We start from the raw sequence: 53,148 nt of genomic DNA, 5'->3' as shown, positions 1-53,148 counted from the left end.
ACGTCGCCGCCGGACAGCGCCTGCCCGTAGCGGACGAGCGCGGACTCGACGGCGGTGAACTCGTCGCCGCTCGCCAGCAGGATCGCCGCGTGCTCCAGGTGCAGCTCCGCGGGCCAGGACTCCACCTTGACCCGCAGCGCGGCCGCCTGGTTGAAGTGCTGCCGCGCCTGGCGCGGGTCGCCCGCGGTGAGCAGGATCGCGCACTGGCGCAGCTCGGCCGTGGCCTGCACCTGCTCGTCGTCGAGCGCCTTGGCGGCCCGGGCCAGCGCTGCCGCCGCGCGCAGCCGGTCCTCGTGCCGCTGTTCGAGCCGGAACCACGTCTCCAGCCCGTCGGCGATCCGCCCGAGCGCGTGACCGGTCTTGGGCACGGGACGCGGCCGGGCCAGCACCTGCAGCAGCACCCTGTCCTCGATCGCGAACCAGGTGCGGGCGTCCTCGTCGGGCAACCGCGCGCCGAACGAATCCGCCTGATCCGCGAAGTGCTCGACCAGCCGCCGCCAGGCCGCGGCCCGCTGCGGCGTCTCCCGCGCTCCCGTCGAGCGGAACGTGCTGGTCACCCTGACGCGCGTCATCCGCACGTTCTCCACGAGACCCAGGTCGGCCAGCTCCTTGATCGCGTCTTCCGCGGTGGGCAGGCCGAGCAGGGCGGCGGCCGCCCGGTGGTCGACCTCGGCGATCGGCAGTCCGGCCAGCAGGCTGAGCAGTTGCTTGGCGGTCGGCCTGAGCTGCTGGACGCTCTGGTTGAGCACGAAGTCGAGTTTCTGGTCGATCGGCAGCCGCTGCAGGTCGTCGACCAGGGACTGCAGGGAGATGTTCGGGTTGCGGGCCAGCCAGTGGCCGACCCTGACGATCTCCAAGGGGCTGCCCAGGCAGGCGTCGACCAGCCGTTTGAGCGCTTTCGGGTCGCGGCCGGCGCGCTCGTCGCCGAGCTGGCGGGCCAGCAGGTCCCGCCCGGCGTCGGGGCCGAGCGCGCCGAGCTGGATCGGCTCCATGTGCGGCGGCAGGTCGTCGGTGAACGTCCCCGCGACGATGATGTGCGCGCCGGGCACCCTGGGCGGCAACCAGGCGACCTGGCTCCACGTGCTGACGTTGTCGAGCAGCAGCACCCGGCCCGTGCCGGTGAGCGCGTCGATCACCTGCGGGGTCGCGTCGTCCGGCTCCTGGATGGCGCCCGGCGGCCGGTCGAGCGTGCGCAACACGCGCTGGGCCACGCTCAGCGGCGTCTCCGGATGGTCCCGGTCGGGACCGCGGAGGTCGGCGTAGCGCTGCTTGCGGGCGTCTCCGGCCAGGTCCCAGGTAGCCTTGATCGCGACCGCGGACGTGCCCATGCCCATCGCGCCCTGGACCACGATGACGCCGCGTTCCCTCGCCCGGTCCTTGACCTGCTGGAGCTCGGCGTCCCTGCCGACGAGCCCGTGGATCATGTCGGGGAAGGGCAGGCGGCCGAAGAGCAGCTGGGGAGGGGTGGCGCGGCGGCGGCGGACGAAATGGGTGAGCCAGACGACCGCGACCGGCACGGGGAGGGCCAGGACGGCGAGCAGCCAGACCGGCAGGTTGCCGGCCAGCTGCTTGATCAGCTCCTCCTGCAGCAGCAGGACCGTCCCCCCGGCCGTCACCAGCCCGCCGAGCCCCAACTCCGGCAGGTGGGCTCCGGCGCGGCGATACACCCGCGACAGCCGGAAGCGCAGCCGGTCCTTTCGCGAGATGTCCGTCATCGTCGCACCCCTCGCGTCAGCCCCCGATACAACCAGCGCCCGGTGACGGCGACCACGAGCAGGGGCACCGCGGTCGCGATCACCGACTCGGCGGCCAGCGGGGCGGCGGCGCTCATGAAGTGGCGGGCCTGCTCCAGCAGGATCAGCGGCAGGTGATCGCCCGACGGCCAGTCGAGCAGCAGGCCGACGACCGTGTCGTTCCACACGAGCACGAACGCCAGCACGCCGGCCAGCACCACGGCCGGCCGCGCCTCGCGTACGACGTGGAACAGCTCCCAGCGGTGCCGCGCCAGCATGGGTGTGGACACGCGGACGAACGCGTTGTGCAGCACCAGCACCGCCAGCGGGATCACCAGCGCCGCGTGCACGATGGCCAGCGCGGGCCCGGTGCCCACGAACGGGCTGACCCAGCGTTGCAGCGGCACGGCGAACGCCTGCGGCGGCAGCGCGGCCAGCGCCACCGCGACCAGCAGCGCGGGCCGCCAGGCGCGGCGCGGCAGGAGGTGCTCGTGGGCCAGCACGTACGCGGCGGGCACGGCGGCCAGCAGCACCAGCCCGACGACCACGACGGCCCGCACGAACGTGTTGCCCAGCGCGCCCAGGAACGCGCTGTCGGCGAGCGCGTCGGCGTACGAGTCGAATGTCCATGGCCCGCCGCTCCACCACCCGGACAGCGCCGCGGCGGTCGGGTCGCGCAGCGAGGTGAGCACGAGCACCACGAACGGCAACACCCAGAGCACCGACACCGCCCCGCACACCACCCACAACCGCCGGCTCGGCTCGGGACGGGACGGGGTGACCGGCCCGGACCAGGCCACCCGCCCGCGCAACCCGAACAGGGCGGGCAGCGCCATCACGGCCACGATGACGGACAGCCCCACGGAGAGCCCGGCGGCCCGCGCGTTGCCCAGGTCGCCGTGGTGCCGCCACCAGAACAACCCGCCGCCCTCGACCTCGGCCTGCATCGACCCGGGCGCGCCCATCAGCACGAGGTCGAACACGCGCGCCGCCGCCACCAGCGCGAGCAGGTACGCCAGCGCGGCAGGCCCGGCGAGCGCGGGCACCACGACGGACCAGACCCTGCGCCGCCGGTCCACGCCGAACGCCCTGGCCATCCGCAGCAGGTTGTTCGGCATCCTGGCCAGGGCCTCGTGGAAGACCAGGAACGCGACGCCGGCCCACTGCCAGACGAACGCCAGCCCGAGCACCAGCCAGAGCCATACGGGGCCGAGGAAGGCCACGTTGGCGCCGAGCGGGCCCAGCAGGGCGTTGACCAGGCCGCGTTGCGGGTTGGTGTCGAACAGCCACCGGAAGATCGCGCCCGTGGTGAGCGGGGAGACCGCGGCGGGCAGCACCAGGACCACGCGCAGGACCCGGCCGAGCACCGGGCCCGCGTTCCTGGCCAGCCAGGCCAGACCGAGCCCGACCGCGCACACGAGCACGGCCAGCGCCAGCCACACGAACGAGTTGCCCAGGGACTGGAGCACCTGGACGTTCCGCAGCACGTCGTAGCCGCTGAGCCCGTCGGAGAAGCTGATGATCATCGTCACGAAGAGCGGGACCAGGATGATGCCCGCCGACAGCAGCACCGCGAGCAGCAGGTAGACGGACGCGCGCCAGCGGCCGAGCCCGTGCCTGACCACCGGCACCCTGGCGTCGTGATGTGGCGCCACCTCGAACAGGAAGGCGTTCCGCTCGCTCATAAGGCGCCCTCCGCACTACCGGTGACGAGCTTCTCCTGGGCCTTGGCCGCCGCCGTGCCGGGATCGACGGCGGCGACGGTGACGTCGGAGAACAGCTCGGTGAGTATGCGCCACAACCCGCGCCCGTCGCCGCCCTCCAGGCTGCCGAGGAGCCGGTCGGACAGGTCGTAGTGACCGTTCACGGCGGCGCGGAGCTCGTCCGCGGTGCCGCGCAGCAGCCCGGGGACCGGCAGCGGGAACGGCGTCAGGAAGCCGCCTTGCCCGACCCACTCCCTCAGCGCGCCGGACCTGCCCGCGTCGCCCGGCCCGGTCAGCCACTTGACGAAGTCGAGTGCCCCCTCGTTCATGGCCACCGCGACGTCGCCGCCGACCACCAGCGGGGGCGGGTTGCCCGCGTAGGAGGGGAATGGGAAGTGCTGGGCAGCGCCTTTGCCGGCGTACCGCTCGATGACGGGCAGGGCGAAGTCGGGCGCGGCCACCAGACGGGCGGTGCGGTAGACGAAGACGTCGAGGATGGAGTCGTGGAACTGCATGGTGAGCGCGCGCCTGGCCTGCTCGCGGGGGAAGGCGCCCTGCCAGATCGTGCCGAGCCGCTCGAGCGCCTCCCTGAGCCTCGACACGCCCCACCAGGCGGGGTTGCCCGTCTTCTCTGGCGGGAAGAGCCCGCGGTAGACCTCGGGGGCGTAGGCGAGCAGGACGTTCTCGAACCAGTCGCTGAGCACCCACCCGTCGGCCGCCCCGATCGACAGGCTGCCCGGGCCGGGTTGCCAGTGGTCCAGGTCTTGGGGCAACTCACCTGCACGATGCCAGACGAGCGACTTGTGCGCGATCTTGAACCAGGCGCCCAGCTGCCCCTGGCCGCCCTCGGGCGTCACGAGCCGCCGCCAGAACTCCGGCTGCTCGTGAGCCCATGGCCTGAGGCGGGGCTGGATCACCGGGTCGAAGAGCAGGCCCAGCCGGGGGATCACGGCGGCGTCGGGGATGACGTCCTCGGCGGGTCCACGCAGCAGGGCGCCGATGTTGTCGCCCGCCGAATAGACGCTGACCGGCCTGCCGGCGTAGTCCTTGACCACGTCGAGGAAGTGGCGCAACTCGTCGCCGCTCCAGACCACCGCCACCCGCAGCGGCCGCTCCGTGGCGCAACCCGCCAGCGCCACCGCGGGGATCGCGGCCAGCAACCCTCTACGGCTCAGCGACATCGGTGGTCTCCCAGAAGCGCGAGGGGGAGGCGAGGCTGGCCACCCTGGTCCGGTCGTCGGTCACGACGAGCACGGCCAGGCTGGGATCGGTGCCCAGCGCCGCGCTCACGGCCGCGTGGCAGGGCCCGCTGCCGGTGCGGTCCTCGATCACCATCACCTTGACCGGCACCAGCCTGCACAGGGCCCTGGCCAGCGCGACGCTCAGCCGCTCGTCGTGGGCCAGCTCGTGCGGCCTGGAGCGCAGGAAGCCCTGGATGTCCATCCGCCTGGCCATGAACGCGACCCTGCCATGGGCGAACGACGGGGCCAGGTCGTCGCGCGCGGCCAGCGCGAGGTTCTGCTCGACCGTCAGGTGCGGCAGCAGCCCCGCCCCCGCGGGCACCAGCCCGATCTCGCGCTCCGCGGGCAGCCGCATGGTGATCTCCTGATCGCCGACCCGGATCCTGCCGTCCACCGGCATCTCCAGGCCGAGCAGCAGGTCGGCGAACGCGTCGGCCTCGCCCGCGTCGGCGGCCACCACCACGGCGGTCCGCCCCGGATCGACGGTCAGCGGATCGCGGTCAAGTCCACGTCGGGTCCCATGTATCTCCCAGGTGAGGCCAGCGAGCTCGAGAAGTGGCACGTGCGCAACCGCCGTCAGGTCCGGATGTCGTCCGCAGTTGACGTTCGCACAAACCGTGAGTCACGGCAATGTGATTGACCGTTCCTGGGGGCCGGCGAAGTGGGTCGTGAACCAGTCTCTGGCATGACCGGCCACGGCCTCCAGCGCGCCCGGCTCCTCGAACAGGTGGGTGGCGCCGGGCACGACGGTCATCCGGCTCTCCGCCAGCAGGCGCCGCTGGGCCTCCTCGTTCAGCTCCACCACCACCGGGTCCCGGCCGCCCACGATGAGCAGGGTCGGCGCGCGTACCGCCGACAGCCGCTCCCCGGCCAGGTCGGGCCGCCCGCCGCGGGAGACGACCGCCGCGACCGCGTTGCCCGGCTCGGCAGCCGCCCAGAGCGCCGCCGCCGCGCCGGTGCTGGCGCCGAAGTAGCCGATCGGCAGCCCCGCCTCTTCACGCACCCAGTCGGTACGCTGCAGCAGCCGCTCGGCCAGCAACCCGATGTCGAAGACGTTCGCCCGGTCGGCCTCCTCCTCCGGCGTGAGCAGGTCGAACAGCAGCGTGCCCAGCCCGGCCTTGTTGAGCACCTCGGCCACGTACCGGTTGCGCGGGCTGTACCGGCCGCTGCCACTGCCGTGCGCGAACACCACCACTCCCGGAGCAGCCTCGGGAACGATCAGATCGCCCTCCACCTGCCACACCCCCTTCTCGACCAGGCACGAATCTCCCAGCTCCGGCCGCTGGGAAGCTCCCATCAAGCCGCCTTCCCCACAGGACACCGCTTGCACCATCCTGGGCCTGTGTTCGAAGCTCCCGAGCCCTACTGCCGGCCCGGCCGCGCCAGTCACCGCGTCTGCCCGACGGGCGCCCGGTCGGGGGCATGCCCGAAGACCGGTCAGCGGCTCTGCCCGAGGGCCAGCCGCACCGGCGGGACGTCACCCGGCCCCCATTCCTGGGGTGACGCCCCGCCGCCGGCCAGAAAGGGCCGGTCAGCCCAGCACCAGCGCGGTGACGAACTGCAGCAGGTGCCACGCCACATAAGCGCTGACCGAGCAGAACGCCCACTCCTTGCCCCTGCTGATCCTGGACACCCAGCGCAGCTCCTCCGCCGGCTCCTTGCGTGCCCTGATGGTCCTCGTGACGAGGTACGCCGACGCCAGCCAGGCCATCCCCGACCCCGCGACCAGCCCGAACGAGATCCCCATCAGGACCCCGGACCCGGTGGGCAGATCCCCGGGCGAGAGCTGGCGGACCCAGGCGGCCAGCACCCCGGCGAGCAGGGCGACGGTGATCCGCCTGTCCCTGCGCGCCTGTCGCTTAAGCCACTGAAGGTCTCGACGCAGATGGTTCTTGAGCATCCGGATCACCTCCGCTTGGAGTAGCTGGTGACACCAGCTAACGAAAAGATCCGGAGAAGATCTGCGACCTCAAGCCCGAGATTTCACGACTTTTGGCGGCATTTTCAGCCGAGCGCGCGAAGTTCTTCGGCAGCCCGTTGCGCCTCGAACGCATCCCCCACTTCTTCGAGCGTGCGCACAGCATCACCCAAATACCCGGCGGCCGCTCGCAGATCCCCCAGCCGCGCCGAGATCAACCCGAGCGCCCGCAACGCGCACCCGAGATCCCGCCTGGTCCCGCACTCCAGATGCACCTCCCTGGCCTGCCGCGCGTAGACCTGCGCCTCGTCGGCGAGGTCCAGGTCGAGCAGCACCATGGCCAGCGTCGTGAGCGCCGCCGCCCACCGGTCCCTGGTGCCGGTCTCGTTCTGCAGCTCGACGGTCTCCCTGGCCGGCTCCAGCGCGGCGGCGGGCCGGCCCGCCGTGTGCAGCGCCTGCGCGATCGACAGCAGCGCGCTGGCCCGGTAGTCCCGCAGGTCCTCCCTGATCGCCAGCGACGCCTTGGCGGCATCCAGCGCCGGCTCGTGCTGCCCCAGCGACAGGTACGTGTACGCCAGCGTCTCCTGGACGTCCGCCTCCGCCCGCCGGTTCCCCATCCCCTGCACGATGTCCAGGGCTTCGAGCGCGTACACGAAGGCCACCTGCGGCAACCCCTGCCGCCGCCGCACCCGGGCGAGCCGGTTGAGCATGCGGGCCTCCACCGGCTCGTCGAGGATCACCCGGCCGATCGCCAGCGCCTGGTTCAGGTAGTCGTCGGCCCGCAGGTAGTCCGACAGCCGCCAGTGCACCAGCCCGATGTCCCCGAGCGTCTCCGCCTTGCCCTGCTCGTGGTGCAGCTCGACCTGCACGGCGAGGGCCTGCTCGTAGTACGCCAGCGCCTCGTCGTACCGTGAGCCGTTGCGCGCGATCCGGCCGAGCGCGCACAGCGCCCGCCCGCAGCCGTGCTGGTCACCGGTCGCCGTGTACCCGGCCAGGGCCCGTTCGGCGTCCCGGCGCGCGTCGTGGTGCAGCCGCAGCAGGTCGTAGATCTCGGCCAGGCAGAGCAGCGTCTCGGCCTCGGCGTGCTCGTCGCCCAGCTCGTGGCAGATCGACAGCGCCTCCAGGCCCTCGGACAGCGCCGCGTTCGGCTCGCCCAGGTTCCGCTGCACCCTGGCCAGGATGATCAGGCTCTGCGCGGTGCCCCTGCGGTCGCCGAGCTCCTCGCGTACGTCCAGGGCCTGCCCCGCGTGCTGCAACGCCAGCTCGTACCGCTCCTGAGACAGGTGCAGCCGCGAGAGCGTGTGCAGGCAGCTCGCCACCCCGGCCAGGTCGCCGATCGCCTTGTAGAGGTCGAGCGCCTCGCCGGCGCAGTTCAGCGCGTCCTCGCTGTTGCCCGCGATGCCGTGCACCTCGGCCAGGTCGTTGAGCGCCCGCGCCCGCCCCACGCTGTCGCCGAGGGAGTCGAAGTCGGCCAGCGCCTCGCCGATGAACCTGGCCGCCAGGGTCGAAGGCCCGATGTCCCGGTGGATCGAGCCCAGGTGGCTGCGCATGAGCGCGATCGCCCGCCGGTTGCCCACCTGCATCGCCGAGGTCAGCCCGGCCTGCTGGATCTCCAGGTTGTTCTCGTAGTAACGCAGCCTCCTGAACGGCTCGAACACGGCCTCCGCCAGCCGCCACGCCATCCCGTGCGCGCCGCTCTCCTCCGCCAGCCGTACCGCCGAGACCAGCGAACGCCGCTCCGCCTCGAACCACTCGCGCGCCGTGCCCGGATCGGTCGCGACCGTCAGGTAGTGGTCGAGCAGCCGCGCCCTGGCCTCCCGCACGCCCGCCTCGGCATGCCGGCCCAGCTCCCTGGCCAGCCGCTTGACCAGGTCGTGCACCCGGTAACGCGGCCCGGGCAGCGGCTCCACCAGGTACGCCCGGTGCAGCCCCTCCACCGCGACCACGGCCTCGCTCACCGACACGCCCAGGGCGGCGGCCAGCACCTGCGGCGTGAAGTCCCGCCCCGGCAGCAGCCCGACGTGCCGGAACGCCCGCCGCTGCCCCGGACTCAACGACTCGTACGCGAGGTCGAGCGCCGACCGGAACGCCTCCTCGGGATCGCCCACCAGCAGCCGTTCGGGCCTGCGCAGCTCCCGCACCCGCGCCTGCACGCTCAGCCCGGGGTTCTCGGCCAGCTTGGCCGCCGAGATCCGCAACGCGAACGGATGGTACGAGCACACCCGCGCGAGCTCGGCCAGCGCGTCCCGGTCGGCGGCCCGCGGCGAGCCCTCCCCGAGCACCGCCACCAGCAGCGCCACCGCGTTGCCCGGGTCGAGCACCGGCAGGTCCATGAGATCGGCGTGCCCGGTGGCCCGCAGCGGCGCCATCCGGGTCCGGCTGGTCACCAGCACCACGCAGTCCTTGCTGCCCGGCAGCAGCGCCCGCACCTGCGGGGGGTCGGCGGCGTTGTCGAGGATGAGCAGCAGCCTGCGCCCGGCGATCCTGCTGCGGTAGAGCAACATCAGCTCGGCCTCGTCGGCGGCGGGCATGTGCTCGCCGACCCCGAGCGAGCGCAGGATCTGCCCAAGCGCCTCCGCGGGGTTCATCGCCGGCTGGCTCGGCGACTGACCCCGCAGGTCGATCACGATCTGCCCGTCGGGGAACCGGTCGGCGTGCAGATGCCCCCAGTGCGTCACCAGCGCGGTCTTGCCCACTCCCGGCAGCCCCTGCACGACCATCGTGTTCGTCCGCCGCGGCCGTTCCAGCCAGGCGGTGAGCAGGTCCAGGCTCTGCTGCCGCCCCCTGAAGTCGGACACGGCGGCGGGGAGCTGACGCGGCTTCGGCACCTCGCCGACCGGCAGCGGCTCGGCCATGGAGCCCGGCCGGGTCAGGAACGGCGTCACCCGGCCCGCCCACGGCACCGACAGGTGCTCCCAGCTGCCCGCGGCGTGGCGCAGCGCGGGCGGGTCCGCGATCCGTAACCGCCGGTACCCGGGCCGTACCAGCCAGCCGCGCTGGACCCACTGCGTGAGCTGCCGCTGCACCACGTCGGGTGAGCTGCCCACCAGGTCGGCCAGCGTCTCCATGGACAGCGGCGGCGCGGACTCCGCGGCCAGCCCGTAACGCTCGTCCAGGTGCAGCAGCCACACGGCCAGCCGGGCGGCGACGGGGGCGCGGGCGAGGGCTTCGTGCCTGCGGGCGGCCACGTTCCTGGCGAACAGCTCCTGCACCAGCGCGGTCGCCACGGCCTGGCTGGCGGCGGCGTGCTCGCGCAGCCGCCGCATGTCGATCGGCCAGGCCCGTACCTCGGTCAGCGCGTCGACCTTGACCCGCTCGCCCGCGTTCCAGAAGGCCAGCTCGCCGATGAGATCGCCGTCGCCGCGCAGGTCGTGAATGGCCTCGCGCTCGCCGGGTGGCGTGTATTCGCGGGCGTAGCCGTAGTCGATCACGTAAACGCGGTTGGCCGCGCGCAACGGCGAGCAAATCGTCTCGTTACGCCGGAAAACCCGGGGCCTGGCGCCCTCGTCCACCAGCGACCTGAACACTTCCACCCCGATACCACCAATCCCGGGACGGCGGTGTCCTCGACGTGACAGGCAACGAACGGCCCCAACGACGGCCTGTCACATCAGTGGACTCCAGGGGAAGGCTCCCCGTCAATCGGAGCTCAGACGTTGGCGGGCTCGGCGCGGTCGGGGACGAAGCGGTAGCCGACGTTGCGGACCGTTCCGATCAGGGACTCGTATTCGGTGCCCAGCTTCGCGCGCAGCCGCCGCACATGCACGTCGACCGTCCTGGTGCCGCCGAAGTAGTCGTAGCCCCAGACCTCCTGCAGCAGCTGGGCCCGGGTGAACACCCGGCCGGGGTGCTGCGCGAGGTATTTGAGCAGCTCGAACTCCTTGAAGGTCAGGTCGAGCACCCGGCCGCGCAGCCGCGCGGTGTAGGTGGCCTCGTCGATCGACAGGTCGCCGCTGCGGATCTCGTCGGGCACGTCCTCCTCGGCGGCCTGCGAGATGCGCCCCGTGGCCATGCGCAGGCGCGCCTCGACCTCGGCCGGTCCGGCGCTGTCGAGCAGCACGTCGTCGACGCCCCACTCGGCGGTCATCGCCGCGAGCCCGCCCTCGGTCACGATGACCAGGAGCGGGCAGTCGATACCGGTCGTGCGGATCAACCGGCACAGGCTCTTGGCCTGCACGAGCTCCTTGCGCGCGTCTACGAGGACGGCGTCGGCGGGAGGGGTGTCGATGAGTGCGGACGCCTCCGCGGGGTTGACCCGGACCGAGTGGAGCAGCAACCCCAGCGCCGGAAGCACCTCGGCGGATGGCTCGAGGGCGTTGGTCAGCAGGAGCAGGTTGCTCATTACGGCCTCCTCAAACACGCAAGGACCCGGGGGCTACGTCGCCCAGGTCCTGTAGGTGAGGATAGCCCACGAGGAAGGCGAGTCCATTGCGGGTCCACCAGGTGAACAGCGCGTCTCCTGAAACAAGCTTGTTAAGGACGCCGCACAATAGAGAGCAAACCCTCTGTGAGGTAGGCATGGCCACAGGAAAAATACGCTATTGGGCCGCGGCGAAGGAAGCGGCGGGGGTGGCGGAGGAATCGTTCGACGCGGTAACTCTTGGGGAACTCATGACCAAAATCACACAAAATCGTGCAGATCTGGCACGGGTGGTGGGGCGTTGCTCGTTCCTCGTGGACGGTTCTCCGGTGGGCAGGCGGCCTCATGACGAGGTGGTTCTCGGCGACGGCGCGACCGTGGAGGTGCTGCCGCCGTTCGCCGGTGGGTGATGGGTGGCTTTACGAGGGAATGAGAGATGCCAGTCGGTAGGCTCTTGACCCCCGCCCCGAGACAGGGAGCCCCATGCGGAAGCTGATCATTTTCCTGATCGTGCTGATCATTCTCCTTGTCGCCCTCGACCGGGTCGCCGTGGCCGGGGTGCAGCGCGATCTCGCGAACAGGATCGCGGCGGCCTCCGACCTCAGCGGCACGCCAACCGTGACAATTGAGGGCATCCCATTTCTCACTCAGGCCTTCTCCGGGCGCTATCCGGAGGTACGGTTCAATCTCGGCACGTTCACCTACGGGGGCGTGCCGGTCAAGAACCTGCGGGGCGCCGCCTACGACGTGACGGCCCCGCTGGCCGATGTCCTGCAGAACAGGGCCAACGTCCGGGCCGAGCGCGTGACCGTCAGCGGCACGCTGACCAGGGCGACGATCGACAAGTACGCGCCGCGCGGCATCAAGATCAGTGGCAACGGGCAGCGGCTGGTGGCGTCGGGTGAGGTGATGGTGGGGGTGAGCAAGGTGAAGTTCAGCGCGGAGATGCGGGTCGAAGTGGCCGACGGGGGCATCAAGCTCCAGGCCGAGAAGATCAAGGGCGTGCCCGACCAGGTCGCGCAGTTCGTCTCCTACACGATCCCGTTCAAGGGGGAGTTGCCCTTCGACGTGAAGGTGACCGGGGTGAAGAGTGTGGCCGAAGGATTGGAGTTCTCGGCCGAAGCGTCTGACGTGCCGCTTCGTGGATGACTTTGAACCGCTGCGGCCCGTCGTACGTGAAGAGGGTGTGAACGCAGCAGGCACCGCCGACGAGGAACTCGTGAGGACCCTCTTCGACGAGCATGCCGGGCCGCTGTACGGCTACGTTCTGCGACTGACCGGTGACTCGGGGCGGGCGGAGGACGTCGTACAGGAGACGCTGCTGCGGGCCTGGCGGCATCCCGACGCGCTGTCGGACCGGCCCATCCGTGCCTGGCTGTTCACAGTGGCCCGCAACCTCGTCGTCGACCAGCACCGCGCCAGGAAGGCGCGGCCGCCGGAGACCGGCGACGAGGCGCTGGCGGTGCTGCCGGCCGACGACGAGCTGGAGCGCGCGGTCGAGTCGTGGGCGGTGGCCGAGGCGCTGGCCGCGCTCCGGCCGGAGCACCGCGACGTGCTGTTGGAGGTCTACTACCGAGGGCGATCGGTGAAGGAGGCGTCGGCGACGCTGGGCATTCCGCCGGGCACGGTCAAGTCGCGCACCTACTACGCGCTGCGGGCGCTCAAGCTCGCCCTCGAAGAACGGGGGCTGGCACCATGATGACCTGCGAGGAGGTTCGGCTGTCCCTGGGCGCGCACGCCCTGGGCGCACTCGACCCCGAAGAGGCACTGGAGATCGACAACCATCTGGCGACCTGCGAGACCTGCGGGCCGGAGCTGGTCGAGCTCGAAGGCGTGGCCTCGTTCCTGGGCAAGGTGTCGGAACGCGACGTCGAGCTCGTGGCGAGCCCCCCGCGCCAGGTGCTCGACCGGCTGCTGAACGACCGCGCCAAGCGAAACAGGCGGGGGCGCCTGCTGCTGGCCGCCGCCGCGTCCGTCGCGGTGCTGGCCGTGGGCGGCACGGTGTGGACGGTCGTCCAGAGCGGCCAGGCGCAGCAGACCTCGGCCGCGGCCCCCGCGTCCGCCCGGTCGCAGGAGGCCGCGCCCAACGCGGCCCAGGACAGTAAGAAGACCACCGCGGAGCTGTACGGCGAGACCGGGCAGCCCCCGAAGACCCCCCTGCCGTCGCCGCGCCAGACGGCACGAACCCAGCAGGCCGACGTGGGCCGCGACTTCCCCGGCGAGAACAGGGCCGCCGGATACTACGCCACCGTGTCGGCGTGGCCCGGTGACGACGGCACCGAGCTGGGCGTACGCGTCAGCGGTGTGCCGGTCGGCACCACCTGCAGCCTCGTGGTCGTCGCCGCGGACGGGCGGCGGGACCCGACGGAGAGCTGGGTCATCACCCGCGAGGGCTACCAGGACAAGGCCGTGTTCAAGCGCACGACGTCGCTGCTCATGAGCGACATCGCCAGGTTTGAGATCGTCGACCAGGTGGGGAAGGTGCTCGTCAAGGTGCCGGTGCGGAAGTAAACACGACCGCGCGTGGTTGCACCAGACGTGACCGGACTGTGGGTGGCGCTGGCGACGCTGGCGCTCGGTGCGCTGATCGGGGTGGTACGCCTGCGCCGCGACGGAAGGGTACGTGACGAGGACGGCGACCGGCTGTCCGAAGCCGACCTCGGCGAGGGGTTGGGGGAGCGGGCGACGCTGGTGCAGTTCTCGACCGCGTTCTGCCAGCCATGCCGGGCGACCAGGCGGATCCTCGCCGACGTGAGCACGCTCGTGCCGGGGGTGAGCCACGTCGAGATCGACGCCGAGTCCCGGCTGGACCTCGTGCGGCGGCTCGACATCATGCGGACGCCGACGGTCCTCGTGCTGGATTCCGCAGGAAACATCGTGAAGAAGGCCTCCGGCCAGCCACGCAAGGACGACGTCTTAGCCGCTCTCGCCGCCGCCGTACCGGGTCCGTGACAGAGTGCTGTCTCACGAGTCGTCTCACCAACCGGACGAGATGTGACAGAGGACGAGACGCCGAGTAGTGTCATGGTCGTGAACCCATCGACAGAGCTGCTCACGAAGCGGCGCGCGGTTGATTTCTGCCGCGTGGCCACCGCGCTCTGTCGCGCTGCCTGAGGACGATCCCGCGGAGATTGACTCCGCTCCAATCGACCCCTTCAGGAGCATCCCACGATGCGTGCCGACCCTAGAGCGCTGCGTTTCGGCGCCGCCATCACCACCCTGGTCCTGACCCTCGTCCTGGTGACGGGCAGTTCTTGGCTGCTCGCCGCCCAGGCGGTGGTCTTCACGCTCGGAGTCGCCTGGCGCTCTCCGTACACGATGCTCTTCAAGGCGTTCGTCAAGAGCGCCCCGAAGGAGACCGAGGACGCCCGCCCGCCGCGCTTCGCGCAGGGGGTGGGGCTGGTCTTCGCGGTCGCGGGACTGGCCGGATATGTCTTCGGGATCGTGCCGCTGGCCCTCGTGGCCACGGCCGCGGCTCTCCTCGCCGCCTTCCTCAACGCAGCCTTCGGATTCTGCCTTGGCTGCGAGATGTACCTGCTCATTCGCCGTCTACTGCCCGCCGCCAACATGGAGGTTTCCAAATGAGCCGCTCCGCCGCCCTGGTGGACGCCGACTGGGTCGAGGCCAACCTCGACACCGCTGGAGTCGTACTCGTCGAGGTCGACGAGGACGTCAGCGCCTACGACAAGGGCCACATCCGTGGCGCCGTGAAGGTCGACTGGAAGCAGGACCTGCAGGACCCGGTCCGCCGCGACTTCGTGGACAAGACCGGATTCGAGGCCCTGCTTTCGGACCGCGGCATTTCCAACGACGACACCGTCGTGCTGTACGGCGGCAACAACAACTGGTTCGCCGCCTACGCCTACTGGTACTTCAAGCTCTACGGCCACCAGAACGTCAAGCTGCTCGACGGCGGGCGCAAGAAGTGGGAGCTCGACTCGCGCGAACTGGTGCGTGACGTGCCCGAGCGGCCCAAGACGCAATACTCCGCCCAGGAGCAGGACTCCGCGATCCGTGCGTTCCGCGACGACGTGGTCGCCGCGGTCGGCAAGCTCAACCTGGTCGACGTGCGCTCGCCCGACGAGTTCACCGGCAAGCTGCTCGCTCCCGCGCACCTCCCGCAGGAGCAGGCGCAGCGCGCCGGCCACGTGCCCACCGCCCGCAACATCCCGTGGTCCAAGGCCGCCAACGACGACGGCACGTTCAAGTCCGACGACGACCTGCGCACGCTCTACGGCGAGGCCGGGGTCGACTTCGGCAAGGACACCATCGCCTACTGCCGCATCGGCGAGCGTTCGGCGCACACGTGGTTCGTGCTGCACGAGCTGCTCGAGCAGGCCAACGTGAAGAACTACGACGGTTCGTGGACCGAATACGGCTCGCTCGTGGGCGTGCCGATCGAGCTGGGGGAGGCCCGCTGATGACTGCACAGGGTTGCGGAGCGCCGGAGCAGACGATCACGCTGCCGGCCGGGATCGACCTGTCCACCCAGGCCGTGATCCAGGGCGTCGTGACGGGCGCGGGCACGGCATACGCGCGGCTGCTCGACCAGTCCGGCGAGTTCACCGGCGAGGTCGTGGTGTCCGACGACGGCGTCTTCCGCTTCTTCGCCGCTCCCGGTGACTGGACCGTCCGTATCATCGCGGGCGGCGGCGTCACCAGGGACATCCAGGTGGAGGCCAGGCTGGGCGAGGTCTCCTCGCTCGCGGTCGCCGTCTGACCTCGTTTCCTCAGAGGCCCGCGTCCCTTCGTGGGACGCGGGCCTTTTGCTGCAACGGAATCGGGCGCGGCGGTGTTGTAGCTGGTGTGAGGGAAATCGACTGTCTCGACCCGGTGCGGAAGGCGCTGCTCGACGACCTCGACGAGGGGTTCGCCGAGCTCTACGGCGCCTACCGTGCTCTGGTCTTCTCGACCGCGCTGCGGCTGAGCGGGCGCTGGGCCGACGCCGAGGATCTCACCGCCGAGGCGTTCCTGCGGGCGTACCGGGCGCTGGCCGGATACGACCGTGACCGCATCGCCGCGCTCCAGCCGCGGGCCTGGCTGATGACGATCCTGATGAACATCTGGCGCAACTGCGCCCGCGCCAAATCCCGCAAGCCGCCGCCGGAGCTGCAGGATCAGCCGGTGGACGGCGCCGATCCCGGCGCGGACGTCGAGGCGGCGGCGGTGCGCCGCGAGACCGGCGACGAACTGGCCGAGCTGCTCGGCCTGCTGCCCGCCGAGCAGCGGGCCGCGGTGGTGCTCAGGCACGTCGTGGACCTGCCGGTCAGCGAGATCGCCGCCGTGCTGAAGATCCCGCAGGGCACGGTCAAGTCGCACGTGTCGCGGGGGCTGAAGCGGCTGCGCGCAATGGGAGGTGCCTGATGACCCAGGACCCACTGCTCACCGGACTCGCGGCGCTGGCCGCCGACGCGCCCGACGGGCTGCTCGACCGGATCGCGGCCCGCTGGGTGCGCGTGCCGGGGCCGATCGGGGAGTTGCGGGTCGCGTTCACCGACCAGGGCGTCGCCTACGTGCACACCGGGGACGGGTTCGCCGCGGCGTTCAGGAAGCGGTTCGGCCGCCCGCTGCTGCCCGCCGCGCGGCCGCCCGCCGGGCTGCTGCCCGCGCTGCGCACGGGCAGGTCCTCGGGGGTGCGGCTGGATCTGCGCGGGCTGAGCGAGTTCCAGCGCGACGTGCTGAACGCGGCCCGTACGATCCCGCGCGGCGAGGTACGCCCCTACGCGTGGATCGCGGCCCGGATCGGCAGACCCAAGGCCGTGCGCGCGGTGGGCACGGCACTCGCCCGCAACCCGGTGCCGCTGCTGATCCCGTGCCACCGGGTCACCAGGTCGGACGGCGTCGTGGGCGACTACGTGTTCGGCTCGGCGGCCAAGGAACGGTTGCTGCTGGCCGAGGGCGCCGACCTGGGGCGGGTGCGGGAGCTGGCGGGGGAGCGGGTGTTCTACCTGGCCAGCGACACCACGGGCGTCGTGTGCTTCCCGACGTGCCACAACGCCAGGCGGATAACGCCCGGGCACCGGCACGGGTTCCGTAGCATCGCCCAGGCCAGGGCCGCGGGCTACCGCCCGTGCCGTACGTGCCGGCCCGCTCAGGGTTTGGTCGGGTAACGCATGAGGAGCGTGGCGCGTACGGCGTCGGGGCCGTGCGCGCGGTAGCCGTGCGGCACGTCGGACCGCCACGAGATGTGGGCGCCGGGGCCGGCCGTAACGGGCTCGTCGATGGGGCCCGCGCTGAGCGTGCCCGTGAAGACCGTGATGTGCTCGCTCACGCCCTCGTGATGCGCGGGGGAGGTCTGGGTGAGGCCGGGCGGGATGTGCAGGCGGTAGAGCTCGTAGGTGACGCAGGCGTCCTCGAACACCTCGAGCAGCTCTGCCTCGATCGCCGTGCCGCGCATGATCGGCGGCTCGGGCGGCGCGTCGAGTATCGCCCCGATCGGCACCCCGAGTTGCGCGGTGATCGCCCAGAGCGTCTCCAGCGTCGGGTTGCGGGTGCCGGTCTCGACGCCTGACAGGGTGGCCTTGCCGATGCCCGCGCGCTTGGCCAGCTCGGACAGGGAGACGCCGCGCGCCTGCCGCAGCCGCCGCAGCCGGTCTCCCACCACGCGGGGATCGGCGTCGGTTGCGGGCCGCGGCTTCATACAGTCATGTTGCCGCACGTATCGCCCGTCGTGACCGCCATCCGTGGCCGGAGCATTCTTCTGTCACGGCTCACTGCCAATGTCGCCGGGCGTCCATGATCGGTCGGCGGAGAGTAGCGCTTTTCGGGTGTTGCGGCTGCGGCGCAAGGGGCATACCGATACGATTCCACAGATGTCCGGATCGACAGGCGTGATGGCACCCCCGCGACCTGGGCCTACGCCGGCTCAGCGGATGCCGTCGCCGTACTCGCTGCCCCTGCACGCACTACGCCTGGCGGGGAAATGCGCCCTGCCGTTGATCCTCTGGTTCTCGGCGGGTGAGCTGCTCCGTTGGGCGATCCTCTACGCGGCCACGGAGCTCTCGCACGGCTCCTGGTGGCAGGCTCGCCTGGTCGTGACCCTGGTGCTGGTGACGCTGGTGATCCTGCTCTCCATGACGGTCGTCACCGGCATGTTCCTGTCGCTGCGCCGCGCTCTCTGGGAGACGCGGGCCCGCAAGCAGGACGGGCAGGCGGACGAGAGTTTCCGGGTGTCGCTCAACCGGGTGGCGCCGGCCTTCGCGGTCATCTACCTGGCCTGGGAGCTGTACTACAGAGACGCCGGCGACTTCTACCAGATGGACATGTTCCACAATCTGGACGACGAGCTCTACACGCCCATCCTGAACAACATCGCCAACGGCACCGACGACAAGACCACGTACGGGATGGGGCTGGTCGGGCTGGACTGGAAGGTCTCGCTCGCGGCCATGGCGGTGACCTTCGGTCTCCGGATGCTCTTCGGCCGGCTGGTCGAGAAGGGCTCGGGGAAGTTCTCGGGGGTCGCGGCCGCCTTCGCCGAGTTCTCCTTCATGTTCTGCGGGTTGAACGCCATCTTCACCTTCACGCAACTGCGCTTGGACTGGGCCTCGCACCGGAGCGTCGTGGCGAGCACGACGGACGCATGGGAGCACGCGAAGGAGACCGTGCCGGGGTGGGAGGCCTTCTGGGGGTGGGTCGCAGACATCTGGCCGCACGTCGTCGACGCGCTGGCGGTGCCGCTCACCTGGCTGGCGATCGCCGTGCTGGTCTTCGGCTCCTCCATGGACGACACCCGCCGGGCGTTGCGCGGCACCAGGCTGGAGCAGGGCGTGGACCGGCTGGAGGAGAGCCACGACGTCACCCAGCGAGCCGTGGACCGGATGATCGGCGGCTTCATGGAGCGCTGGGTGCCGGTGGTCAACGCCTTCAGGATCACGATCAAGGGGGGCATGGCGCTGTTCGGCTTCACGTGCCTGCTGTACGTGGGCCTGCACGTGGGCGCCGACTACCTGGACAGGGGCGTGCGCACGTTGATCGGCTCGGACGTGCCGTACATGTGGCTCGTGGTCAGCAGGCCCGTCGGGTTCGTCAAGGACCTGCTGCTGACCTGCCTGACCTACTGCGTGCTGGCCGCCGCGTTCGACATCGCGGCGACCAGGGCGCGGCTGCGCGGCGAGGACATCACCGCCTGAACACCAGGACGTCCTTGTGCTTGGCCTTCTCTATCTCCGCCGGGTCCGTCGGGACCTCGAAGAGTTTCTCGGTCGGCGTGTCTGAGCGGTAGGTGGTGTCCGGCCTCAGGTGCAGCTCGACCTCGCCGGCCACCGCCTTGGGCACGACGGCTCCCGCGATGTAGGTGTAGGGCTTGCCGACCTGCCCATCATCGATCGCTACGTTGTCCTCCGTCACCTCCACCTTCCAGGCGCGTTCCTGCTTGTCCCGCAGCTCCAACTCGGGCTTGGCGGTGAGCTTCGTGCCGGTGTCGTCGGTGGCCTTCCTGGTAATGGTGATCTTCAGCCACTGCTTGTCGGGAGTGGTGCCCGCAGGGACGGGCTCCATGGGCGCGATCGACGACTTCCACGCCAAGTGCTCGAACACCTGCTCCTGTCCGGCCGGAACCACGTGCAGGATGTCGTCCGGCTGGCCGCTCTTGTAGAAGAGGTACTGGTCGGCAGTCGGCGCGCCCACCGCCAAGACGAACGCGGCCACCGCGCCCACACCGAGCAGGAGGGTGCGAGGGCGGCGCGGCGGCGGAGCCTGCTCGGCCGGAGCCGGGTTCTCGGGGGGCGGCGGCGGTGCGAAGGCCGGAGAGGGAGGCCGTGGTCCCGGGTTCGGCGAAGTGGCGCCCGTGCCAGGGACGGCAGGCAGAGGCTGCGTCGCGCCGTTGGCCGGCTCGCCGTAGGGGGCGGGCGGCCAGACCTGCTGGTCCGGATAGGTTCCGGGGGGACGGCGGGACGGCATCATGGGGCCGGGCTGAGGCGGCTGCCGGTGTTGCCTGCGTCGCGGCCTGGGAGTCGGCAGCTGCCCCTCTGGTCGTGGTTGCCCGTACTGCGGCGGCTGGCCGTGTTGCGATGGTTGGCCTGATTGCGGTGGCTGTCCGTACTGCGAGGGCTGGCCTTGTTGGCCTGGCTGGCCGTACTGCGGCGATTGCCTGGCTTGCGGTGGCTGCCGGTACTGCGGCGTTTGGCCTTGTTGCCTGAGCGGCTCGTGCGGCGGCTGGCCGGGCGGCATGGGCTCGACGGGCTGTGCCGGCTCATCCGACTGTGCCGGCTGGCCGGGAGGCGGGGCGAACCAGTCGCGGTTCGAGTCGTTGCTCATGGCCTTACTTCTTCTTCTCGTCCAGGTCGATGAGCTCCGCGGGAGCGGAGCTGAGCTGCTTGGCGGTGGCGTCGTCGATGCCGAGGTCGATCTGTGCCTCCGGCGGGAGCGGCTCGCTGTAGAGACCGCCTACCGGCAACTGGAACACGGCCTGCGCGCCCGGCAGCGCCGAGGCGGGCACCTCGAACACGAACTTGCCCGTGGTCCACCAGCCCGGCTGGATCCACGGGTAGGCGAGCGTCCGCTCCTTGTTGACCTTGTCGGTGGCGGCGAACACCTTGCCGTCGGCGGTGATGAGCTTGGGCTGGCCCAGGTGCACGGGTTCCTTCGGAGCCGTCGCCGCGGCCTCGACCACCAGGAACAGCCGATCCGTCGGGACGGTCTCGTCCAGCGCCTTGATCGTCTTGGCCGACGAGACCTTCTGCACCCGCACCGAGAAGCGGCCCGCGTCGACGTTCTGGCCCTTCGCGCCCGTGTAGGTGAGCGGCTTGCCCATGTCGTCGCCCGACAACTGCAGCGTCTGGATGGCCACCGCCCCCGCGGCCAGCGCCAGGCCCACGACGGCGTGGAGCACCACGGCACCCTGCCCGCGGCGTGGCGCCTGCCTGCGTGAGCGAGTGCGGCGAGGCGCGGCGGTATGTTGCTGGGTCGCGGTCATCAGGCCTCCTGCGGCTTGACGGGCAGGGTGACCGTGGCGACGACCTTGTCCGTCTCCTCTTCGTCGAGGACTGCGGGCTCGGTCTCCAGGAACCAGCTGGCCTCGTCGGTCAGGCCGTTCACCAGCCGCTCGAACGCGCCGAGGTTGTAGCTCACCTGCTTGGGCGGCGGCGTCGCGCCCTCCAGCTCGTACCGCGCGATCACCGTTTCCTGGATCCCCGGGTGGAGCTGGGAGGATCTGACGCCTTTGGACTGGACGAAGAGATCGGCTCCGAACTTCGACTTGATCTCCGGGGTCATCTTCAGCAACGTGCTGCCGAAGCTGAAGCCGCTGTTCTTCTCCGTGGGCACGCCCCCCACGTAGACGGTTTCGTCGGTCTTGTTCGTCACCTTGAAGACCACGTCGAGGAAGCGCTTGTCCTTGTCGAACTGGCTCTCCGCCGGCTGTAAAGTGATCTTCGATTCGACGAACTGGGTGTCGAACTGCCCCTGATCGAGTGTCTGTCCAGGCTTGAGCTGTGGCGGTGCCGGATCTGGCCGCTCATTGAGACCGCCGAGGAGAGCGGTGATGCCGACGGCTGTGACCGCCACCAGGGCCACTGCGGGCACCACTACCGGACGCCTGGGCTTGTCAGTGCTGCCGCCGGAGGGTTCCGTCATGGGTAAGGATGGTAATAGGTCTCGGTTGTCCCATCTGCCGCAATGCTCCCATCGGGCAGGTTGAATTGCCGGGAAACCCTGCCGCTGCGGGGGTTGAAGCTCATACGCTGTCACGGAGCGGAAAGGGCTGGCCCCTACCACTAATGACATATCGCGGCCGGAGGGTCACGTGACGGACGTGCATCCCGAGCATGCGCAGCTCCAGGCGGACCGCATCTACCTGGGCTGGCAGTACATCCTGCTGCATCCCGACCCGGGCCCGCCGCCCAAGCGCCCCTCGCCCGCCCAGGAGCCGTCGCCCGAGGCCGAGCCCGACCCCGCCGAGCAGGAGCTGATCCGCCGCGAGCGGCTCCAGGAGGACATGCTCAACCGGCCGGTCCGGATCTTCCGGATATTCATGCTGGTGCTGAGCGTGCTGATCCTGGCCGCCGCAATCGCGGGCTACCTCGCGTGGTCCTTCGCGCTCCTCGGGCTCGTCGCCGCCGGGGGCGTGGCGGGCATCTGCGGCTACGCGCTGTTGCAGGGGGACCGGGCGGTGAAGTACCGGGTGCTGGAGCAGCAGGCCAGGGACGAACGCCAGCGCCAGGAACGTGACAAGGAGCTCTTCCGCGCGCAGGAGGAGCACGCCCAGCGCTACCGCGAGTGGCAGGACTCCAAGGAGCGGCACGACAGGCAGCTCACCTGGTACGCGGTCGCCGTACCGGACGAGCTCGACCGCATCGACGTGGCGGGCGGCACGTTGCCCGGGTGGTCGGCGCTGATCACGTTGCTGGGCGCGACGCGCCTCTACAGCGGCGGCCACCTGACCGTGCTCGACCTGTCCGAGGGCGCGATCGCCAAGGACCTGATCGAGCTGGCCCGCAAGGGCGGCGACGACCCGCTGGTCTGGGTGCTGCCGGTGGACCTGCCCAGGCTCGACCTGGGCGCCACGCTCAAGCCCGAGGCGTTCGCGGACGTGCTGGCGCACGTGGTGAGCGTGAGCGAGGAGCACCGCACCACGCGCGACCTCAGCTTCGACAACGCGATCCTGGAGCGGGTGCTGGAGGTGCTCGGGGAGAACGCCACGATCAGCCAGGTCACCGCCGCGCTGCGGGCGCTGGCGCAGGTGGGCGACCCGCGTGACGACCTGCGGTTCGGGCTGATCACGGCGACCCAGCTGGAGCGCATCGGCACGCTGTTCGGGCGCGGGGTGAGCGACCGGGTGGTGATCGAGCGGGCCTGGGCGCTGGAGTCCCAGTTGCGCAAGCTGGAGACGCTCGGCACGGAGGCCGTACGGCTGCCGCCCGCCAGGCTCAGGGTGGTGAGCATGGACCGGCAGGCGGGCGTGTTCGGCAACCGGGTGCTCGGCACGTACGTGGCCACCGCCCTGACCCACATCCTGCGCCAGTCCGCCGCCTCCGACCGGCCTTGGTATCACACGATCATCGTGGCGGGCGCGGACAAGCTCCGTGGCGACGTGCTCGACCGGCTGATGGACGCGTGCGAGACCTCGCGTACCGGACTTGTTCTGACTTATCGGTCTTTGACCCCTACGGTGCGGGAGCGGCTGGGCCGGGGGCACGCGGCGGTGGCGTTCATGAGGCTGGGCAACGCCGAGGACGCTCGGGTCGCCAGCGAGCACGTCGGCACCGAGCACCGGCTGGAGCTGGCCCAGCTCACCGAGACGATCAGCGACTCGCTCCCGGGGCTCGACGGCGGCTACATCTCCACGATCTCCCAGGTCGAGGACGGCAGGGAGGAGCGGGGTGAGAGCCTCGCCGACCTGGCCGAGGACATCACCGAGTCCACCGAGTGGGGCAGGACCGCCGACAAGATCTCGGAGAAGGAGCGGGTGCTGCAGCGTTCGCGCGAGTTCCTGGTCGAGCCGCACCAGCTCCAGCAACTGCCCACGACGTCGGTGATCGTCACGGACGCGACGGCCGAAGGCAGGCGGGTACGCCTCGCCGACGCGAACCCGGCCATCCTGACGTTCCCCAAGACCACGCTCGGCGAGCTGGAGGAGTTGCGCGAGGCCGTGCTCGCCCTCGATCCCCAGGAACAGGACGGCGACGGAGAGCCGCCACCGAACCTCGGGCCACCACCGCCACGCCTGGACTGGCGCAAGGGCAGGCAATGACATGGTCAATGTCAAGGTGAAGGGCTGACGGTTGGCGGAATTTAACAAAGAACCGTCTGTGGGGGAATGAAATGCAAGCGAGTGTCTCGCTGAGTGGGCCCTGGTATCGAATCCAGTCGATCGCGGCGCCCTCGCGAAGCTCGTCGGCGGAGTGGGATTTCGTCACCGTGCTGCCCGCGGTGTTGTCGGCGGCCCAGCGCGACCGGCCGTTCGTCATCGGGTGGCTGTCGCGAGGTTCCGGAGCGCCGCTCGAGCTCATCACCAACGCGGGGCCGCTGTCGCCGCCGCGCCAGCCGCGCAGGTCGACCGACGCGCCCGACCGTCCGAGCGGGCCGCAGCCGCTGCTGTTCCCCGGAGGGGCGCGCGGGGTGCAGCTCGACGAGGAGTATCTCGCCGACCTGGCCGACCTGGTGTGGACGCCCTGCCCGGGCCGCCAGGCGCCGCCGCTGGGGAGCAGGGGGCGCGAGCTCGGCGGGCTGGACCCGGACGAGCTGAAGCGGCCGACGCTGTTCGAGGCGACGCTGGTCACGCTCATGTCCCGGCCGTTCGCCTGGCTGGTGGTGGCCGAGCCGACCGACCTGCTCGACGCCGAGGTGGCGCACCTGCGTACCCAGCTCAACGTGCTCAGGCAGTACGGCGACGCCTCCGAGCGCTCGCGCTTCGACGCCGAGCGGGCCGAGCGCCGCATGCAGGAGCTCGACGCGTTCCGCGAAGCGGGGCTCTGGAACGTACGCGTGCTGGCCGGCGGCGCCACGGCCGACGAACTTCGGCAGATCGCGCCCGTACTGGTGGGGTCCGTCGAGATGAGCCACCACCCGTACCGGCTGCGCAGCTCGCACGGCGCCGTCTACGCGCTGTCGGAGGCGCTGGCGATCACCATGCAGGACCCGGCCGACGGCGCCGCGGCTCCGTTCGCCGCCACCGCCGGGGCCCTGGCCGCGCTGGCCGGGCTGCCCAGGCGGGAGGTGCCGGGGGTACGCGTGCTCGACTCGGGCTTCTTCGACGTGACCTCCGAGACCGACGGGGGCGAGCTGGAGCTGGGCGAGATCCTTGACGGGCAGGACCGGGGCGTCGGCTCGTTCCGGGTGCCGCTGGCCACGCTGAACAGGCACGCGTTCGTCACGGGGGCGACCGGTTCCGGCAAGTCCCAGACGGTCAGGCACCTGCTGGAGCAGCTCAGCGGGGCCCGCATCCCGTGGCTGGCCATCGAGCCCGCCAAATCCGAGTACGCCGCCATGGCCGGCCGCATCGAGGACCCCGTCACGGTCATCAACCCGTCGGCCCCGGACGGCGTGCCGTTCAGCATCAACCCGCTCGAACCCGAGCCCGGCTACCCCGTCCAGGCGCACATCGACATGGTGCGAGCCCTGTTCATGGCGGCGTTCGACGCGGAGGAGCCGTTCCCGCAGATCATGTCGCTGGCCCTGCAGCGCGTCTACGAGGCCACCGGCTGGGACGTCGTCACGGGCGGCGCCGTCCCCGGCGCCAACGTCCCGCCCAGCGTCCCCACCCTCGAACAACTCCAGCACCACGCCATGGACGTGATCAAGGAGATCGGGTACGGCCGCGAGGTCCAGGCCGACGTCGAGGGCTTCATCTCGCTCCGGCTGCGATCGTTGCGCGTCGGCTCGGCCGGGCGCTTCTTCGAGGGCGGCCACCCCGCCGACATCGGCGGCCTGCTGGAACGCGACGTCGTGCTGGCGATCGAGGACGTGGCCAACGACGAGGACAAGGCGTTCCTGATGGGCACGCTGATCATCAGGATCGTCGAGCACCTGCGCATGCGGGCCAGGAAGGAGAAGTCCACCGAGCTGCGCCACGTCATCGTGATCGAGGAGGCGCACCGGCTGCTGCGCGACCGCGGCCACGGCCGGGCCTCCACCCACGCCGTGGAGCTGCTGGCGGGCCTGCTCGCGGAGATCAGGGCGTACGGCGAGGGCATCGTGGTGGCCGAGCAGATCCCGACCAAGCTCGTCTCGGACGTCGTCAAGAACACCGCGCTGAAGGTCGTGCACCGGCTCCCGGCCGAGGACGACAGGAAACTCGTCGGCGCCGCCATGAACCTCAGCGACGAGCAGTCCCGCCACGTGGTGTCGTTGCAGCCCGGCTCGGCCGCGGTCTTCGCCGACGGGATGGACCGGCCGCTGCGGGTCCGCATACCGCTGGGGGAGTCACGGGAGAAAGTGCTGCCGGGGCCGCCCCCGCCCATCCGGGGCCGCCGATCGGCGGCCTGCGGGAAGCAGTGCCGCACGGGTCAGGCGTGCACGCTCGTGGAGCTGCGCGAGGCCGACGTGCTGGCCGACTCGCCGGACTGGGCGTGGTTGCGCATCTGGTGCGACACGCTCGTGCTCGCCTTCGTCAGCAACCGGCCGCTGCCCGGGGTGCCGCGCGCCCTGTCGGCCGCCTGGTCCGACCTCCCGGCGCGGCGCAGGGAGTGCCTGCTGGCTACCCTGATCGAGCGCTCGGTCCAGCGGCGCGCCTGGTCGTTGCGGAGCTGGTTCGACCCTTCCCTGCTCACGGAGAAGGCGGCGGAGCGGGCCACCCGCCTGCTCGTCGGGCTCGACAGCGGCGGGGAACGGCCTGGGGCGTCGTGGGTCATCCCGCAGGTGCGCTGGCTGCACGAGGTCGACAGACTCTTCCCGTACGGCCAGCCGGCCCCGAACCTGCGCAGCCCGGCCCCTCCCATGGAGTACGCCCTCTTCCGCCAGCCCAACGGCAATGGCTCGGCCGACCTGGTCCACACGGAGTTGCTCGGCCACCGTGCCAAGGCGCTGCGGCACCATCCGCTGTCGATGGAGGTCGATCACAACCGGGCGCTGGCGTGGCGGGTGATCCTGGGCGATGACGAGAACGATGCGGTGCAGCGGGACATCACCACGGTGGCGATCGGCATCGAGTCGTCCGCCCGGGTCAGGCACGTGGGGCAGACGATGGGGGCCGGATGGTTGGAGGGGGTGTTGTCGTGGCCGCGCCGGTTCGTGTTGCCGTTCGACCACGGGGGCGCCCCGGAACTCGCTTTCGTCGAGTCCCCGGCCCCGGCCTCCTGACGCCGGCCGTGACCTCAGCCCGCACCAGCCACCAACCGGGAGCGCGTTTTCGGGTGTGCTCTTCCGGTTTACGAGCCAACGCCGACTAGGATCCTTGCTCATGACCCAGCTTCCTCTGCGGGCTCAGCTCGCCAGCGCCCTGGGCCGCAGTGCTGCGACGCTGTCCAGGATGACCGGGCGCGGTGACGGCTCGGTGATCGGCGGGCGGGTCGGCCTGCTGCTCGAGCCGGACCTCCTGCGCAAGCTGGCCCACGATCGCAAGCTGGCCCTGGTCAGCGCCACCAACGGCAAGACCACCACGACCAGGCTGATCACGTCGGCGCTGCTCGAGATGGGTGAGGTGGCCACCAACGCGTTCGGCGCCAACATGCCTGCCGGTCACGTCTCCGCGCTCTCCCAGCACAAGGCCGCCCCCTACGGCGTGCTGGAGGTGGACGAGAAATACCTGCCAGAGGTGCTCGACACGACCGGCGCGGGCGTCGTATGCCTGATGAACCTCAGCCGCGACCAGATGGACCGAGCGGCCGAGATCTGGCTGCTCGCGCAGAAGTGGCGCAGGGCGCTGTCCGGCAAGCCCACCCACGTCATCGCCAACTGCGACGACCCGCTCGTGACGTGGGGCGCCTCCACGGCGGCCAAGGTCACCTGGGTGGCCGGGGGGCAGCGGTGGAAGGAAGACTCCTGGTGCTGCCCCGAGTGCGGCGGGCCGCTCGACCGCAAGGACGCCGACTGGGCCTGCCGGGAGTGCACGTTCCACCGGCCGGAGCCGCAGTGGGCGCTCGACGACGACGTGGCGATCGACCCGCGCGGGCAGCGGTGGCTGCTCGACATCCAGCTCCCCGGCCAGGCCAACCGGTCCAACGCGGTGATGGCGCTGGCGGTGGCTGAGGCGTTCGGGGTGCCGGTGGAGCGGGCGCTGCCCCGGCTGCGCGAGGTCACCTCGGTGGCCGGCCGCTACACCACCGTCGAGCGTGACGGGCGGCACGCGCGGCTGCTGCTGGCGAAGAACCCGGCGGGCTGGCTGGAGGCGTTCGACGTCGCCGATGCGCAGCTGCCGATCATCCTCTCGGTCAACGCGCAGGGTCCCGACGGCCGCGACACCTCGTGGTTGTGGGACGTCGACTACCGCATCCTGCGCGGCCGTCCCGTCTTCGTCACCGGCGAACGCCGCCTCGACCTCGCGCTCCGGCTCGACGTGGCGGAGGTGCCGTTCACGTTGTGCGCTACGTTCACGGAGGCCCTGGCCATGCAGCCGCCGGGCCGGGTGGACGTGATCGCCAACTACACCGCCTTCCAGCAGATCCGATCGGAGTTCGGTCGTGCCCTCTGACAGCGCCCTTCGCATCGTCTGGATCTACCCCGACCTGCTGAGCACGTACGGCGACCAGGGCAACGTGCTCGTCCTGGAGCAGCGCGCGCAACGCAGGGGCATCGAGACGGAGACCATCCACGTACGCTCGGCGGACCCGGTTCCGGAGACCGGCGACATCTACCTCATCGGCGGGGGCGAGGACCGGCCCCAGATCCTGGCCACCGAACGCCTCCGCAGAGACGGCGGCCTCCACAGCGCCATCGCCCGCGGGGCCGCCCTGCTGGCCGTGTGCGCCGGATACCAGATCATGGGCAGTACGTTCGGCGGCGAGGAAGGCCAGCCGGTGGACGGGATCGGCCTGCTGGACATCGCCAGCTCGCGGGGGCCCGCGCGGGCGGTGGGCGAGCTGGTGGCCGAGGTGGACGCCGCCCTCAACCTGCCCACGCTGACCGGCTTCGAAAACCACATGGGCGTCACCCACCTGGGGCCCGGCGTCAAGCCCTTGTCGAAGACGCTGGTGGGCGTGGGCAATGGCGATGGCTTCGAGGGCTGCTATACGGGGCACGTGGTGGGGACGTACCTGCATGGGCCTGCGCTGGCCCGAAACCCGGCGCTGGCGGACCTGCTGCTGTCTTGGCGGGTGGGCGAGCTGGCCCCGCTGGACGACTCCCGCTACGAAGCCCTCCGCCAGGAACGCCTGACAACCGTCTTGCCCAGCTGACTCTCCCGACGCCTCCGCCGACACGGCGCCCGCTTGTGCGGCGGGGCGGCATGCTGCGACGTCCACTGGCACGCTGCGCTTCCCCCGTCTGCGTGCCGTGCGTCGCGTGCCGTCCGAAGCGGCGGGCGGTACGCGACCGCCACCCCGGCGGGCTGGGTCAGTAGACCAGCGCCTGGGCGCCTTCGCTCGTGATCTCCTCGACGAACGCGGGGGCGCCGGCGATGCGGACCCCGTCGATGAGATCGTCCACGGTGATGTTCCTGCGGGCCGCGCACTGCGTGCAGAGTGTCACCCGCCCCGCCGCCAGCACGGCGTCGAGCAGGTCGGGCAACGGCGCGGCGTGCGGCAGGGTGAACTCCTTGGCCCTGCCCGGCAGCGCGAACCACGACGACTCGCCGGTCAGCCACAAAGAAACGGGTACGCCGCTCGCGAGCGCCGCAGCCGCGACCGTGAACGCCTGGTTGCAGCGCTCCGGAGCGTCCGCCCCGGCGGTCACCTTGATCACCAATGATCGTGCCATGCCCGTCACCGTCCGCTGGATGTTGATGTTTCTCAGCGATTCGCCCCTTGATGGGCGAAGGTCCCCTTCTGATCCAGGCCGAGAATACCCGGTACGGGGTAGACGCTCCACGGCTACGGTCCCGTCGCCACTACCCTTGAGCATCATGGAAGAACCTGAGGTGCACCCCGATCTGGAGCCGATCGCGTTCCTGCTCGGCCGGTGGGAAGGTGCCGGCGTGGGCGGCTACCCGACGATCGAGAGCTTCAACTTCGGGCAGGAGATCGAGTTCGGGCACAACGGGAAGCCGTTCCTGACCTACGTGAGCCGCACCTGGCTGCTCGACCAGGACGGAAACCGGGTCAGGCCGCTGGCCACCGAGTCGGGATACTGGCGGCCGCGGCCCGGCAGGCAGGTCGAGGTGGTGCTGGCGCACCCGACCGGGATCGTCGAGATCTACATCGGCGAGGTGGTATTCAACAAGATCGAGCTCCGTACGGACGTGGTCGCCCGCACCGCGTCGGCCAAGGAGTACACGGCGGGACACCGGCTCTACGGGCTGGTCAAGGGCAACCTCATGTGGGCCTACGAGATGGCGGCCGTCGGGCATCCGCTCACGGACCATATGTCGGCGGAGCTGAAGAAGGTAGCTTGAGCCGGTATGAGCACGCCTTTCACCGCTGACGCCATCGAGGCGATCAAGCGCCATATGAACGACGACCATGCCGAGGACGCGCTGATCATCGTACGGGCGTTCGGCGGGCGGCCCGAGGCCACGTCAGCCGTGACGAGCGATGTCGACGCCGAGGCGATCGAGTTCACGGTGGACGGCGGGGAGCGGGTGCGGGTGCCCTGGGGCGAGCCGATCAACGAGCGGGCTCAGGTGCGCAAGGCCGTGGTGAGGCTCTATCGCGAGGCGTGCGGCAAGCTCGGCGTCCCCGCCCGCGGCGAGCACTGAAGGATCACTCGATCATCGTGGTGAGCCCGTCCAGCAGCGGGCTCAGCCCGAACTCGAAGAGCCGGTCGAGATCGAGGTCGAAATCGCCTAGCTCGTCGATGAGCTTCCCGAACGCGGAGTATTCGCGGGACCCGGCGATCGCCTGCATGCGCTCCTCCTGCTCGCCCATCCACTCGTCGGCGGTGAGCCCGGTGACGGCCTGGGCCCGCCGTTCCAGCTCGATGTTGGCGGCGATGCCCTGCACGTAGCTGTAGACCAGGATGTGGACGTGCATCTTGGCGGTGGCGTCGAGTCTCGTGTCCTCGAGTGCCGCCATGACGAATTCCGTGTGCTTCAGGAGGCTGGCGGAGGGCAGCGGCCTGTTCAGTGAAGTGACCCTGGTCATCCACGGGTGCGCGCGGTAGGCGGCCCACTGCAGGCGCGCCGTCGTCTCCAGCCTGGCCCGCCAGCCGTCCGGGGGCGTCTCGGGCAGCGGGAACTCGTCGATCACGGCGTCGACCATCAGCAGGACCAGGTCGTCCTTGCCGCCCACGTGGCGGTAGAGGGACATGGTGGCCATGCCGAGCCGGTCGGCGACGCCGCGCATGGTCAGCTCGGAGAGTCCCTCGGCGTCGGCGATCTCGATGGCCGCCCGCACGATGCGCTCGCGGGTCCGATCATGTCCGGATATATCCGGTCGCCGCGTCCCCCTCTCGCCGCGCCGCTCGGCCACGACCGTCCCCACGCGGGGCTCGGCGACCACGACCCCCTCCTGGGCAAGCAGCGTGAGCGCCTTGGCGGCGGTGGCCAGGGCGACGCCCCAGTCCCTGGCGAGCTGCCTGGTGGACGGCACCCGCTCCCCTGGACGCAACCTGCCGTCGGCGATGCGCTGCTTGATGTCGCCGACTATGCGCGCGTAGGGCGGCATCCATCCTCCTGTACTAGTACAGATCTTCCCACTATACCCTTGCTACCTGCTGTCCGTACTACGTACATTCAGCTATGCGTACAGCGTCAACACACAGGGAGCGGATCATGCGGGTTCTTGTCTCAGGGGCGAGCGTCGGCGGCCCCGTCCTGGCCTACTGGCTGCGGCGGCACGGGTTCGAGACGACGATCGTCGAGCGGGCGCCGGGCCCGCGCAAAGGCGGGCAGGCCATCGACATCAGGGGCGCCGCGCTGACGGTGGTCGCGAAGATGGGCGTCCTGGACCAGATCAGGGACATGCGGACGACCATGCGCGGGATGTCCATGGTGGACGGCGACGGCAACGAGATCATGCGCAGCACCGAGGGGACGCTCAGCGGCGGCCGGTTCGACAGCCCGGACATCGAGATCATGCGCGACGACCTGACCGGCATCCTGGCCGCGGCCTCGGGCGCCGAATACCGGTACGGCGACTCGATCGCCACCCTCGCCCAGGACGGCCAGGGCGTGGACGTCACGTTCGAGAGCGGCGGGCGGGACCGCTACGACTACGTGTTCGGCGCCGACGGCCTGCACTCCAACGTGCGCGCCCTGGCCTTCGGCCCCGAGCGGGAGTTCCTCAGCCACCTCGGCGCGTACGTCTCCATCTTCACCGCGGACAACTTCCTCGGCCTGGACCACTGGCAGACCTGGTTCCGCGAGGGCGACGCGGGCGGCGCCGTCTTCAGCGACAGGGACACCGGCGTGATGCGGGTCAACCTGGGCTTCATGGGCGGCCCGATCGAGTACGACCACCGCGACCTCGACCAGCAGCAGCGTCTCATCCAGGAGCACTGCTCAGGAGCGCGCTGGGAGGTCCCCAGGCTGCTGGACGCGATGTGGAAGGCCGACGACTTCTACTTCGACGCCATGGCCCAGGTCAGGATGGAGCGCTGGTCGAAGGGCAGGGTCGCGCTGGTCGGCGACGCGGGCTACTGCGCCTCGCCGCTGTCGGGGCAGGGCACGAGCCTGGCTCTGGTGGGGGCGTACGTACTGGCTGAAGAGCTGGGCAGGACCCCCGAGACGGCGTTCGGCCGCTACGAGGAGCGCATGCGGCCGTTCGTCGCCGTGAACCAGGCGCTCGCGCTCGAGAACCCCGGCCAGGGCGCCGCGCCAGAGAGCGTTCAGCTGGCGGCTAACGCCATCACGCTGGACTGAGAGGTACGAACCGCTACGATTTGCCGCCATGACGGGTATCAGACTCACGATGGCCGCCCTGGGGGCCACCGCTCTGACGTTGACCGCCACCCCCGCCCTGGCAGCGGAGGCCGGGATCACGGACGAGGTGACGATGACCCTCGGCAAGGACGGAACCCTGCACGTGGTCGAGAAGATCACGGGGGCGTCGGGGGGACTCACGCGCACGTTCATCACCAGAACGCGATACGACGACAACAACGACCGCCTCTACCAGATCTCGAACGTCAAGGGCGGCACCCTCGCGGGCGACGTGCTCACCGTGACAGGCCAGAGCGTCGAGTACGACGTCAAGGGCGCGGTGACGACGTCGGGGGGCGTCGAGGAGCTGCGCTGGTTCGCGGTGAACGGCTGGAGCCAGCAGGTCGCCAAGGCCACGGTCAAGGTCAACGGCCCCGGCCAGGTCCAGAACCTGTCCTGCTTCGCCGGCGAGCTGACCTCGGCCATCGGCTGCACCTCGGCCTCCATGGACCACTCGGCCACCCAGGCCGACTTCGAACAGGACAACATCGGCCAGGGCCAGGCCCTGACCGTGGTCATCGGCTACCCCAAGGGATCCAGCGGCGGCGCGCCCATCCTGGAGAAGCGCTTCTCGCTGGCCGCCGCGTTCACCCTGGACCTCGTCACCGGCGGCGCCCTGGCCGGGCTGCTGTTGCTGCTGCTCGGCGGCATCGGCCTGCTCTACTGGACGCGGGGCCGCGACGCCAGGGTCGCCGGGCATGAGAAGGGTTCGGTCGATCCGGTGCAGAACGGCCACTTCTCCCCGCCCGACGGGGTACGGCCGGGACAGATCGGCACGCTCGTGGACGAACAGGCCGACGTGGTCGACGTGACCGCCACCATCGTGGACCTCGCCGTACGCGGCTACCTGCGGATCGACGAACAGCCCCGCCAGACGTACGACGCGCCCGACTGGATGCTGGTCCGGCTGCCGAGCGCGCCCGTCAACGCGCTCCTGCCGTACGAGCGCGCACTCTACGACGCCATCTTCGACGGCCGGGACGCGGTGCTGCTGTCGCAGATGTCTGGCTCGTTCGCCAGCCACCTGGGCAAGGTCCGCGACGCCCTGTACGCCGATGTGGTCAAGCAGGGCTGGTTCGCCCGCCGCCCCGACACCGAGCGCACCCGGTGGACCACGATCGGCGTGGTGCTCATCGGCCTGGGACTGCTGGCCACCGTCGCGCTGGCCTGGTTCACCACGTACGGGCTGCTCGGCCTGGCGCTCGTCATCGCGGGCGGCGCGCTGGCCGTCGGCGGCCAGTACATGCCAGCCAAGACGGCCAAGGGCTCGGCCGCGCTGGCGCACACGATGGGCTTTCGCCAGTACCTGTTCTCCGGCGAGCTGGGCGAGGTGCCCGAGCAGCACCGGGTGGAGCTGTTCTCCCGCTACCTGCCCTATGCCGTGATCTTCGACGGGGTCGAGCACTGGTCGCGGGTGGTGGCTTCGGTCACCGGCAACGGCCACCCGTCCGACAACCTGTACTGGTATCACGGGCCGGCGGAGTGGGACCTGTCCAAGTTCGCCGGCTCGATGCGGACGTTCACCACGACGACCTCCGGCGCCATCTCCGCCACCCGCCAGTTCCGCACCCTCTAACGGAGCCGCAGCTCGCCTACCGGGCGGCCGCCGCCGAGCACCGGCGGGTTGGCCAGCTCGGCCAGCTCCGGCGCGTCCAGGCCGAGCGAGCGCAGGGCCGCCACCGTGACCGCGACGCGGGCGCGCTGCGAGCCGTCCTCGATCTTGACGGTGCCCGCGCGCCCGTCCTCGAACACGAACGCGTCGAACGCCTCCGCCCCCGCCTTCAGCATGAGCCCAGGCAGCGCGCGCATGAGCTTGGCCTCGGGCCGGCCGGTGCCCGAGGTCCACTCGGGGTAGGTGCTCATGGCGTCGAAGATCTTGCGCTCGTACGAGTCAGGCGACGACATCGGGAACGCCCTGAACCCCTTGGTCACCCCCAGCATCGACACGAAGAACAGTGGCGCCCCGCACCCGTCCACGCCCGAGGCCGCGATCCGCTCGCCCGTCAACTCCTCGACCGTCTCCCGGATCGCGCGCTGGAGCGGATGCGTGGGCTCCCGGTAGGTGGCGAGCGGCCAGTCGTTGACCGCGCAGGTGGCCAGCATGCCGGCGTGCTTGCCCGAGCAGTTCATGTAGACCCGCCCGCGCTCGGTCACCGCCCGGTCGAACGGGTAGTCCTCAGGGCAGAGCAGCGCCTCCTCGTCCAACCCCGCCCCCGCCAGGATCTTCCTGACACCGTCCACGTGGAACGGCTCACCCGAATGCGAGCCGCAGGCCAGCGCGAGCAACTCGCCTTCGAGCCGCAACCCGGCGCGGAGCATGCCGAGCGCCTGCAGCGGCTTCATCGACGACCGTGGCGACGCGGGAACGTGCACCGCGCCCCGAGTCTCGACCGGGCGCCCTTCCGCGTCCACGGTCAACATACGAGCCTGATGCCTGGACTCCACGAACCCGGACCGGACAACTTCCACAACCATCGACATATCGATTCCCCTTTCGGCCAAGAGTCTATTTCTGGGCCAGAATGGGATCTCATGCGAGCGGTTGTACAACGAGTGAGCTCGGCGTCGGTCGAGGTCGAAGGGCGTACCGTCGGGGCGATCGACGAGCCCGGGCTGCTGGTCCTGGTGGGCGTCACGCACACGGACACCCGCGCCGAGGCCGCCAGGCTCGCCGCCAAGCTGTGGGGCCTGCGCGTCCTGCACGGCGAGAAGTCCTGCTCGGACGTGTCGGCACCGCTCCTGGTGATCAGCCAGTTCACCCTGTACGGCGACGCGCGCAAGGGCAGGCGCCCCACCTGGCAGGCGGCCGCCCCTGGGCCGGTCGCCGAGCCGCTGGTCGACGCCGTGGTGGCGGAGCTGAGAGCGCTGGGCGCGTACGTGGAGACGGGCGTCTTCGGCGCCGACATGAAGGTGTCGCTCGTCAACGACGGCCCGATCACCCTCATCCTGGACATGTGAGTCCTAACGGATGCGGCGCCTCAACGACGGGTCGATGGAGACGTTGCGGCCCGCGTCCGCCGCCACGATGACCTCCTGCGCGGCGGCCACCCCACCGGCCAGCAACGCCGCGTCCACCGGCACCGTACGCTTGATCACGGCCAGCGCGATCGGCCCGAGCTCGTGGTGCCGGGCGGCCGAGCCGACCACGCCGACCTCCTGGCTCTCGAAGATCACCGGAGCCCCGTGCGGAGGCAGCGTGTCGACACTCCCGTCGAGGTGCAGGAACACCAGGCGCCGCGGCGGATGCCCCAGATTGTGCACCCGGGCGACCGTCTCCTGACCGCGGTAACAGCCCTTGCTCAGATGCACGGCCGCCCCGATCCACCCCACTTCGTGCGGGATCGTCTTGTGGTCGGTCTCGAACCCCAGCCGCGGCCGGTGCGCCTCGATCCGCAACGCCTCGTACGCCCACAGCCCCGCCAGCGGCTTGCCGAGATGGTCCGGCAGCTCGGCGCGCGGCACCAGGAAGTCCTCGTCGGCCGTGGACAACACGGCCAGGTCGTCGACCCGCGACACCTCCACCCGCAACATGAACCGCATGCGGTCGAGATAGTCGATCAGGCTCTGCGCGGTGCCGGGCTCGACGTGGGCCAGCACGCTCTCACCGTCGTCGACCAGCGTCAGGTGGTGTTGCACGCGACCCTGCAGGTCGAGGTCGAGCGTCTGCGTCCACTCGCCGGGGGCCAGCCGGTCGAGCTTCTGCGAGGTCAGGTCGTTGAGCCATTTCAACCGGTCGACGCCGGAGATGCGGACCACCTCGCGGTTGCTGCGGTCGACGACCGCCTCTCCCTTGGCCAGCGCGCGCTGCTCGGCGAACAGGTCGCCATAGTGTGCGGCTACGTCAGAGTCCGGCCCGTCGGCCGGGACTGCGCCAGGGAGGTCGAGCAGAGGGCTACGCATGCCTTCCAGGCTAGCGGCAGTTGCGACAACGTCCGAAAACGGTCAGGTGATGCACGTCCGCGATGAACCCCAGCTCGTCGTCCAGCGCTTTGACCAGGCCTTCCGCCAGCTCTGGGCGTACCTCGAACACCTCGTCGCACCCCCGGCACACCAGGTGCACGTGGTCGGCCTCGGCGGCCAGGTGGTAGGTCGGCGCGCCGTGCCCGAGGTGGGTGTGGGTGACCAGGCCGAGCTCTTCGAGGAGCTCCAGCGTGCGGTAGACCGTCGAGATGTTCACGCCCCGGGCCGTCTCACGGACCTTGACGCAGATCTCCTCGGGCGTCGCGTGCTCCAGCTCCTTGACCGCCTCGAGGACCAGCTGGCGCTGGGGAGTGACCCGGTAGCCCTTCGCTCGGAGTTCCTCGTGCCACTGCGTCTCCGTCATGCCCCGAGTGTAGGCGCAGAGTCCGCCGCCTGCGGTGGACCGCTGAACGCGGCCCACCGTAGGCGCAGAGTCCGCCGCCTGCGGTGGACCGCTGAACGCGGCCCACCGTGATATTCACTTGCCCACTCCGAGGGCGAGCGCATAGCTTCATGGGTACGCGGAAAGGAGGTGGTCCGAATAATGGTTAGTCATAGTCGGGCTAGCGAGGTGGTTGTCCGCTAACGCTGCGGACTGTTGTCTCGGTCGTTAGGCGAATTCGAGACAACCACCGGGGCCCCTGGCAGCCGGAGGGCGGGATCCCATCCCGACCATGGTCCATCCGGCCCGTGTGCACGGCATGCGGAGTGTTGCCCGGGGCCCTTCTTCATGCAGAGATCTGGATACGCAGGCGGCGGAAGCCGCGCCCCTTGCTCTCGATCTTGGCGACCTTGATGTGACCGATCTGCTTGGTCGAGGCCACGTGGGTGCCGCCGTCCGCCTGGGTGTCGAGGCCGACGATGTCCACGATGCGCACGTCCTGCACGGTCTCCGGCACCAGGTTCGTGGCCGTGCGGATGATGTCGGGGATCCCGAACGCCTTCTCGCGCGGCAGCACCCGTACGTCGATGCGCCGGTCGGCGACGATCTCGGCGTTGCAGGCGTCCTCGACCGCCTCCTTGAACCCCGCGGGCACCTCGGGCAGGTTGAAGTCCATCCGGGCGCTGAGCTGGTCCATGTTGCCGCCGGTGACCAGGCAGCCGTAGTCCCTGAACACGACCCCGCACAACACGTGCAGCCCCGAGTGCGTACGCATGAGGGCCGAGCGGCGCTCGTCGGCCACCGCCGCCTCGACCACGGTGCCGGCGGGCGGGATCGGATCGCCCTCCGCCGGGATCAGCTGGAGGTCGTCGCCCTTGCGCACCCCCACGATGCGGGTCTCCACGCCCTGCCAGACCAGAACCCCGTGATCCGCCGGCTGGCCGCCGCCACCTGGATAGAATGCCGACCTGCTCAGCACGATCCCCTCAGGCGTGGCGTCCAACACGACGGCTTCGAAGTCACGTAGGTTCTGATCTGCGAGTTCCAACCGCTGTGTGCGCCCGTGGAGGTCGTAGGTCATATCGGCAGCCTAGTGCCCCGAGGTGGTAATGCGTGGCCTGACGCATCGGTCCGCGATCGCGCCGATCATCGCGCTCATGGCGGTTTCCGGATGCACTGGCGCGGTGAGCGGAAGCACCCCGACCGCCACGCCCGGGGCGAAGCCGGTGGCGATGTTCCTGGGCGACAGCTTCACGGTCGGATCGGGGCCGGTGCCACGATGGCAGAGCTACGCCTCGGCGACCGCCCGCCTGCTGGGCCGGCAGCCGGTCATCGCGGGCGCGGGCGGCACGGGCTTTCTGAACAGGGGCCGGGTGGGGCGCGACTTCCAGCGTTCCTTCGAGGTGGAGCTGGCCTGGCGGCCCGCTCCCGACCTGCTGGTCATCTCCGGCGGCCACAACGACCGGCGCTGGAGCACCGTACGCGTGCGGGCCGCCGCCGAGCGCCTGCTGGCCGAAGTGCGCGGGCACTGGCCGGGCACCCGGATCGTCATGGTCGGCCCCATCTGGCTGGGCGACGCGCCGGAGAAGGCGTACCAGGTGCGTGACGCTCTGGCGCAGGCGGCTCGGCGGGCGGGCGTGCCGTTTCTCGACCCCCTGCGCAGGCACTGGGTCACGGGCGTGCCGTCGGAGGTGGTGTTGCCCGACGGCGTGCATCCCACGCTCGCCGGGCACGAGCGCCTCGCCGCCTGGCTGGCGGCGGAGCTGTCCTGACGATTACCAGGGTCCGTAGGGGCCGCTGTTGCCCCGGCCGCCCATGCCCTTGACGGCGGGCTTGACGTCCACGATGTAGACGGTGGCGGCGATCACGGCCAGGATCGAGAAGATGCCCAGGCCGATGCCGATGAACTGCAGGCTGCCGACGATCATGAAGGCGTTGAAGTAGCTCCACGCCCCCGCGCCGGAGAACAGCGTCGCCAGCGCCAGGATCAGCAGCCAGAGGGGTTTCTGCAGCTTGCCCGCCGAGACGAACGCGTTGGTCGGCACCCGGAGCGCGTGCACGAGCGCGTAGACCGACATGCCGAAGATGATGGCGGCCAGCACCAGGAAGAGAAGGTTGAAGACGCCGTTGATCAAATTCATGTTGTTGGCTCCGCCCAACGCCGTGATGAAATCGGCTTCAGCCTAATGGGCGCCCCCGACAGGCGGGCACTCCCAAACGGAAAGGCCCGCCTCCCGAAGGAGACGGGCTTTCCCGTCAGGTCAGGCCTCGGCCCTGGTGACCCGGCATCCGTCAGGCCTTGGCCTTGGTGGTGGTGCGGGTCTTCTTGGCCGGCTGGGCGGCGGGCGGCTCGGCGGCCTCCGACACCTCTTCGAGCTCGAGGGCGGCCTCGCCGCTCGCCTTGCTGACGACCTTGCGGCCGCGCGAGGCGAAGTCCTCGTAGACCTCGGTGGCCTTGTGGGTGAGCTGGCCGGCGTATTCGCGGGCCTTCTCAGGGAACTCCCTGGCGAAGCCTTCGGCCCTGTCGGCGTAGGCGCGGGCCTTGCCGGGCAGGTCCTGGGAGAGCTCCGAGCGGCGCGACTGCAGCTTCTGCAGCTGCTCGGGCAACTCGCGCAGCTTCTCTACCGCGTAGTCGCCCGCGCCGGCGACGGCGTAGAACGGCTTGGACTCGGTGAGCTTCTTTACCTCGGTGGCGAGCGTCATGGGTTAACCTTCCTTGGTTTCCTGGGTGACGTTGCCGTTGCGTGAGGTCGCCGCATAGGGCTCAAGTGCGGCGAGAAACCCCTCGGGCAGCGGCTCGTCGTCCGATTCGGAGTCGTGCCGAGGACGAGCGTTCTGGGAGGTCTGCTCGTCTTCGGTGCGCTTCTCCTTGCGGAACGACTCGTAGATATCGATCAGCACCTGGCGTTGCCGTTCGGTGAGATTGCTGTCGGCCCTGATCACGGTGATCACATCGCTGGGCGGCTCGCGGTCCTCGATGAGGCCCGCCTGTACGTAGAGCGCCTGCGAGGAGATCCGCAGCCCCTTCGCGATCTGGTTGAGAATCTCCGCGCTCGGCTTGCGCAACCCGCGCTCGATCTGGCTCAGGTAGGGGTTGGAAACCCCCGCCGCGGCGGCGAGCTGGCGAAGCGAGATCTTCGCCTGCTGCCGCTGCTCGCGGATGTATTCACCGATCGAGCCGACCTTGGGTAGTGCCATGCCTCCAGTCTGCCTCGCGGTGCTTGCAATTGCAAACAGGGCGATTAACGGCAGCAAGCATCAGAGCTGGATAATCCAGAGGAAGGGGGTGGTGGTGAGCAAAGTCACAGAAAGCGCGATGAAGCCATAACGCACCGACGTGGCCAGCTCCGGACCCGGCTTGATCAGGCGATCCACCCTGGCCATGACGTTGTGGGCGTGGACGCCGAGCATGCCGTTGGGGGTGGGCATGGCTCCGGCCGTACCGAATCTGAGCAGTGCCGTCGCCAGCCTGCGTGGTGAGCAGTAGCGGCGGGCGCGGTCGTCGGCGGCCATCTCGATGAGCAGCTCCACCTGCGCCTGCGCGTCGGCCACGACCCTGGACCAGGGCAGTGCCCGGCGCAGCGCGGCGAACGGCAGCAGCACCAGGTCGTGGCGCTCGCGCACGTGCGCGGCCTCGTGCGCGAGCACGGCCGCCAGCTCGTCCTGCGACAGCAGCTTGAGCGCGCCCTCGCTGACCACGACCTGCGAGCGCAGCCCGGGCACGCAGTAGGCGGCGGCGCCGGGGTGGGCGAGCACCCGCACGCCCGGCACGCCGGGGTCGTCGTGGGAGATCAGCGCGAGCAGCATACGGTGCCGCCTGCGGGCCCGCAGCGCCTGCACGCCGGCGGTGAGCAGCACCACGACCAGCACGGCGAGCGCGGTGAGCCCCGCGATCAGGGCCAGCACGTGCAGCGGGTCCCACGCCTCCAGCGGCGCCTCCCCGTTCGCGAACGCGATCAGCCCCGGCAACACGCCCGTCCCGTAGGGCTGGACGGCGTAGGCGAGCATGGTGCCCGTCGTGGCCAGACCCCAGGCCACGCCCAGGGACTGCCAGACGATGATGGCCAGCCGGGGGGCGCGTGAGGTCCACCGGGCCGTGGTGAAACGCCAGGAGCCGAGCGCGCACGCCGTCGCGAGCGCTGCCAGCACCACTGCCGTGATCACTCTTCCTCCAGCTCCGTGAGGGCTCTGCGCAGGATCTCCGCCTCCGTGCCCGACACGGCCTGGGCGAAGCGGGTCAGGGCGGCCGAGCGGTCACCCGTCAGGTCCAAGGCTTCCAGCATAAGCTCGGCGATGTACGCGTCACGGGTTTCCGCCGGCTGATATCTCCACGCGCGGCCGTCGCGGGTGCGCTCGAGGAAGCCCTTGCGGGTGAGGCGGTCGAGGACGGTCATCACCGTGGTGGGGGCGAGGTCGCGGTCGGCGATGAGCCTGCCGACCTCGCGCGCGGTCAGCGCGTTGCTCTCCGCCCAGAGGATGTCCATGATGCTGCGCTCAAGCTCGCCAAGACCCTTCACGCCCTTCAGGGTAGCTCTACAACCTGTCGAGCTGGCATCCGGGATGCTGGTGAGATGGATATCACGCTGGTCCAAGGCGACATCACCCAGCAACGAGCGGACGCCATCGTGAACGCGGCCAACTCCTCGCTCATGGGCGGCGGCGGCGTGGACGGCGCCATTCACCGCCGCGGCGGGCCGGAGATCCTGGAGGAGTGCAGGAAGCTGCGGGCCTCCCAATACGGCAAGGGGCTGCCGACCGGTCAGGCGGTGGCCACGACGGCCGGGCGGCTGCCGGCGCGGTGGGTGATCCACACGGTCGGGCCGGTTTACTCCAGGTCGGAGGATCGTTCGGAGCTGCTGGCCTCGTGTCACCGGGAGTCGCTGCGGGTGGCCGACTCGCTGGGGGCCAGGTCGGTGGCCTTTCCCGCGATCTCGACCGGGATCTACGGATGGCCCATGGACGATGCCGCGCGGATCGCCCTGGAGGCGGTGCGGGCGGCGGACACGGCTGTGGAGGACGTCCGGTTCGTGCTGTTCGACGGTGCGGCCTACGCCGCGTTCGAGGCGCGCCTCTGACCCGGCGCTACTCCGGCTTCTCTCGGGGATCGATCGCCGACCACGGGAGAGTCACCTCGCCGAGGCGCCACCTGGCCGGACCGCCCAGCGGCGGCCGCGCGGGGACGGGCCAGGATCGGGACAACGCCCGCAGGGCGGCCAGCCACCGCTGCCGCGCCCCGTGAGCCCCATGAGCCGCGCTGACCGCCCAAGCATGGTCGAAGTCCCGCAGGAACGCATGGATGCGCTCACCCGGCACGTTCCGGTGGATGAGCGTCTTCGGCAGCCGGTCGGCCAGGTCGGAAGGCTGCTCGAAAGCGCTGAACCGGGCAGAGAACGTGATCGTCTGCGGCCCTTCCGGCGACAACCCCACCCAGACCGCCCGCCGCCCGCTCTCGGACGAGGTCCCCTCGACCAGGACGCCACCCGGAGCCAGCCTGCCCCTCAGCACGTCCCAGTAGTGCCACGCCTCGGCCTCCTCGTACTGCCTGAGGACGTTGAAGGCCCGCACCAGCGTCGGCGGGCGCGGGACGGGCAGCTCGAAGCCGCCCAGCCGGAAGGTCAACCCCTCCCGCTCGTACGGCTTCGCCACCGCCACCCTGGCCGGATCGATCTCGATCCCCACGACCTCGACCCCGGGAACGACCCGGCGCAGCCGCGTGAACAGCTCCAGCGACGTGGCGTGCGAGGCCCCGTACCCGAGATCCACCACGAGCGGGCGCTCGGCGGCGCGCAGCGAGCGGCCGTGCACGGCGGCGATCCACCGGTCGCAGCGCCGCAGCCGGTTGTGCCCGGTCGTCCCCCGGGTGATCGCGCCGACCGGCTTGCCCGGTCTAGCCACTGACGCGGTGCACCCGGTGCTGTGCGGCCTGGGCGCGGGGGCGGATGACCATGCGGTCGATGTTCACGTGGGCGGGCCGTGTCACGCACCAGGCGATCGCGTCGGCCACGTCGTCGGGACTCAGCGGACCCGGCACGCCCTCGTACACGCGGGCCGCCGCCGCCTCGTCCCCCCTGAACCGGTTGACCGCGAACCCTTCGCTCCGCACCATGCCCGGCGCGATCTCGACGACCCGCACCGGCTGCCCGACCAGCTCCAGGCGCAGTGTCTCGGCCATCGACCGCTGGGCCTGCTTGGCCGCGACGTAGCCGCCCCCGCCCTCGTACGCCACCAGCCCCGCCGTCGAGGTGAGCATCACCAGCACGCCGTCGCCCGACTCGATCAGCCTGGGGACCAGCGCCCGGGTCATACGCAGGGAGCCGAGCACGTTAGTGTCGTACATCCGCTGCCAGTCGTCCGGCCGCCCGTCCGCCACCGATTCGAGACCGAGCGCGCCACCGGCGTTGTTGACCAGCAGGTCGCAGCGCTCGAGCGAGCCCGCCAGCGCGTCGACCGACTCCTGCGAGGTCACATCCAACGTCACCGGCCTGATCGAGGGCACCTCCGAGGCCAGCTTGTCCAGCCGGTCGCGACGCCGCGCGCCCGCCACCACGTCGTAACCCTCGGCGGCGAGCCGCCGCGCGGTCGCCTCCCCGATCCCGCTGCTCGCACCGGTCACCACAGCCGTTCTCCGCATGGCCAACATCCTGCCAGCCCCGACTTCAGCGTTACGCCCTGGATGTGACTGTTAGTGGGGAATGTCGAAAAGATCTCCAGAGTTGTATTTGGCTTGGAGGTGATGTCGAGTGAGGCGACGACGGGTCAGCCGGGTCGCGACCATCAGCATGCACACGTCGCCACTGGACCAGCCCGGAACGGGTGACGCCGGAGGCATGAACGTGTACATCGTCGAGTCGGCCAAACGGCTGGCTCAGCTCGGAGTGGAGGTCGAGATCTTCACCCGGGCCACCGCCCGCGACCTGCCGCCCGTGGCCGAGCTCGCCCCAGGCGTCCTCGTACGCCATCTCACCGCGGGGCCGTACGAGGAGATGGACAGGAGCGACCTGCCGGGCCAGATGTGCGCGTTCCTGTCGGAGGTGCTGCGCACGGAGGCCATGTACGACCCGGGCCGCTACGACGTCATCCACTCCCACTATTGGTTGTCCGGCCAGGTCGGCTGGCTGGCCAAGGAACGCTGGGGCGTGCCGCTCGTGCACACCATGCACACCATGGCCAAGGTCAAGAACCTGCTGCTGGCCCAGGGCGACCAGCCCGAGCCGCGGGCCCGCGTGGTGGGCGAGGAGCAGGTCGTGGAGATCGCCGACCGGCTCGTGGCCAACACCGTGGACGAGGCCCGGGAGCTCATCGACCTGTACGGTGCCCCCGAGAAGCGCGTGGCCGTCGTGAACCCCGGCGTCAACCTCACCGTCTTCCAGCCCGCCTCACAAGGCGCCGCCAGGCACCGGCTCGGGCTGCCGCAGGACGCGTACGTGCTGCTGTTCGTGGGCCGGATCCAGCCGCTCAAGGCGCCGGACGTGCTGCTGCGCGCGGCCTCCAGGATGCTCATCGACGACCCGTCGCTGCGCGGCCGCCTGGTGGTGGCCTGCGTCGGCGGCCCTTCCGGCAACGGCCTGGCCAGACCGTCCATCCTCACCGAACTGGCCACGGAGCTGGGCATCTCCGACGTCGTGCGCCTCGTGCCCCCGGCCCCCCAGGACGAACTGGCCGACTGGTACCGGGCGGCTTCGGTGACGGTCGTGCCCTCGTACAGCGAGTCGTTCGGCCTCGTGGCCCTGGAGTCGCAGGCGTGCGGCACGCCGGTGGCGGCCGCCGCCGTGGGCGGGCTGCGCACCGCCGTACGGGACGGGGTGTCGGGCATCCTCGTGGACGGCCACGACCCGGCGGAGTGGGCCGGCGCGCTGCGCCGCTTCATCGCCTCGCCTCGCTACCGCGACGAGCTCTCAGAGGGCGCCCGCGCCCACGCGGCCGCCTTCGGCTGGCAGGCCACGTCGTCGCGTCTGATGGAGGTGTACGCGGCCGCCGTCGCCAACATGCACAAGCTGCCCGTGGCCCTGAACTTCTAGGAGTGCTCCTATTCTGGCGGCATGCGTGATGTCGTCGAAGCCGCGCTCAAGGCCGCGGACGTCTCCTACGACGAGCCGCGGCCCGGGGCGTTTCTGGTCAAACTGCCCGGGCAACACAAGCTCGCCACCATGACCTGGTTGATCGTCGGGGAGCGGGTGCTGCACGTGGAGGCGTTCTTCTGCCGCCAGCCCGACGAGAACCACACCGAGTTCTACCGCTGGTTGCTCGGCAAGAACGGCTCGATGTACGGGGTGCACTTCTCCCTCGACCCCGTCGGCGACGTCTACCTCGTCGGCCGGATCCCGCTCGCGGCGATCACGGAGGACGAGGTGGACCGGCTGCTGGGGTGCGTGCTGACGTACTCGGACGACTGGTTCGACCGGGCGCTGGAGCTGGGCTTCGCGTCGTCGATCAGGCGGGAGTGGGAATGGCGCGCGAAGCGCGGCGAGTCCCTCGCCAACCTCCAGGCCTTCGCCCGCTTCGCTGATCCCAGCCTGTGACCTCGATCCGGACGGCCTGAGCCGCGTGAACCGGGCGGAAGCCGAATCCTCGGAACCGCTCCGGACGACGGGAACCATAGGATTGGCGCCATGGCGACTTTGGTGCTGCTAAGGCACGGCGAGAGTGACTGGAACGCGAAGGGCCTGTTCACCGGTTGGGTGGACGTGAGCCTCTCGGCCAAGGGCGAGGACGAGGCCCGCCGTGGCGGCAAACTCCTCCAGGAAACCGGACTGCGCCCGGACGTCGTCCACACCAGCCTCCTGACCAGGGCAATCCAGACAGCCCAGCTGTCCCTGGCGGAGGCGGACCTGCTCTGGCTCCCGGTGAAGCGCAGCTGGCGACTCAACGAACGCCACTACGGCGCCCTCCAGGGCAAGAACAAGGCGCAGACGAGGGAGGAGTTCGGCGACGAGCAGTTCATGTTGTGGCGCCGCTCGTACGACGTGCCCCCGCCCCCGATAGCCGACGGCGACGAATATTCCCAGGCCGGCGACCCCCGCTACGCCCTGCTCCCCGCAGAGCTCATGCCCCGCACGGAGTGCCTGAAGGACGTGGTCGACCGCATGCTCCCCTACTGGTACGACCAGATCCTCCCCGACCTGGCGTCAGGCCGCGCGGTCCTGGTCGCCGCCCACGGCAACTCACTGAGGGCATTGGTCAAACACCTGGACGGCATCAGCGACGAGAAGATCGCGAGCCTGAACATCCCGACGGGGATCCCGCTCCTGTACGACCTGGACGCCGACTACCGGCCCCGGCGGCCCGGGGGCGAATACCTGGACCCGGACGCCGCCAAGGCCGCCATCGAAGCCGTGGCCAACCAGGGCCGCTAGCAAGGCGCGCGCGCGAGGTGACGCGTGGCTCCTTGCTGAGCCGTTGGGACGCGGCGCAGAACCCGGGGCTCTGAGCACCGAAAACCGGGTGAAGGTTTCCCTGCACCCGGTTTCACTCCCGGTCTGTCCTCGGTCGATGTTAGACCTATGACCACGGTGTCTTCAGAGAATCAGCCAGTTCAGTGCCGTTACGAAGCCAAGAGGCGCTGCCTGGAACCCCGTTGCGCGTACCGCCTTGTGGGCCCGGGAATCGTCAGCTGGGGCGTGCCCCCGTGACCAGGTAAACGACATCCCCAGCAACCCGTACCGCATGATCCGCGTACCGTTCGTAATACCGCCCGATCAACGTGATGTCGATCGCCGGCTCCACCCCGTGCTCCCAATCCTTCGACAGGATGTTCCGGAACAGCCGCCGATGCAGCCGGTCCATCGCATCGTCGTCCTGCTCCAGCTCCAGCGCCGAATCCACATCCCGGGAGGCCACGCAACTGCCCGCCTTGGTGACGAGGTTCTCGGCGATCTGCCCCATTTCCACGATCGTCGAGCGCGTCTCCGCCGGGATCGCGGAGTCGGGGTGGCGGAGGCGGGCGATCTTGGCGACGTGGACCGCGAGGTCGCCCATGCGCTCCAGGTCGGTGCCCATGCGCAGCGCCGTGATGACCATTCTCAGGTCCACCGCCACCGGCTGCTGCCTGGCCATCAGCTCGAAGATCGACGACTCGATGTCGGCGAACACCGCGTTCACTTCCTCATCCCGGGAAATGACACTCTCGGCAAGCTGAAGATCGGCGTCGAGGATGGCCGTGGTGGCACGAGAAATGGCAGAGCGGACAAGCCTGGTCATCTCAACCAGCTTGCCGGTCAGCACATCGAGTTCTTCATGGTACGCGTCGCGCATGCCGTCACCGTACGTGCCTGTCGATGAACGAACCCCTACCGCGAGATGAACTTTCCAGGAAAGGGCCGTTCATCCCCTGATGAGAGGGTCTGTCGCTGGGAAAACGCCACCTACCATCGAAGACATGAGTGAGATGGCCATGAGCTTCGCCGCCCTGGCCGGATTCGTCGTGGGTGGGCTGGCGGTCCTGTTCTACCGCAACCAGATCGAGCCCCCGAGCCGGACCGATTCAACCGACAGCGTGGAGACGGGAGCCGCGCTGCCGCAGGGCGTGGCGTCCGTGCTCGCCGTGCTGCCCTCGTCCGCCGTGGTGCTCGACGCGCACGACAAGGTCCTGCGCGCCAGCTCGGCCGCGCGGGCGTTCGGGCTGGTCAAGGGCGATCGGCTGATGGCCGCCGAGCTGCTCGCGCTGGCCAGACAGGTACGCCGCGACGGCGAGATCCGCGAGAGCGAGATAGACGTCGCCGGGCACAAGTTCGGCCAGGGGACCACGAACTTCGCCGTCCGCGTGGCCCCGCTCGGCTCCTACGGCCAGGTGCTGGTGCTCGCCGAGGACCAGACCGAGCGGCGCCGGGTCGAGGCGGTACGCCGTGACTTCGTCGCCAACGTCAGCCACGAGCTGAAGACCCCGGTCGGCGCGCTGAGCCTGCTGGCCGAGACCATCCAGGACGCCGCCGACGACCCCGAGGCGGTCACCCGGTTCGCCGGGCGTATGCAGCACGAGGCCGCCCGGCTCAACTACCTCGTACAGGACCTGATCACGCTCAGCAGGATCCAGGGCGCCGAGCCGATCCCCACGCCGGGCCAGGTCTCGATCGACGAGTCCATCAACGACGCCATCGACCACTGCAACACCAAGGCCGTCGCCAAGGACATCACGCTCGTCTCCGGCGGCACCGAGGGCCTGCGCATCTGGGGCGACGACGAACTGCTCGTCACCGCGCTGCGCAACTTGATCGACAACGCCGTCGCCTACAGTCCCGAGCACACGAGGGTCGTCGTCAGCGTGCGGCCCGCGGGTGACTCGGTCGAGATCAGTGTCAGCGACCAGGGCATCGGCATCCCAGAGGAGTCCCTGGAGCGCATCTTCGAGCGCTTCTTCCGGGTCGACGCGGCCCGGTCGCGCGCGACCGGCGGGACCGGGCTCGGCCTGGCCATCGTCAAGCACGTCGCCGCAGCTCACGCGGGCGAGGTGTCAGTCTGGAGCAAGGAAGGGTCCGGCTCCACGTTCACGCTCCGCCTGCCCGCCTTCGGCGGCACGGCGGTGGCAGTACCACCCTCGATTCCCCTGGAGATCTCTAAATGACCCGAGTACTCGTCGTGGAGGATGAGGAGTCGTTTTCCGACGCCTTGTCCTACATGCTGCGCAAAGAGGGCTTCGAGGTGTCGGTCGCGGCGACCGGGCCCGAAGCGCTGGACACATTCGACCGCAACGGCGCCGATCTGGTGCTGCTCGACCTGATGCTCCCGGGATTGCCCGGTACGGAGGTCTGCCGCTCGCTCAGGCAGCGCTCCAAGGTCCCGGTGATCATGTTGACCGCCAAGGACAGCGAGATCGACAAGGTCGTGGGCCTCGAGCTGGGCGCCGACGACTACGTGACGAAGCCGTTCTCCTCGCGTGAGCTCGTGGCCCGCATCCGCGCGGTGCTGCGCCGCCAGGGCGACGTCGCAGAGGAGCTGGAGACGGCGGTCCTGGCCGTCGGCCCGGTGCGGATGGACGTCGACAGGCACGTCGTCGCCGTACGCGGGGAGCAGGTGCAGTTGCCGCTCAAGGAGTTCGAGCTGCTGGAGGTGCTGCTGCGCAACGCCGGCCGGGTCCTCACCCGCGGCCAGCTCATCGACCGCGTCTGGGGCGCCGACTACGTGGGCGACACCAAGACCCTGGACGTGCACGTCAAGCGCCTGCGCGCCAAGATCGAGGCCGACCCGTCCAACCCGCGCTGCATCCTGACCGTGCGCGGCCTGGGCTACAAGTTCGACGCGGTAGAAGAGTGAAACCCCTTGTTCCGGTACGTGATGCCGTACCGGAACAAGGGGTTTGGTCAGTGAGCCTCTTCCGCGGGAGCGGACGGCGTCGGCGTGGGTGTGGGGGCCGGGACGGCGTTCGGGGCTGGGGGATAGCCCTTGAACTCGCGGCTGCGCGTGACCACAGGGACGTTCATGGACACGATCCCCGCGTTGGCGAACTGGAGGTCCAGTTTGATGCTCTCGCCGCCTCTGAGGCTCTTGGGGATCCCTTCGAGCATGATCTGCGGGGCGGGCTTGCCGGTGTTCACGAGCTGGTTGCTCGGGAGCTGGATCGGGGCTGTGACCTTCACCGTGCCCATGTTCCCCGCGGAGACCGCCTGCAGGGTGTCGGGGGCGCCGCCGGTGTTGAGGATGTTCAGGTAGATCGGGGCGGAGCCGCGCCAGGCGAGTTGTCCTCCGGAGTCAGGGCCGAGGATGAACGCCTGCGGGATCTGAATGCCACTCTTGCTGCCGTAGGCGCCCTGCTCGATGAGTGCCTGTGCCTCGTTCGGGGCGTATGGCTTGTTGGTGGTGGCGTCGAATCCGGCCCCGCAGCCCGCGATCGCGGGGGCTGCCAAGAACGCGGCGGCTACGACAATCCAGCGACGGCTGGTCACGGGCGGGGTCTCCTTGGTTTTGCGCGGGGTCTCGCGCATGCGCTACGAGGGATCTTGAATGGGCCCTGCGCATGCGTGATGGGCGGGCTCTCGCGCATGTATCGCTCATGCGTGAGTGCAGCGCCCACCATATCGACCTCAATGCATGGTCATATCCGCACCCCCGCAGGTCATTCGGTATGTCCACATACGCGATTCATAGAGTTGAGCGCTTGTCAAGCCCCAATATGCGGCTTTGACCTGCAGTTATGAGGATTTCACTGTTCCGGGAGGCTGTGGATGCGTGGTACCCTGGAGTACAGCGGAAGGGGTACTTGTCACATGACTTTCCAGGTCGGCGACACGGTCGTCTACCCCCACCATGGGGCTGCTCGGATCGAAGCAATCACGAAGCGATCCATCAAGGGTGAGGAAAAGACCTACCTGGTGCTCAAGGTCGACAAGGGCGACCTTACCGTCCAGGTGCCAGCCGAAAACGCAGAACTCGTCGGTGTGCGCGATGTTGTCGGCCAGGAAGGCCTTGAGCGGGTTTTCGATGTCCTGCGGATGCCGCACACGGAAGAGCCCACCAACTGGTCTCGTCGCTACAAGGCCAATCTGGAGAAGCTCGCGTCCGGCGATGTGAACAAGGTCGCCGAGGTGGTTCGGGACCTGTGGCGGAGGGATCGCGAGCGCGGTCTGTCCGCGGGTGAGAAGCGCATGCTCGCCAAGGCGCGCCAGATCCTGGTCAGCGAGTTGGCCCTGGCCGAGAAGACCAATGAGGACAAGGCCGAGGCCCTGCTCGACGAGGTTCTCAACTCCTGAACACGAATCTTCCACGGGTGGGCGTCGGAGTCGACGTCCACCCGTTCGCTTCGGCTGCCTCAGGTCGCGAGCTCAATCTCGCCGGCCTGCACTGGCCGGGCGAGACCGGGCTCGAAGGCCATTCCGACGGCGACGCCGCCGCGCACGCGGCCTGTGACGCGTTGTTGTCCGCGGCCGGTCTGGGTGATCTGGGCCGGCTGTTCGGCACCGCGGACCCGCGTTGGGCGGGCGCCTCGGGTGCCGCGCTGCTGGAGGAGACCGCCCGCCAGGTGCGGGCCGCCGGCTACGAGATCGGCAACGTGGCCATCCAGGTGATCGGCAACCGGCCCAAGCTGGCGCCGCGCCGTACCGAGGCTGAGAAGGCGCTCAGCGCCGCCGTGGGCGCGCCTGTGAGCGTCAGCGCCACCACCACCGACGGGCTCGGGCTGACCGGGCGCGGAGAGGGCATCGCGGCGTTCGCGACCGCGCTGGTGGTCAACCTTTCGCGACCGCAGGGCGTCCTACGTTGGGATGCGTGAGGGTGTCCCGGCGGGTCGTCGCCTAGCCCGCCGAGTTTGGGGGCGGCGGTTCGTCACTGGCGCGGTACGGACCGCCGCTTTCCAACGGATAGTTTGCCTGTTCTCCGGGTAGGTCTTCCCAAGACATGCCAACGGTCTCGGGGGGAGCTAGACATGATTGGCGCGATAGTATCCGCGATAGTCATCGGTGCCATCATCGGTGCGCTGGCCCGGCTGCTGGTGCCTGGCAAGCAGAACATGTCCACCGGCCTGACCGTCATCGTCGGCATCGTGGCCGCCCTGCTCGGCACGCTGATCGCACAGGCGTTCGGCTGGGCCGACACCCGAGGCATCGACTGGATCGAGCACATCCTCCAGCTCGTGCTGGCGGTCATCGGCGTGCTCCTCGTGACGCGGATTGGCGCGGGACGTACCGGTCGTGCCGGCAGAACACAGACCTGACCTGCTCGTTCGTTACACCGGCGAATAATCGCCGTAGATCGGGTAGCCACCTCCCCGTGAGAGTGAACCGCTCACCCTCACGGGGAGGTTTCGTGTCATGACAATCCAGTCCATCCTTGGCGCCATCGTGATTGGCGCCGTGATTGGCGCAATCGGTCGCCTGCTGCTTCCCGGCAGGCAGGCCATCGGGTGGATCCTCACCATCGTCGTCGGCATCGTGGCCGCCCTGCTGGGCACGCTGCTCGCGCAGGTGCTCGGCGTGGCGACGACGCCTGGCATCGACTGGATCGAGCTGGTGATGCAGGTGGTGCTGGCGGTTGTCGGCGTCGGCCTGGTCGCCGGACTGAGGCGCGGCACCAGCGGTTAGGCGGGAATAGTCGGGCCCGCCCGGGAGTGATCTCCTGGGCGGGCCTTTTCAGTCCTCTGGGGGCCGTGGGGTGCTGCGGAGGCGTCCTGAGGGGGCGGGGGTGTCGTCTTCGATCACGGGGTGGGGGGCCGTGTCCGTTAACTCGTCCGCCTGCCGGAGCTCCTCCGTGTCGGCGGCCTCCGGGCCGTGCTGGGGATCGGGGCTGTCTTCCTCGATGACCGGGTGGGGCTGGGTGTCGGCGTCCGTGTCGTCTGTGCGCGGGTGGACGAGGACGTCGGCCGGTTTGATCCGGTCACCCCAGCGGACGGGGCGCGTTTCGGGTTCGGGTTCGGGCTCCGGCGCTGGCTGGGGCTCTGGCTCTGGCTGGGGTTCGGGCTCTTGGTACGGCTCGCGTACCGGCTCTGGTTCTGGCTTTGGCTCTGGTTTTGGGTCTTCTGCTGGGGCGGCGGGCCATTCGGTTACTCGCGCTGAAACCGGCGGCGTGTCCGAGGTGGGGACGGCGAGTGGCGTTTCCGCTGGATGGGCGCGGTGGAACGGCACGATGTCCTGCTCGACCGTGACCTCCTCCTCGCGGTGATCTGCGCCTCTGTGCGCCTGTACGTGCTTGATCAGCAGCAGCCAGAGCCACAACGCCAGGGCGAGCATGACCCAGGGTGCCAGGGCCACGCCCACGGCCGTCTGGCGCACGTCGAAGCCGAACCGCACCGCTGTCGCCACGTTCGCCGCCGCGGCCGCCAGGATGAGCACGACCAGCACGAACGCCGCTTGCGCGCGTACCAGGAGCCTGGCCGGGCGCAGCAGCAGCACGCCGATCAGCGCGACCACCAGGAGCGCGTCGAAGGCCGCCGGATAGAGGAAGGCGAGGTCCTGCCTGGCCTCGCCGGTGATGGCCAGCGCGCGCAGGTCGTCGAAGGAGAGCGCGCACGCGGCCCCAGTCAGGGCGGCGACCGCGAGCCCGGCCAGGGCGATGCCCAGGCGGCGGAGCGTAGAGGGGGGAGTCACATCCATGGCGGTTCGAGCCTACAGAAGAATGGGGATCAAGACCGATCAAGGGAGAGACATGGCTGAACTGTCCGAGGATGTCCGCAAACTCCTGGACGCGCCGAACTTCGCAACGGTAACAAGTATCAACGCCGACGGCGGGCCGCAGTCGACGGTCGTGTGGGTGCGTACGGACGGCGACGACGTGCTGTTCTCGACCGTCAAGGGGCGCAGGAAGCCACGGAACTTCGAACTCGACCCGCGGGCGAGCCTGCTGGTCATCGACCCGGACGATCCGTACCGGTATGTGGAGGTGCGCGGGCGGGTGACCATGACCGACGACCCCACCGGGGCGCTCATCGAGGAGCTCTCGCAGAAGTATCGCGGGCGGGCATGGGAGGAGAAGCCGGGCGTCGAACGACTCATTGTCCGGATCTCGCCGGAGAGGGTCACGTTGCGCAGCTGATTTATCGA

61 protein-coding genes (1 of these 61 running past the window's edge) are annotated in these 53,148 nt (G+C 70.0%); 33 read left to right on the top strand and 28 right to left on the bottom strand.

What is annotated here, in order from left to right:
* The 8 genes from ACFLIM_RS38700 to ACFLIM_RS38665 form a co-directional block, all read right to left on the bottom strand.
* A protein-coding gene (locus tag ACFLIM_RS38700; RefSeq protein WP_393173607.1) for a hypothetical protein crosses the window boundary here: on the bottom strand, positions 1-1,715 show its 5' portion. It extends 559 nt beyond the left edge of the window; only the first 1,715 of its 2,274 coding nucleotides appear in the window; it begins with the start codon at positions 1,713-1,715; its stop codon lies beyond the left edge, outside the window.
* A complete protein-coding gene (locus tag ACFLIM_RS38695) occupies positions 1,712-3,418 on the bottom strand; it encodes an ABC transporter permease subunit (RefSeq protein WP_393173605.1) in 1,707 nt (568 codons plus the stop codon). The genes ACFLIM_RS38700 and ACFLIM_RS38695 overlap by 4 nt, the downstream gene beginning before the upstream one ends.
* Positions 3,415-4,617 carry a hypothetical protein gene (locus ACFLIM_RS38690; protein ID WP_393173602.1) on the bottom strand — a complete coding sequence of 401 codons (1,203 nt, stop codon included), beginning with the start codon at positions 4,615-4,617 and terminating at the stop codon, positions 3,415-3,417. Before ACFLIM_RS38690 ends, ACFLIM_RS38695 begins: the two co-directional genes overlap by 4 nt.
* Positions 4,601-5,239, bottom strand: a complete 639-nt coding sequence (locus ACFLIM_RS38685) for an ATP-binding cassette domain-containing protein (RefSeq protein WP_393173600.1) — start codon at positions 5,237-5,239, stop codon at positions 4,601-4,603. The genes ACFLIM_RS38690 and ACFLIM_RS38685 overlap by 17 nt, the downstream gene beginning before the upstream one ends.
* A gap of 60 nt (positions 5,240-5,299) precedes the next feature.
* Entirely contained in the window at positions 5,300-5,974 is a 675-nt protein-coding gene (locus tag ACFLIM_RS38680) for a dienelactone hydrolase family protein (protein ID WP_393173598.1), read from the bottom strand.
* A gap of 234 nt (positions 5,975-6,208) precedes the next feature.
* Positions 6,209-6,577 carry a hypothetical protein gene (locus tag ACFLIM_RS38675; RefSeq protein ID WP_393173595.1) on the bottom strand — a complete coding sequence of 123 codons (369 nt, stop codon included), beginning with the start codon at positions 6,575-6,577 and terminating at the stop codon, positions 6,209-6,211.
* Between the two features lie 104 nt (positions 6,578-6,681).
* Complete coding sequence (locus ACFLIM_RS38670; protein ID WP_393173593.1) at positions 6,682-10,128, bottom strand: tetratricopeptide repeat protein; 3,447 nt, start codon at positions 10,126-10,128, stop codon at positions 6,682-6,684.
* Between the two features lie 116 nt (positions 10,129-10,244).
* Entirely contained in the window at positions 10,245-10,937 is a 693-nt protein-coding gene (locus ACFLIM_RS38665) for a response regulator transcription factor (RefSeq protein ID WP_393173591.1), read from the bottom strand.
* Positions 10,938-11,113: 176 nt separating this feature from the next.
* Here ACFLIM_RS38665 and ACFLIM_RS38660 point away from each other — a divergent pair, with 176 nt between their 5' ends.
* The 11 genes from ACFLIM_RS38660 to ACFLIM_RS38610 all read left to right on the top strand — a co-directional run bounded on the left by ACFLIM_RS38660 (position 11,114) and on the right by ACFLIM_RS38610 (position 17,065).
* Entirely contained in the window at positions 11,114-11,365 is a 252-nt protein-coding gene (locus tag ACFLIM_RS38660) for a MoaD/ThiS family protein (protein WP_393173589.1), read from the top strand.
* Between the two features lie 73 nt (positions 11,366-11,438).
* Positions 11,439-12,104, top strand: a complete 666-nt coding sequence (locus tag ACFLIM_RS38655; protein WP_393173587.1) for an LmeA family phospholipid-binding protein — start codon at positions 11,439-11,441, stop codon at positions 12,102-12,104.
* Entirely contained in the window at positions 12,097-12,654 is a 558-nt protein-coding gene (locus ACFLIM_RS38650) for a sigma-70 family RNA polymerase sigma factor (RefSeq protein ID WP_449291495.1), read from the top strand. The genes ACFLIM_RS38655 and ACFLIM_RS38650 overlap by 8 nt, the downstream gene beginning before the upstream one ends.
* The gene (locus ACFLIM_RS38645) at positions 12,651-13,466 is read left to right on the top strand and encodes an anti-sigma factor family protein (RefSeq protein ID WP_393173585.1); all 816 of its coding nucleotides are present in this window, start codon (positions 12,651-12,653) and stop codon (positions 13,464-13,466) included. The genes ACFLIM_RS38650 and ACFLIM_RS38645 overlap by 4 nt, the downstream gene beginning before the upstream one ends.
* Before the next feature lie 75 nt (positions 13,467-13,541).
* A complete protein-coding gene (locus ACFLIM_RS38640) occupies positions 13,542-13,907 on the top strand; it encodes a thioredoxin family protein (RefSeq protein WP_393173625.1) in 366 nt (121 codons plus the stop codon).
* 72 nt (positions 13,908-13,979) lie between these two features.
* The gene (locus ACFLIM_RS38635; protein WP_393173623.1) at positions 13,980-14,069 is read left to right on the top strand and encodes a putative leader peptide; all 90 of its coding nucleotides are present in this window, start codon (positions 13,980-13,982) and stop codon (positions 14,067-14,069) included.
* 57 nt (positions 14,070-14,126) lie between these two features.
* Positions 14,127-14,540, top strand: a complete 414-nt coding sequence (locus tag ACFLIM_RS38630) for a DUF4395 domain-containing protein (protein ID WP_393173583.1) — start codon at positions 14,127-14,129, stop codon at positions 14,538-14,540.
* Positions 14,537-15,376 carry a sulfurtransferase gene (locus tag ACFLIM_RS38625; protein ID WP_393173580.1) on the top strand — a complete coding sequence of 280 codons (840 nt, stop codon included), beginning with the start codon at positions 14,537-14,539 and terminating at the stop codon, positions 15,374-15,376. The genes ACFLIM_RS38630 and ACFLIM_RS38625 overlap by 4 nt, the downstream gene beginning before the upstream one ends.
* Positions 15,376-15,675 carry a DUF1416 domain-containing protein gene (locus ACFLIM_RS38620; RefSeq protein WP_393173578.1) on the top strand — a complete coding sequence of 100 codons (300 nt, stop codon included), beginning with the start codon at positions 15,376-15,378 and terminating at the stop codon, positions 15,673-15,675. The genes ACFLIM_RS38625 and ACFLIM_RS38620 overlap by 1 nt, the downstream gene beginning before the upstream one ends.
* An 86-nt stretch (positions 15,676-15,761) precedes the next feature.
* The gene (locus tag ACFLIM_RS38615; protein WP_393173576.1) at positions 15,762-16,319 is read left to right on the top strand and encodes an RNA polymerase sigma factor; all 558 of its coding nucleotides are present in this window, start codon (positions 15,762-15,764) and stop codon (positions 16,317-16,319) included.
* Positions 16,319-17,065: a methylated-DNA--[protein]-cysteine S-methyltransferase gene (locus ACFLIM_RS38610; protein WP_393173574.1), complete on the top strand. Its 747-nt coding sequence runs from the start codon at positions 16,319-16,321 to the stop codon at positions 17,063-17,065. The genes ACFLIM_RS38615 and ACFLIM_RS38610 overlap by 1 nt, the downstream gene beginning before the upstream one ends.
* On the opposite strand, the gene ACFLIM_RS38605 is transcribed toward ACFLIM_RS38610, so the two are convergent.
* On the bottom strand, positions 17,047-17,595 hold the full coding sequence (locus ACFLIM_RS38605; RefSeq protein WP_393173572.1) for a helix-turn-helix domain-containing protein: 549 nt from the start codon (positions 17,593-17,595) through the stop codon (positions 17,047-17,049). The two genes, ACFLIM_RS38610 and ACFLIM_RS38605, sit on opposite strands and share 19 nt — an antisense overlap.
* Positions 17,596-17,767: 172 nt before the next feature.
* On the opposite strand from ACFLIM_RS38605, the gene ACFLIM_RS38600 reads away from it, so the two are divergent.
* The gene (locus ACFLIM_RS38600) at positions 17,768-19,087 is read left to right on the top strand and encodes a hypothetical protein (RefSeq protein WP_393173570.1); all 1,320 of its coding nucleotides are present in this window, start codon (positions 17,768-17,770) and stop codon (positions 19,085-19,087) included.
* On the opposite strand, the gene ACFLIM_RS38595 is transcribed toward ACFLIM_RS38600, so the two are convergent.
* The 3 genes from ACFLIM_RS38595 to ACFLIM_RS38585 all read right to left on the bottom strand — a co-directional run bounded on the left by ACFLIM_RS38595 (position 19,077) and on the right by ACFLIM_RS38585 (position 21,530).
* Positions 19,077-19,859, bottom strand: coding sequence for a hypothetical protein (locus tag ACFLIM_RS38595; protein ID WP_393173568.1), 783 nt, complete (start codon positions 19,857-19,859; stop codon positions 19,077-19,079). The two genes, ACFLIM_RS38600 and ACFLIM_RS38595, sit on opposite strands and share 11 nt — an antisense overlap.
* A 358-nt stretch (positions 19,860-20,217) precedes the next feature.
* The gene (locus ACFLIM_RS38590; protein ID WP_393173566.1) at positions 20,218-20,871 is read right to left on the bottom strand and encodes a hypothetical protein; all 654 of its coding nucleotides are present in this window, start codon (positions 20,869-20,871) and stop codon (positions 20,218-20,220) included.
* The gene (locus ACFLIM_RS38585) at positions 20,871-21,530 is read right to left on the bottom strand and encodes a hypothetical protein (RefSeq protein WP_393173564.1); all 660 of its coding nucleotides are present in this window, start codon (positions 21,528-21,530) and stop codon (positions 20,871-20,873) included. Before ACFLIM_RS38585 ends, ACFLIM_RS38590 begins: the two co-directional genes overlap by 1 nt.
* 169 nt (positions 21,531-21,699) lie before the next feature.
* Here ACFLIM_RS38585 and ACFLIM_RS38580 point away from each other — a divergent pair, with 169 nt between their 5' ends.
* From ACFLIM_RS38580 to ACFLIM_RS38565, 4 genes are all read left to right on the top strand, one after another.
* Positions 21,700-23,646, top strand: a complete 1,947-nt coding sequence (locus ACFLIM_RS38580; RefSeq protein WP_393173562.1) for a hypothetical protein — start codon at positions 21,700-21,702, stop codon at positions 23,644-23,646.
* A gap of 71 nt (positions 23,647-23,717) precedes the next feature.
* The gene (locus tag ACFLIM_RS38575; protein WP_393173560.1) at positions 23,718-26,693 is read left to right on the top strand and encodes an ATP-binding protein; all 2,976 of its coding nucleotides are present in this window, start codon (positions 23,718-23,720) and stop codon (positions 26,691-26,693) included.
* Positions 26,694-26,793: 100 nt separating this feature from the next.
* Positions 26,794-28,023, top strand: a complete 1,230-nt coding sequence (locus ACFLIM_RS38570) for a Mur ligase family protein (protein WP_393173558.1) — start codon at positions 26,794-26,796, stop codon at positions 28,021-28,023.
* Positions 28,013-28,726, top strand: coding sequence for a type 1 glutamine amidotransferase (locus tag ACFLIM_RS38565; RefSeq protein ID WP_393173556.1), 714 nt, complete (start codon positions 28,013-28,015; stop codon positions 28,724-28,726). Before ACFLIM_RS38570 ends, ACFLIM_RS38565 begins: the two co-directional genes overlap by 11 nt.
* Positions 28,727-28,883: 157 nt before the next feature.
* Here the strand turns inward: ACFLIM_RS38565 and ACFLIM_RS38560 are convergent, their stop codons facing one another.
* Positions 28,884-29,246, bottom strand: coding sequence for a DsrE family protein (locus ACFLIM_RS38560; RefSeq protein ID WP_393173554.1), 363 nt, complete (start codon positions 29,244-29,246; stop codon positions 28,884-28,886).
* A 145-nt stretch (positions 29,247-29,391) separates the two neighbouring features.
* Here ACFLIM_RS38560 and ACFLIM_RS38555 point away from each other — a divergent pair, with 145 nt between their 5' ends.
* Together ACFLIM_RS38555 and ACFLIM_RS38550 are read left to right on the top strand one after the other, a co-directional pair.
* Positions 29,392-29,880: an FABP family protein gene (locus tag ACFLIM_RS38555; RefSeq protein ID WP_393173551.1), complete on the top strand. Its 489-nt coding sequence runs from the start codon at positions 29,392-29,394 to the stop codon at positions 29,878-29,880.
* Positions 29,881-29,886: 6 nt separating this feature from the next.
* Positions 29,887-30,183: a DUF2470 domain-containing protein gene (locus ACFLIM_RS38550; RefSeq protein WP_393173549.1), complete on the top strand. Its 297-nt coding sequence runs from the start codon at positions 29,887-29,889 to the stop codon at positions 30,181-30,183.
* A 4-nt stretch (positions 30,184-30,187) separates the two neighbouring features.
* On the opposite strand, the gene ACFLIM_RS38545 is transcribed toward ACFLIM_RS38550, so the two are convergent.
* Positions 30,188-31,090, bottom strand: a complete 903-nt coding sequence (locus ACFLIM_RS38545; protein WP_393173547.1) for a TetR/AcrR family transcriptional regulator C-terminal domain-containing protein — start codon at positions 31,088-31,090, stop codon at positions 30,188-30,190.
* A gap of 107 nt (positions 31,091-31,197) precedes the next feature.
* Between ACFLIM_RS38545 and ACFLIM_RS38540 the strand changes: the two genes are divergently transcribed.
* Positions 31,198-32,286, top strand: coding sequence for an FAD-dependent monooxygenase (locus ACFLIM_RS38540; RefSeq protein WP_393173545.1), 1,089 nt, complete (start codon positions 31,198-31,200; stop codon positions 32,284-32,286).
* Between the two features lie 28 nt (positions 32,287-32,314).
* On the top strand, positions 32,315-33,922 hold the full coding sequence (locus tag ACFLIM_RS38535; protein WP_393173543.1) for a DUF2207 domain-containing protein: 1,608 nt from the start codon (positions 32,315-32,317) through the stop codon (positions 33,920-33,922).
* Here the strand turns inward: ACFLIM_RS38535 and ACFLIM_RS38530 are convergent.
* Entirely contained in the window at positions 33,919-34,821 is a 903-nt protein-coding gene (locus ACFLIM_RS38530) for an asparaginase (protein ID WP_393173621.1), read from the bottom strand. The genes ACFLIM_RS38535 and ACFLIM_RS38530 overlap by 4 nt on opposite strands.
* 57 nt (positions 34,822-34,878) lie before the next feature.
* Between ACFLIM_RS38530 and dtd the strand changes: the two genes are divergently transcribed.
* On the top strand, positions 34,879-35,304 hold the full coding sequence (gene dtd, locus ACFLIM_RS38525; protein ID WP_393173541.1) for a D-aminoacyl-tRNA deacylase: 426 nt from the start codon (positions 34,879-34,881) through the stop codon (positions 35,302-35,304).
* A gap of 3 nt (positions 35,305-35,307) precedes the next feature.
* On the opposite strand, the gene ygfZ is transcribed toward dtd, so the two are convergent.
* The 3 genes from ygfZ to ACFLIM_RS38510 form a co-directional block, all read right to left on the bottom strand.
* A complete protein-coding gene (gene ygfZ / locus ACFLIM_RS38520; RefSeq protein WP_393173539.1) occupies positions 35,308-36,246 on the bottom strand; it encodes a CAF17-like 4Fe-4S cluster assembly/insertion protein YgfZ in 939 nt (312 codons plus the stop codon).
* A 10-nt stretch (positions 36,247-36,256) separates the two neighbouring features.
* Positions 36,257-36,670 (bottom strand): Fur family transcriptional regulator, encoded by a 414-nt coding sequence (locus ACFLIM_RS38515; protein ID WP_393173537.1) that lies wholly within the window; start codon positions 36,668-36,670, stop codon positions 36,257-36,259.
* 364 nt (positions 36,671-37,034) lie between these two features.
* Positions 37,035-37,769, bottom strand: a complete 735-nt coding sequence (locus ACFLIM_RS38510) for an alanyl-tRNA editing protein (RefSeq protein ID WP_393173535.1) — start codon at positions 37,767-37,769, stop codon at positions 37,035-37,037.
* 103 nt (positions 37,770-37,872) lie between these two features.
* Between ACFLIM_RS38510 and ACFLIM_RS38505 the strand changes: the two genes are divergently transcribed.
* Positions 37,873-38,460, top strand: a complete 588-nt coding sequence (locus tag ACFLIM_RS38505; RefSeq protein ID WP_393173533.1) for an SGNH/GDSL hydrolase family protein — start codon at positions 37,873-37,875, stop codon at positions 38,458-38,460.
* 3 nt (positions 38,461-38,463) lie between these two features.
* Here the strand turns inward: ACFLIM_RS38505 and ACFLIM_RS38500 are convergent, their stop codons facing one another.
* The 5 genes from ACFLIM_RS38500 to ACFLIM_RS38480 form a co-directional block, all read right to left on the bottom strand.
* Positions 38,464-38,829: a DUF2516 family protein gene (locus tag ACFLIM_RS38500; protein WP_393173531.1), complete on the bottom strand. Its 366-nt coding sequence runs from the start codon at positions 38,827-38,829 to the stop codon at positions 38,464-38,466.
* Positions 38,830-38,980: 151 nt separating this feature from the next.
* Entirely contained in the window at positions 38,981-39,391 is a 411-nt protein-coding gene (locus tag ACFLIM_RS38495) for a hypothetical protein (protein ID WP_393173529.1), read from the bottom strand.
* Positions 39,392-39,394: 3 nt separating this feature from the next.
* Complete coding sequence (locus ACFLIM_RS38490; protein WP_393173527.1) at positions 39,395-39,886, bottom strand: helix-turn-helix domain-containing protein; 492 nt, start codon at positions 39,884-39,886, stop codon at positions 39,395-39,397.
* A 60-nt stretch (positions 39,887-39,946) separates the two neighbouring features.
* Positions 39,947-40,852, bottom strand: coding sequence for a M56 family metallopeptidase (locus ACFLIM_RS38485; RefSeq protein ID WP_393173525.1), 906 nt, complete (start codon positions 40,850-40,852; stop codon positions 39,947-39,949).
* A complete protein-coding gene (locus ACFLIM_RS38480; protein WP_393173523.1) occupies positions 40,849-41,205 on the bottom strand; it encodes a BlaI/MecI/CopY family transcriptional regulator in 357 nt (118 codons plus the stop codon). The genes ACFLIM_RS38485 and ACFLIM_RS38480 overlap by 4 nt, the downstream gene beginning before the upstream one ends.
* 54 nt (positions 41,206-41,259) lie before the next feature.
* On the opposite strand from ACFLIM_RS38480, the gene ACFLIM_RS38475 reads away from it, so the two are divergent.
* Positions 41,260-41,763 (top strand): O-acetyl-ADP-ribose deacetylase, encoded by a 504-nt coding sequence (locus tag ACFLIM_RS38475; protein WP_393173521.1) that lies wholly within the window; start codon positions 41,260-41,262, stop codon positions 41,761-41,763.
* A 7-nt stretch (positions 41,764-41,770) separates the two neighbouring features.
* Here ACFLIM_RS38475 and ACFLIM_RS38470 read toward each other — a convergent pair whose 3' ends face one another.
* Complete coding sequence (locus ACFLIM_RS38470) at positions 41,771-42,583, bottom strand: class I SAM-dependent methyltransferase (RefSeq protein WP_393173519.1); 813 nt, start codon at positions 42,581-42,583, stop codon at positions 41,771-41,773.
* A complete protein-coding gene (locus ACFLIM_RS38465; RefSeq protein WP_393173517.1) occupies positions 42,576-43,319 on the bottom strand; it encodes an SDR family NAD(P)-dependent oxidoreductase in 744 nt (247 codons plus the stop codon). The genes ACFLIM_RS38470 and ACFLIM_RS38465 overlap by 8 nt, the downstream gene beginning before the upstream one ends.
* Positions 43,320-43,428: 109 nt before the next feature.
* On the opposite strand from ACFLIM_RS38465, the gene mshA reads away from it, so the two are divergent.
* The 3 genes from mshA to ACFLIM_RS38450 all read left to right on the top strand — a co-directional run bounded on the left by mshA (position 43,429) and on the right by ACFLIM_RS38450 (position 46,041).
* Complete coding sequence (gene mshA / locus ACFLIM_RS38460) at positions 43,429-44,706, top strand: D-inositol-3-phosphate glycosyltransferase (RefSeq protein ID WP_393173515.1); 1,278 nt, start codon at positions 43,429-43,431, stop codon at positions 44,704-44,706.
* Between the two features lie 21 nt (positions 44,707-44,727).
* Positions 44,728-45,207 (top strand): type III secretion system chaperone family protein, encoded by a 480-nt coding sequence (locus ACFLIM_RS38455; protein WP_393173513.1) that lies wholly within the window; start codon positions 44,728-44,730, stop codon positions 45,205-45,207.
* A 90-nt stretch (positions 45,208-45,297) separates the two neighbouring features.
* Positions 45,298-46,041, top strand: a complete 744-nt coding sequence (locus ACFLIM_RS38450) for a phosphoglyceromutase (protein WP_393173511.1) — start codon at positions 45,298-45,300, stop codon at positions 46,039-46,041.
* Between the two features lie 253 nt (positions 46,042-46,294).
* On the opposite strand, the gene phoU is transcribed toward ACFLIM_RS38450, so the two are convergent.
* Positions 46,295-46,939, bottom strand: coding sequence for a phosphate signaling complex protein PhoU (gene phoU / locus ACFLIM_RS38445; protein ID WP_393173509.1), 645 nt, complete (start codon positions 46,937-46,939; stop codon positions 46,295-46,297).
* 133 nt (positions 46,940-47,072) lie between these two features.
* Here phoU and ACFLIM_RS38440 point away from each other — a divergent pair, with 133 nt between their 5' ends.
* Together ACFLIM_RS38440 and ACFLIM_RS38435 are read left to right on the top strand one after the other, a co-directional pair.
* Complete coding sequence (locus ACFLIM_RS38440; protein WP_393173619.1) at positions 47,073-48,245, top strand: sensor histidine kinase; 1,173 nt, start codon at positions 47,073-47,075, stop codon at positions 48,243-48,245.
* Positions 48,242-48,934, top strand: a complete 693-nt coding sequence (locus tag ACFLIM_RS38435) for a winged helix-turn-helix domain-containing protein (protein WP_393173507.1) — start codon at positions 48,242-48,244, stop codon at positions 48,932-48,934. The genes ACFLIM_RS38440 and ACFLIM_RS38435 overlap by 4 nt, the downstream gene beginning before the upstream one ends.
* Before the next feature lie 47 nt (positions 48,935-48,981).
* Here the strand turns inward: ACFLIM_RS38435 and ACFLIM_RS38430 are convergent, their stop codons facing one another.
* A complete protein-coding gene (locus tag ACFLIM_RS38430) occupies positions 48,982-49,563 on the bottom strand; it encodes a copper chaperone PCu(A)C (RefSeq protein WP_393173505.1) in 582 nt (193 codons plus the stop codon).
* 321 nt (positions 49,564-49,884) lie between these two features.
* On the opposite strand from ACFLIM_RS38430, the gene ACFLIM_RS38425 reads away from it, so the two are divergent.
* From ACFLIM_RS38425 to ACFLIM_RS38410, 4 genes are all read left to right on the top strand, one after another.
* Positions 49,885-50,367, top strand: coding sequence for a CarD family transcriptional regulator (locus ACFLIM_RS38425; RefSeq protein ID WP_043624891.1), 483 nt, complete (start codon positions 49,885-49,887; stop codon positions 50,365-50,367).
* 17 nt (positions 50,368-50,384) lie between these two features.
* Complete coding sequence (ispF, locus tag ACFLIM_RS38420; protein WP_393173503.1) at positions 50,385-50,885, top strand: 2-C-methyl-D-erythritol 2,4-cyclodiphosphate synthase; 501 nt, start codon at positions 50,385-50,387, stop codon at positions 50,883-50,885.
* A 153-nt stretch (positions 50,886-51,038) separates the two neighbouring features.
* Positions 51,039-51,326, top strand: a complete 288-nt coding sequence (locus tag ACFLIM_RS38415) for a GlsB/YeaQ/YmgE family stress response membrane protein (RefSeq protein WP_393173501.1) — start codon at positions 51,039-51,041, stop codon at positions 51,324-51,326.
* A gap of 97 nt (positions 51,327-51,423) precedes the next feature.
* Positions 51,424-51,693: a GlsB/YeaQ/YmgE family stress response membrane protein gene (locus ACFLIM_RS38410; protein WP_393173499.1), complete on the top strand. Its 270-nt coding sequence runs from the start codon at positions 51,424-51,426 to the stop codon at positions 51,691-51,693.
* A 48-nt stretch (positions 51,694-51,741) separates the two neighbouring features.
* Here the strand turns inward: ACFLIM_RS38410 and ACFLIM_RS38405 are convergent, their stop codons facing one another.
* Positions 51,742-52,701 carry a DUF2637 domain-containing protein gene (locus ACFLIM_RS38405; protein WP_393173497.1) on the bottom strand — a complete coding sequence of 320 codons (960 nt, stop codon included), beginning with the start codon at positions 52,699-52,701 and terminating at the stop codon, positions 51,742-51,744.
* A gap of 52 nt (positions 52,702-52,753) precedes the next feature.
* On the opposite strand from ACFLIM_RS38405, the gene ACFLIM_RS38400 reads away from it, so the two are divergent.
* Entirely contained in the window at positions 52,754-53,140 is a 387-nt protein-coding gene (locus ACFLIM_RS38400) for a PPOX class F420-dependent oxidoreductase (RefSeq protein ID WP_393173495.1), read from the top strand.
* Positions 53,141-53,148 lie beyond the last annotated feature (8 nt).

This window comes from Nonomuraea marmarensis (assembly GCF_043197025.1).
GTDB classification, from domain to species: Bacteria; Actinomycetota; Actinomycetes; order Streptosporangiales; family Streptosporangiaceae; genus Nonomuraea; species Nonomuraea marmarensis.
This window is presented reverse-complemented; position numbering and strand designations above follow the sequence as displayed.

Bases quoted from the DNA above. Each gene is read 5' to 3' on its own strand.
- ACFLIM_RS38450 (WP_393173511.1), top strand. From the start codon at position 45,298: ATGGCGACTTTGGTGCTGCTAAGGCACGGCGAGAGTGACTGGAACGCG.
- ACFLIM_RS38540 (WP_393173545.1), top strand. From the start codon at position 31,198: ATGCGGGTTCTTGTCTCAGGGGCGAGCGTCGGCGGCCCCGTCCTGGCC.
- ACFLIM_RS38630 (WP_393173583.1), top strand. From the start codon at position 14,127: ATGCGTGCCGACCCTAGAGCGCTGCGTTTCGGCGCCGCCATCACCACC.
- ACFLIM_RS38660 (WP_393173589.1), top strand. From the start codon at position 11,114: ATGGCCACAGGAAAAATACGCTATTGGGCCGCGGCGAAGGAAGCGGCG.
- ACFLIM_RS38415 (WP_393173501.1), top strand. From the start codon at position 51,039: ATGATTGGCGCGATAGTATCCGCGATAGTCATCGGTGCCATCATCGGT.
- ACFLIM_RS38510 (WP_393173535.1), bottom strand. From the start codon at position 37,769: ATGACCTACGACCTCCACGGGCGCACACAGCGGTTGGAACTCGCAGAT.
- ACFLIM_RS38635 (WP_393173623.1), top strand. From the start codon at position 13,980: ATGGTCGTGAACCCATCGACAGAGCTGCTCACGAAGCGGCGCGCGGTT.
- ACFLIM_RS38590 (WP_393173566.1), bottom strand. From the start codon at position 20,871: ATGACCGCGACCCAGCAACATACCGCCGCGCCTCGCCGCACTCGCTCA.
- ACFLIM_RS38690 (WP_393173602.1), bottom strand. From the start codon at position 4,617: ATGTCGCTGAGCCGTAGAGGGTTGCTGGCCGCGATCCCCGCGGTGGCG.
- phoU (WP_393173509.1), bottom strand. From the start codon at position 46,939: ATGCGCGACGCGTACCATGAAGAACTCGATGTGCTGACCGGCAAGCTG.
- ACFLIM_RS38435 (WP_393173507.1), top strand. From the start codon at position 48,242: ATGACCCGAGTACTCGTCGTGGAGGATGAGGAGTCGTTTTCCGACGCC.
- ACFLIM_RS38620 (WP_393173578.1), top strand. From the start codon at position 15,376: ATGACTGCACAGGGTTGCGGAGCGCCGGAGCAGACGATCACGCTGCCG.
- ACFLIM_RS38560 (WP_393173554.1), bottom strand. From the start codon at position 29,246: ATGGCACGATCATTGGTGATCAAGGTGACCGCCGGGGCGGACGCTCCG.
- ACFLIM_RS38605 (WP_393173572.1), bottom strand. From the start codon at position 17,595: ATGAAGCCGCGGCCCGCAACCGACGCCGATCCCCGCGTGGTGGGAGAC.
- ACFLIM_RS38680 (WP_393173598.1), bottom strand. From the start codon at position 5,974: ATGGGAGCTTCCCAGCGGCCGGAGCTGGGAGATTCGTGCCTGGTCGAG.
- ACFLIM_RS38610 (WP_393173574.1), top strand. From the start codon at position 16,319: ATGACCCAGGACCCACTGCTCACCGGACTCGCGGCGCTGGCCGCCGAC.
- ACFLIM_RS38695 (WP_393173605.1), bottom strand. From the start codon at position 3,418: ATGAGCGAGCGGAACGCCTTCCTGTTCGAGGTGGCGCCACATCACGAC.
- ACFLIM_RS38535 (WP_393173543.1), top strand. From the start codon at position 32,315: ATGACGGGTATCAGACTCACGATGGCCGCCCTGGGGGCCACCGCTCTG.
- ACFLIM_RS38530 (WP_393173621.1), bottom strand. From the start codon at position 34,821: ATGGTTGTGGAAGTTGTCCGGTCCGGGTTCGTGGAGTCCAGGCATCAG.
- ACFLIM_RS38400 (WP_393173495.1), top strand. From the start codon at position 52,754: ATGGCTGAACTGTCCGAGGATGTCCGCAAACTCCTGGACGCGCCGAAC.
- ACFLIM_RS38555 (WP_393173551.1), top strand. From the start codon at position 29,392: ATGGAAGAACCTGAGGTGCACCCCGATCTGGAGCCGATCGCGTTCCTG.
- ACFLIM_RS38645 (WP_393173585.1), top strand. From the start codon at position 12,651: ATGATGACCTGCGAGGAGGTTCGGCTGTCCCTGGGCGCGCACGCCCTG.
- ACFLIM_RS38500 (WP_393173531.1), bottom strand. From the start codon at position 38,829: ATGAATTTGATCAACGGCGTCTTCAACCTTCTCTTCCTGGTGCTGGCC.
- ACFLIM_RS38410 (WP_393173499.1), top strand. From the start codon at position 51,424: ATGACAATCCAGTCCATCCTTGGCGCCATCGTGATTGGCGCCGTGATT.
- ACFLIM_RS38595 (WP_393173568.1), bottom strand. From the start codon at position 19,859: ATGATGCCGTCCCGCCGTCCCCCCGGAACCTATCCGGACCAGCAGGTC.
- ACFLIM_RS38545 (WP_393173547.1), bottom strand. From the start codon at position 31,090: ATGCCGCCCTACGCGCGCATAGTCGGCGACATCAAGCAGCGCATCGCC.
- ACFLIM_RS38675 (WP_393173595.1), bottom strand. From the start codon at position 6,577: ATGCTCAAGAACCATCTGCGTCGAGACCTTCAGTGGCTTAAGCGACAG.
- ACFLIM_RS38405 (WP_393173497.1), bottom strand. From the start codon at position 52,701: ATGGATGTGACTCCCCCCTCTACGCTCCGCCGCCTGGGCATCGCCCTG.
- ACFLIM_RS38475 (WP_393173521.1), top strand. From the start codon at position 41,260: ATGGATATCACGCTGGTCCAAGGCGACATCACCCAGCAACGAGCGGAC.
- ACFLIM_RS38585 (WP_393173564.1), bottom strand. From the start codon at position 21,530: ATGACGGAACCCTCCGGCGGCAGCACTGACAAGCCCAGGCGTCCGGTA.
- ACFLIM_RS38625 (WP_393173580.1), top strand. From the start codon at position 14,537: ATGAGCCGCTCCGCCGCCCTGGTGGACGCCGACTGGGTCGAGGCCAAC.
- ACFLIM_RS38515 (WP_393173537.1), bottom strand. From the start codon at position 36,670: ATGACGGAGACGCAGTGGCACGAGGAACTCCGAGCGAAGGGCTACCGG.
- ACFLIM_RS38550 (WP_393173549.1), top strand. From the start codon at position 29,887: ATGAGCACGCCTTTCACCGCTGACGCCATCGAGGCGATCAAGCGCCAT.
- ACFLIM_RS38665 (WP_393173591.1), bottom strand. From the start codon at position 10,937: ATGAGCAACCTGCTCCTGCTGACCAACGCCCTCGAGCCATCCGCCGAG.
- ACFLIM_RS38575 (WP_393173560.1), top strand. From the start codon at position 23,718: ATGCAAGCGAGTGTCTCGCTGAGTGGGCCCTGGTATCGAATCCAGTCG.
- ACFLIM_RS38600 (WP_393173570.1), top strand. From the start codon at position 17,768: ATGTCCGGATCGACAGGCGTGATGGCACCCCCGCGACCTGGGCCTACG.
- ACFLIM_RS38490 (WP_393173527.1), bottom strand. From the start codon at position 39,886: ATGGCACTACCCAAGGTCGGCTCGATCGGTGAATACATCCGCGAGCAG.
- ACFLIM_RS38570 (WP_393173558.1), top strand. From the start codon at position 26,794: ATGACCCAGCTTCCTCTGCGGGCTCAGCTCGCCAGCGCCCTGGGCCGC.
- ACFLIM_RS38495 (WP_393173529.1), bottom strand. From the start codon at position 39,391: ATGACGCTCGCCACCGAGGTAAAGAAGCTCACCGAGTCCAAGCCGTTC.
- ACFLIM_RS38655 (WP_393173587.1), top strand. From the start codon at position 11,439: ATGCGGAAGCTGATCATTTTCCTGATCGTGCTGATCATTCTCCTTGTC.
- ygfZ (WP_393173539.1), bottom strand. From the start codon at position 36,246: ATGCGTAGCCCTCTGCTCGACCTCCCTGGCGCAGTCCCGGCCGACGGG.
- ACFLIM_RS38455 (WP_393173513.1), top strand. From the start codon at position 44,728: ATGCGTGATGTCGTCGAAGCCGCGCTCAAGGCCGCGGACGTCTCCTAC.
- ACFLIM_RS38425 (WP_043624891.1), top strand. From the start codon at position 49,885: ATGACTTTCCAGGTCGGCGACACGGTCGTCTACCCCCACCATGGGGCT.
- ACFLIM_RS38465 (WP_393173517.1), bottom strand. From the start codon at position 43,319: ATGCGGAGAACGGCTGTGGTGACCGGTGCGAGCAGCGGGATCGGGGAG.
- dtd (WP_393173541.1), top strand. From the start codon at position 34,879: ATGCGAGCGGTTGTACAACGAGTGAGCTCGGCGTCGGTCGAGGTCGAA.
- ACFLIM_RS38440 (WP_393173619.1), top strand. From the start codon at position 47,073: ATGGCCATGAGCTTCGCCGCCCTGGCCGGATTCGTCGTGGGTGGGCTG.